Origin of the sequence: Microcoleus sp. K5-D4, assembly GCF_036704575.1 — a bacterium.
Taxonomy (GTDB): Bacteria; Cyanobacteriota; Cyanobacteriia; order Cyanobacteriales; family Microcoleaceae; genus Microcoleus.
Genome location: NZ_JAUBSD010000055.1, coordinates 1 through 45,220, shown reverse-complemented (window position 1 = coordinate 45,220; position 45,220 = coordinate 1). Strand labels below are relative to the sequence as shown.

Here is a 45,220-nt window from a genome sequence, read left to right as displayed (position 1 = left end):
ATCGCCTGCTTGGTGTAACGATCAACTGACTGACGTAGCGATCTATCGCCTGACTCTTTTAAGATACAAGGGGCGGGCTGCGCTAACGAATTTGAGGTTTGAGATTTGGAAGCGATTCTCAAATCTCAAATCTTTAAAATTAATTTCTAATTAAGTTACATTTTATGCTAACCAATATTGAAATCCTGCTGGCAGCTTGTGAGGAATTAAATATCCCTTACGAAATCCTGCATCCTTCCCAAAACTTGATTAGACTCAAACAGGGCGGCGAAGAATATTATTTTGTAAATTACATGACGCCATTTAACAGCGCGTCAGTAGCAGAGATTTTTAAAGACAAAGAATATACTTATCAACTATTAAACGGCAAAATAAATACTCCCAGAACTTTCGGTTTTGTCTCGCCTCACTGCGAGGAGAAGTATAAAAAGTATTTGAGTTTCCTAGATCTTGAATCAATAGTTTTAGAAGTAAACAAAAAAATCGCTTTTCCGGTGATTCTCAAAAGAAATCGCGGTGCTGGTGGCAACAATGTTTTTTTATGTGAAAGTAGAGAGCAAATTAAAGAAGCCATAGAAATTATATTTAATGTCAATAGCAAAGATTATGACTATGTAGCGCTCGCTCAAGAATATATCAAAATTGCCCACGAATATCGGGCTGTATTCTGCAAAGAAAAGCTAGTTTTGCTGTACGAGAAAGACAAATCTCAGGCTAAATTTGCGGGGAATTTAAGCCCGCTGCACTGGGAAGGTGCAAAAGCTAAACATATAATTAACCCCAATCTCATGTCTGAAATTGAAGATTTTGTTAAACCTGTTTTTGCTGAAATTGCGATTAATTATGCTGGGCTTGACATCGCGCTAGATCAAAACGGAGCATATTGGTTGATTGAAATTAACTCAAGTCCCAATTACGATATTTTTGTCAGAGATAACGATCGCCAAATTGTCGTAACAATGTTTAAAGACATTTTGGAGAGCTTGATTGTCAACAAAAAGGCGTAAGTGCTGGATTTTAGAGAGGCGCTACAATTAACTAAATCCCAATCTCACAAAAAGTAAAAGCCATGACATCAGAAATGTTAGAATTAGAGGAAACTTGGGAATAAATTCTCGCCCTATCCCATCGTCTTTCATTAGCATTTATCAGCGTTTATCAGCGGTTAAAATTATCTTATTTCCGGTTGCATCGGTATTGTTCAAGACTTGGGGCGGTGCGTGGGTGCAAACAGTCTCATCATCTAGATTCAAATATTGATTGCTCTCACGCACCCTACAGCTACAAACTTTATATCACATCCTCTCCAAGACTTTAATCCCCAACAATCCTAACCCCAGTTTCAAAGTCCTCGCCGTCAAATCGCACAAAATTAACCGCGAAGTCCGCAACGGTTCCTCAGATTTTAACACCTGACACTGCTCAAAAAATTGATTGTATTTTTGACTCAATTCAAACAAATACTGACAAATTCGATTCGGCAATAAATCGCCCTCAACCGCATTGATCGCTTCACTCAACTGCAATAAATGTTTGGCTAAAACCAACTCTGCATCAGACTGCAAGATTACTTTCGCACCCGCATCTAAATTCTCGAAATCAATCTCACCTTTGCGGCGAATTCCCTGCACGCGCGCGTAAGCATACAGCATATAAGGAGCGGTATTTCCTTGCAATGCGAGCATCTTGTCGTAACTAAATACATAGTTGCTGGCGCGGTTTTGACTCAAATCTGCATACTTAACTGCACTCAAACCAACTACGCGACCTACGTTAGCTATAAACTCTTGAGTTTCCTGTCTTTCTTCTGTGACTAATCTGTCTTCCAAATCTTTGGTGGCGCGAACGATCGCCTCATCTAACAAATCCTGCAACCGCACCGTTTCCCCAGAACGAGTTTTGAGTTTTTTACCGTCTTCTCCCAATACCAAACCGAAGGGAACGTGAACTATTTCGACATCTTCAGGAATCCAACCGGCTTTTCTGGCTACTGCAAATACTTGGGCAAAATGGTTCGCTTGTCCTGAATCGGTGACGTAAATTATGCGCTTTGCATTGTCTTTTTGGATGCGGTAGCGCACTGCTGCTAAATCTGTTGTGGCGTAGTTGTATCCGCCGTCGGTTTTTTGGACAATTAGCGGCAGTGGTTCGCCTTCTTTGTTGGTGAAACCGTCTACAAAAACGCATTTCGCGCCGTCACTTTCTACTAGCAAACCTAAGTTGCTTAAATCTTCGACTACAGCGGGCAATAATGGATTGTAAAACGATTCGCCGCGTTCGGTTAATTGGATATCGAGCAAGTCGTAGATTACTTGAAATTCGCGGCGCGATTGATCGCACAGCAATTTCCAAGCGCGACGGGTGTCTTCGGCGCCTGCTTGCAGTTTTACTACTTCTTGGCGGGCGGTTTCTTTGAAGGTTTCGTCTGTGTCAAAGCGCTGTTTTGCTTGGCGGTAAAATGCGACTAAATCGCCTAAGTCTAGGGCGTCAGCGGTTGTGAGGGCTTCGGGGTGAACTTCGCGCAAGTATGCGATCAGCATTCCGAATTGGGTGCCCCAGTCGCCGATGTGGTTGATTCTGAGTACGTCGTGGCCTTGAAATTCGAGGATGCGGGCGATCGCATCTCCGATGATTGTCGATCGCAAGTGTCCGACGTGCATTTCTTTGGCTATATTCGGACTCGAAAAGTCGATCGCGATTGTCTGAGGCGTTTTCGCCGGTTCAATCCCCAAACGCGAGTCGCCGGCGATCTCACTAATTTGCGCTTCCAAATAAGCCGGTTTCAGCTTCAAATTGATAAAACCGGGCCCGGCGATTTCTGGGGTTTCGCAGATGTCAGTAATATTTAGGTTTTCGATGATTGTTGAGGCGATCGCCCGTGGGGGCTTTCCTAACTTTTTCCCCAAACTCATGGCCGCGTTGCACTGAAAGTCCCCAAAGTTGGGATTGCTGGTGGCGGCTAGCATCGGATCTGCACCTGCATAACTTTCGCCGAATGCCGCGGTGAATGCTTTTTCAAATTTTGCTTTTAACTGTTGGGCGATCGAGTTCATCTTGAATATTTTGATGGGATGTTTATTTTAAACTCTAGATTAAGCACTTTGTGCCAATAATACTCTTACTACTTAGGTAATTTTCCTCTGGTTCTCTCCCTCTGGCCCTCTCCTCCTCTCCTCACCTACTAGGAAATTTTGTACTTAGCTTTGAGCTGGTGATGCGATCAAAATCACTGACCGTAATAGCACAGAGTACATTTTATCACAGTTGTGATCGCTACACAAATTAAAAATTATCACATCTAGTCAATGATCTCGATCGCTAGATCATTTAGTTAAATCGCTTACATTAAGGTATGTTAAAATTTTTTCAATGCACCCAAAAATCCTACGAAAGGAAGTAGTTATGTTATCTCAACCTATTTTTGGCGATCGCTCTCTGACCCAAGCCTTTTATCAAGCAGTAATCGATCGCTTCTACGACGGTTTCAGTCTCTCCACCCAAGCACTATTGCGAGAGTCTACCCTCGGCTTCGCCCCTTGTCCCGATGGAGTCAAAACCTTTTTCATCATCGCGCCGAGTCTGGATGCCGCAGAGCAACTAATGGAAAAAATGGACAGTATTTTGGAGCGAGTGGCCGAACTCATGGCTGGAGTCGGACAAGTTGCCCTGTGCATAGTTCCCCCCGGCAGCGAAGCAGAGCAACCGGTAGATATGCAAGACTTAGAAAAAGTTCCCCCGGATTGTCTGGCTTGCAAATTCTTTACAATTATATGGGCCGATGCTGCAGCTGATCGGTAAAATTGAAAGTTAGCAACCAGCAACTCAACACGGTTCGGCTGAACCTGTGCCTGTGGTGGTGCGGGGTAGATTGTCTGTTAGTTACAGTCCCTGGAATTATCGGGCAAAGCGTGCAGGTAATTAGAGCGTTTGCAAGGTTGCACTCGCAATCCTTGGCAAGTGTTAAACAAGCAGGCAAAATATATATAAAAAGCCCGCTTGTCAGTCGATCATATTTTTACCTGCCGGCTCAAACAGCCGTGCATCTACTTTTTACATTCCCAATAAAGGCCACCAAAAAGCCGCATCAACTCTCCGGGGTGTCTCGCTTCAAAAGACAGCAGCAGGAATGAGGCGGTATCGGTAAAAAATAGATTTTTGGGAAATATCTGCTGATGTTCAGAATAAGCAGAAATATTCTCAAAAATAGATAAGACTTTCGCACGTTGACCTCAGAAACTCGGTTTCTACCCCCGCGCTTCATATTCGCGGTTCGCTGGGAAATTGACAGAAAATAGGCTGTTTGTGGGAGAGTCACCAGCTCGAAACAGAGCAAAGCTTTACTCAAAAAAAGATGAGGTTTCCAGCGACACCCTTGGCAGTGCAGAGCGATCGTACCACAGGCTCATAGAATTTGTTAAAAATTTCAGTTGAAAATTTGAATTATTAAATTTTATGCCTAACATTGGCGATAAAATCTAAGATTGAAATTCTCAAATCTGAAATCAAGGCATCATGGTAAAACTGACACCAAATCCCAGCTTTAGTTTAACAATTCGGGTTGCTCTGCCGAACCGGCCGGGAATGCTGGCAAGAGTCACCAGCGCGATCGCATCTGTTGGCGGCAACTTCGGCCAAATCGACTTGATCGAGCAAACCCGCGCCACTACAGTTCGCGATATCACCGTCGATGCTTACAGCATCGAGCACAATGAAGAAATAGTGCAAGCAGTGAAAGCGCTGCCAGATATCAGAGTGATCGACGTGTACGATCGCACTTTCAACTTGCACCGCGGCGGAAAAATCAGCGTAGTTAGCAAAATTTCCCTCAAACGCCAGTCAGATTTGGCAATGGCATACACTCCAGGAGTCGGCCGCATCTGCACTGCGATCGCTAATGACCCGCAACAAGTTTATAACCTCACAATCAAACAAAATACTGTTGCCATTGTTACCGACGGTAGCGCAGTTTTGGGACTGGGAAACCTCGGCCCTGCCGCCGCACTGCCAGTCATGGAAGGCAAAGCCATGCTATTTAAAGAATTTGCAGGTATTGACGCCTTTCCTATCTGTTTGAATACCCAAGATACCGAGGAAATTATTCGCACAGTGCAGAATATCGCCCCGGTTTTTGGCGGCGTTAACCTCGAAGATATTTCTTCTCCCCGCTGCTTTGAAATCGAAGCCAGATTGCGGGAAACCTTAGATATTCCCATTTTTCACGACGACCAGCACGGCACTGCGATTGTTAGTTTGGCAGCATTAATTAATGCCTTGAAACTTGTGAAAAAATCCATAGAAGAAGTGTGTATCGTGATTAACGGAGCAGGTGCGGCCGGAGTCGCGATCGCCCGGTTGCTGCGTAAAGCAGGTGCCCAAAACATCATCATGTGCGACTCCAAAGGCGTCCTCTCCCAAGACCGCACGGATATGAACCCAGAAAAACTAGAATTTGCTGTGCCTTCGAGCGGTACTTTGGAAGATGCGATCGCCGGTGCGGATGTATTTTTAGGCGTCAGCGCCCCCGGCGTGCTTACCCGGTCGATGGTGCGTTCGATGGCCGAGAATCCCATTGTTTTTGCAATGGCAAATCCCATTCCTGAAATTCAGCCAGAATTAATTGTGGAGGATGGGGTGATCATAGCAACCGGACGCAGCGACTACCCGAATCAAATTAACAATGTTTTGGCATTTCCGGGGATATTTCGAGGTGCTTTAGACTGCAAAGCAACCACGATTACGCCCAGTATGTATTTGGAAGCAGCTTATGCGATCGCCTCTTTAGTCAGCCCTTCCCAGCTTGACAAAGAACACATTATACCATCTGTTTTTGACGAAAGAGTTGCCATTGCTGTCGCCGGTGCAGTGCAGTTGGCTGCCAGATCCGAAGGTATTGCCCGCGATTAATAGAAGGAATAAGGAAGTTCGGCAACTAGCAATGTACGGGATGTAACGGATGTAACGGATGTCAGCAAGAAGGAAGGAAGGAAAAAAGAAGGAAGAAGGAAGAACTTTGGAGGGAATATATCATGTATAAATTAATGGTCTTTGTACCAGTTTTGTACTTCTTCTGTTGTGATTTTTCTGCTTTCTTCTCATTCCCTCTTTCCTCCTCCCTGTTGATTATTACTCATTTTTGTTTCCCCATCTTGTCTTTTTCCTCAACATCCATCCGTTAAATCCCGTACAGGGATCGTTGCCGAACTTGCCTCGAACCTCTAACCTCCAACCTCTTCCTTCTTCCCTCCAACCTCAGCATCCATCCGTTACATTTGTTAAATTCCGTAGACGGCTCGTTGCCGAACTTCCTTCTTCCCTCTTTCTTAATTAAGGATAAAACTCACAGCAATAAACAAGATAAAAAGATATAATTAAATAAACCAAGTCCAGCTAGGTCAGATGCAAAGCCAGTTAGGAAAAGCCAAGCGCAATCGCTCCCGTTGCCAATTGTTAGAACTCAGCCCTATCGGGCTGGCATTGTGCCGGACGGACGGGACTTTTCTCGACGTAAATCCAGCTTTTGCAAGTATTATCGGCCGCACAGTTGCAGAAACTCTTCACCTCAACTACTGGGAAATTCAGCAAACACAGTGCGCCCGCCCAGAAAAATATCTAGAATGTCAAGCAAAAAATAGCCACACGCACCTGTGCGAAGCAGCATACAAACATAAAAACAACCACCTCGTACCCGTGCGAGTTTCCGAGCGGGCAATTGAAACAGAGGGACAGTGCGCGATTTGGCTCAGTGTTGAAGAAATCTTTAATAATCGGGATCAAAATAGCGCTCCCCTGGAATCAGCGCCCCCGCAGGGCAATTCCCATCTGGAAAAATTGCTGACAAAGCAGACTGCGGAACTGGAAAAAACTCAGAAACTACTCGAAGAAAAAATCTCCGAACTGGAACAAACTCAAGAAAAATTACGTCTACAAAGTCAAATTATCGACCAAGTTCACGAGGCAGTAATTTCTACAGATAGGGACGGCTCGATCACCATTTGGAATCAAGCCTGCCAAAAGTTATACGGCTATCTAGCAACTGAGGTTATCGGACAGCACATTTCTCTAATTTACCCACCTGAACAGCAAGAATTTTTGTTAGAGGAAGTCATCAAGCCGCTACACAAAAAAGGCGAGCATGAAATTGAAGTTATCACACGCCGTAAATCGGGAGAAAATTTTTCCTCGCACCTGATGCTCTCGCTATTGAAAGACAACACGGGAGAAGTTGTGGGGATGATGGGTTCTTTAACAGATCTCAGCGTTTGCAAAGCTTTAGAACAAGAATTAGCACAAAGACAAGGACTATTTGATGCCTTTTTAAAGGAGGCGCCGGCGGGACTTTGCATTTTGGACTCGCAATTGCGCTACGTGCAAATTAATCAATTTTTAGCAGAAATAAATAGCCTGAGTCCAGCAGCTCACATCGGCAAGACTGTACGCGAAATATTGCCGAATATGGCTTCCATAATAGAGCCTTTGTACGAACAAATTTTGAGGACAAAACAACCCTTAATTAATATCGAGATGAGTGGTGACAATCCCAGAAAGCCTGGGTTTGTCCGACACCTGACAGGCTCTTATTTTCCATTGCTAGACAAAGATGGCGAGGCTCTCGGGATCGGTGCAGTCGTAGTTGACATTAGCGATCGCAAACAAGCAGAGGCTGCGCTGCAAAAAAGCGAACAGCTTTACCGCACTATGGCAAGCAACTTTCCTAACGGTGCGGTGATGTTGTTCGATCCAGAACTGCGCTACACGCTGGTAGAAGGTACAGAATTAGCAGCAGTGGGGCTTGCCAAAGAATTGATGGAAGGCAAGACAATCTGGGAAGTATTCAAGCCAGATGTTTGCGCTGAGCTGGAGCCAACTTATCGGGCGGCACTGGCAGGAGAAACAGTTGTTACAGAAATTTTTTACAGCGATCGCGTTTACCTCGGTTATGCTTTGCCAGTCAGAAATGAACGGCAAGAAATTATCGGCGGATTGCTAATGACTCAAAACATTACGGCTCGCCAATTAGCAGAAGAAGCGCTCAGAGAAAGCGAGGAAAAATACAGGTGCATTGTCGAGACAGCAGACGAAGGAATTTGGATGATAGATACGGATGGTAAAACTACTTTTGTCAACCAAAAAATGGCCGATATGCTCGGCTGCACTCCAGAGGAAATGATCGGACAGCCCCTATTTGCTTTCATGGATGCAGAAGGCATCGCGCTCGCACAAGTCAGTCTCGAACGCCGCCGTGAAGGAATTCGCGAACAGCTCGATTTTAAGTTCCGTCGCCGAGACGGCAGCGACTTGTGGGCGATGGTTTCTACTAATTCATTGGCAGACAAACAGGGACGCTATGTGGGCGCCTTGGCAATGGTTGCCGACATTACCGATCGCAAGCAAACAGAAGCCGCATTGCAGCAGTCGGAAGCCAAATTTCGATCGCTCTACGAATTAACCAGTTTGCCTGTTTTTATGTTATGTGACAATGCCATCACCGATGCCAACACAGCCACCCTAAAACTATTCGGCTGTACTACCCCGCAACAGTTGTACGGCCAAAACCCTGGCAAACTCTCGCCTCTTTTCCAACCCAACGGCAGAGATTCTTTGAGCTTGGTTAACGAAATGATAGCGATCGCTTTTGAGCGGGGAAAGCACCGTTTTGATTGGGTTCATCAGCGCTTAGACGGTACTGATTTTCCCGCAGAAGTCGTGCTGACAATCATCGAGGTTGGAAATGAAAAAATCATCCAAGCAGTCCTCCAAGATTTAACGGATCGCAAACTTGCAGAAGAAACATTAGTGCGATCGGAACAAGCCCTCAGACAGCAAGCTCAGCGAGAACAACTGCTCAATCAAATTGCCAACCAAATCCGCACTTCTTTAGATTTAGACACAATTTTAGCAACCGCAGTTCAAGAAATTCGCAATCTGATGTACCTAGATTGGTGCATTTTCACTTGGTATCGCCCCAACAACAATCCTCCGGTTTGGGACGTAACTTTTGAAGCCAAGAATGCAGATTTGCCGAGTATTCTCGGCACTTATCTTATAGACGACAAATCTTGTTTTGCTGTGCGACAGATTTTGCGGCGAGAAATTCTGCGAATTGATGATGTCAGCACTTTTGAAGATGTAGAATTGCGCGAACTTTTCCAGGCTTCAAAATTTAACTCAGTGCTGTCGCTGCCAATTCATACTGCTGCCGGCGATATTGGGGTGATTACCTGCTATCAAGCTATGTCCGTGCGAAATTGGAGCGACTCTGAAGTCGAACTGATGCAAGCGGTGGTCGCTCAAATTGCGATCGCGATCGACCACGCCGAACTCTACACCCAAACCCGCAAAGCGGCCCGACTAGCTCAAGCTCAAACTCAACAGCTAGAAGAAACTTTGCGCGAACTCCAACGTACCCAAACTCAATTAATTCAAAGTGAAAAAATGTCTAGTTTGGGACAGTTAGTAGCAGGTGTCGCCCACGAAATTAACAACCCGGTTAATTTTATCTATGGCAATCTCAGCTACACCAGCGAATACACTCAAAACTTGCTAAAAATGCTGCGACTTTACCAGAAGGAATACCCGCAGCCTAGCGCAAGAATTGTAGATGCAAGGGAAGACTTTGAAATTGATTATCTTATTGAAGATTTACCGAAAATTTTAGCATCTATGAAAGTTGGAGCCGATCGCATCCGCGACATAGTTTTGAGCCTGCGAACTTTTTCAAGACTTGACGAAGCCGATAAGAAAAAAGTTGACATTCACGAAGGCATTGAAAGCACGCTGCTAATTTTGCAAAACCGCCTGAAACATAAAGCCGATCACCTGACAATTAATGTGATTAAAGAATACGGTAATTTGCCTTTAGTTGAATGTTATCCCGGTCAGTTAAATCAAGTATTTATGAATTTGTTGACCAATGCGCTAGACGCATTAGAAATGGAGATGAAGAAATCCGATCGCACCGCCAAAAATCTCGCAATTACGATTCGCACCCAAGTAACCGACAATAACAGTGTTGCCATATGGATAGCTGACAGTGGCCCTGGGATGAGCGAAGATGTGCAAAAGCGCTTGTTTGACCCGTTTTTTACTACTAAACCCATTGGCAAAGGAACTGGCTTAGGATTGGCGATTTCGCACTCTATTATAGTAGAAAAACACGGTGGCAAGCTTTCTTGCAATTCTGTATTGGGAGAAGGTTCCGAATTTGCGATCGAGATTCCTCTGCGGCAAAATATAAATTAAAACCCGTTGTATCGGTATCATATCATCTGTGCTCGATCGACCGAATTTGATAGGATTCAAATCCTACCCTTTACCACCAGACGCACACCACCAGCCGGTGCCATTGTAAAACTGCGGTGTACGGGCAAAACCGCACGATTTTCTGCAAGTTCTAAAGAGTATCGTGACAGCACTTTCGCCACTACTAACTTCATTTCAAACATTGCAAATGCCGTGCCAATACAGCGGCGGTTTCCTCCCCCAAACGGCAAATATTCGTAAGGCGAAAATTGACGTTCGAGAAAACGTTCTGGTTTAAAACATTTTGGTTCCGGGTAAATATCCGGTCGGTGGTGGACCAAATAAATGCAGGTGGAAAGTATCATTCCTTGGGGAATCTTATAACCCATTAACTGCATCGGAGCTTGCAGAAGGCGCGGAAATGCAAAAAATAGCATCGGATAAATCCGCAGCGTTTCGCAACATACAGCATTCAAATATGGGAGTTTGGTTATTTCCGCCGGGTCGCAATTTTCGACATCAATAGAATTGAGTTCTTGTAGCAGTTTTTCACGGACTTCTGGGATGTAGTGAATCCAATACAAAGCCCAGGCTAAAGCTGTGGCTGTAGTTTCGTGTCCTGCGAATAAGATTGTCATTAATTCATCCCGCAATTCAACGTCGCTCATCGGCTGTCCCGCTTCGTCACGAGCTGAAATTAACAAGCTCAGGATGTCTTCGCCCAATGGTTCAGACTGAGTTTTGCGATCGCGGATTTCTTGATAAAGCAGTTCATCTAAACCCTCTCTTTGTCGCACAAATCCTCCCCACGGACTCCAAGCACCTACATCTTTTTGCAACGACTTGATAAACAAAAAGGTAGCGCTTAATGGATTGCTAAACAGGCTAAACATATTAGTAATTAATTGCTGAATTTGCTGGTAGCGTTCTCCTTCGCTCAGCCCGAAAATCGTGTGCAGAATTACTTCCAAGGAAATTTCCTGCATACTTGATTGCGCGATAATCGAGTTACCAGGAGTCCAATTATTAATTACTTTTTCGGTTGTATCGCGGATGATTTGTCCGTAAGCTTTCATGCGTTCACCGTGAAAAGGTGGCATTAAAAGTTTGCGCTGCTGCAAATGTCGAGCGCCATCTAATAAAAATAACGAATTAGATCCTACTAAAGGTAGCCCTATCTGATTGACAGGACCGGATTCAAAGAGTTGGGAATCGGATGTAAAAATTTCTTGAATAGCTTGAGGATTGCTAATAATTACTTGGGGCGGAAAGTTGCTGAATTTGCTGGTAAAAATGTCGCCATAGCGTTGATAATTATTATCTAAATAATACAGAGGATTTAAAAGTCCCTGCACTGTCTGAACAACTCTAGTGTCTTTAGGGCCGTCTAGCAATTTGTTGGTAGCATGATTTTGAGATTGAGAGTTTTCTGTGCGGATAGTCATTTGTTTTTCTCATAGTTTTAGGGTTTCACAGGACTAATCAAAGCATAAGTCTTATTTCCAAAAAATCTCAAATCCCTCAGCTATTGAAAAATAGTACGCGGTAGGCATCATAAATTAGTACGGCAATAGTAGGATACAGAGTAACTCCCAGGCCAAAAGCTCGTTCTATCGGCTCTTTGAGATAGCCTATCCAAAACGCTATTCTTCCCAAAACAAACAAAGTTGCCAAAATTGGAATCAGCTTGATGCTGTAAGTATCTAAAAAGGTAGAAAGGATTAAACTGCCTACAAAAAACAGCACAAATTGCTCTAGAGTGTTGCTCAGATAACGCAAATGAATCCGCATTGCTTCTGATTCGGCATTCGCTAAAGGGTTGATGGCTGGGCTGCTAAATCTACCATTACCAACTGCAACTATGCCTGCAAATAACATCAGTACCGGAAAAATTTGGCAGCGAAGGCTGAAAATTAGGCGCGACTCTGTGGTATTTAATAGGGGTAGGGGCAGCGCTATCAAAAAATAACCAATCAGTACAAAAGTAAGGCAGAAAATTAAGGCAGAAATGCCTCGCCAAACAACTATTTGCTGTTGTGGATTGAAGCTGAGTAAATTAATCATTGTTTACAAAAAGCAAACCTTATTATAGCTTTTTTATACCTAGAGATTTTACGTAAACCCGATCGCACCTTGGCGTCTCCACACCAGTTGTCGGTAGATATCCACTATTCTCGTACATTTTCACAGCTTCTTTGAGAATGCTGGCAGTTTCTATCCAGATTTCCTCAAAGCCGCGAGCAATAATTTTACTTTCCAATTCTTGCAGTAAAAATTTCCCCAAACCTTGTCCTCTTGCTGCGGGCAAAATATACATTTTGCGAATTTCCACAGCATTATTTCCGCGCTGAATCGGATAGTAAGCCGCCGTACCCACTATTTTACCCTGGCGTTCAACTACCCAAAATTCGCCGCCTTGATTATGATAATGTAGTTCTACATCATAGACATCTCGATCGGCCCCGTGAGGTTCGCATTTTAAACCGTACTCTGCTAAAACATCCCTAATTAAATAGAACGCCTCAGCGCGATCGCGCGTTTCCCAGGAACGAATTAAAAAATCCAGATGTTGGGTTTTCATGGGTTGTTGCAACGTATATTTATTTTTTGACTTGAGCAACTGTAAAATTAGTTGTTTTTTGTATTTTACAGTCTTTAAATGCACCTAGATTTTAACTGTGAATTCTCGGTTCGGGATGAAGACTTGCCAGCAACTGGCTCTCTACTAATGATAATTCCTCCAACCTCTGCATCACAATATCCCGATCGAAATAAGTTGTTGCCAAAATCCAATATACCCCGTAATGGCGCGCTTCCGAAGCCATCAAACTGCGGTAAAACTTAGCTAATTCCGCGTCGGGACAGCGATCGCCCAGCAGCCCCAACCGTTCGTGACTGCGGGCTTCTATCAAACCAGAAACCAACAAAGAATCCAAAAGTCTCTCCGGTTCCTGCTTGCGAATTTGGGCGGACAAACCAGCACCGTAGGGAGGTGCAGCCAAAGGGCCTAAAGCAATGCTGCGCTTTTCTAACCGCTGGTTGACTTGCTCGAAATGCTCTAATTCTTCGCGGGCGATCGCCGTTAGCATCCTCACCAATTTTTCCCTTGCTGGGTAGCGAAACATTAAATTTAACGCTACTCCCGCTGCTTTCCGTTCGCAGTGAGAATGGTCTAATAAGATGGTATCCAAATGGGCGATCGCCTGTTGCACCCAAGCTTCCGAAGTCGGCTGTTTCAAAAACTTAATAGTTGGCAGTGTTGAAGTCATACCATTTTAAATTTGAGATTTGAGATGAGGAATGATATCGTTGACCTTGGCATCGGAACGATAGGCAACCGAGGACACGGCAATGCCGTTTCCCTACCCCAAAATAATCTATCTTCCTTGATGAAAAATGTAACCATCGCCCGATTAATTGTAGGGACACGGCAATGCCGTGTCCAGCGCGGGGAGTAGGACACGGCAATGCCGTGTCCCTACTTTTCAAAATTGATTTTACACAATTTTTCCAACACCGCATACATATCACCCGCAAACTTTTTTGCATTCCACAGGGGCGACAAATTTGCTGGATCTTTAGATTTCACCAACTGTGCTTTAATTGCATTTCTCAATTCACGATCTTTACCCAATTTTACACCCACTTCCACATATTCCGACCAAGACAAAGCCACGCCTGTTTCAATTCCCAAAGTCTGCAAAAACGAATAACCCATTCTCGACAAAAATTGCTCTCCTGTGCGAGTCACCACTGGCAAATTAAACCACAAAGCCTCTAAAGTGTGAGTTCCTCCGTTGTAAGGATAAGAATCTAACAAAACATCGGCCAGCAAATAGATAGTTCTGTGTTCTTCCTCAGTAGCAAACCTTGGCAAAAACTTAATTCGGTGCTTGCTCACTTTCTCAGCTTCGCAAGCTTGGTGATATGCAGCCTCAAACACCGCAGCATCGCCTAAAGCTTTGTGAATTAAAATACTGTTTGGCACTTGTTTGAGAATCGCAATTTGTGCTTTTACCAACTCGCTATTGAATTTTCTTCCGGGAGCGACGCACAGGTAAACTATCTGATCCAAACCGATCCGATGCGACCTTCTCAATGCAACGGGATCGACTCCATATCTCTGAAAACCGGACACTGCTACAAAGGAATCAGGCATCCTAATTAGGTGCTCGTCATAATATTTTTCCCGCCCGGCTGGGTGCGAGTGCCAGTCTGTAAGAAAGTAATTTTCCGGCGATATGTAAGGGGCGTCAAATCCCAGCCAAGAAACACAAACTGGTGCGGGTTTTTGGTAGAGAATGTCAGCGTGAACTGGTACGCTGAGAGAATCTAAATCAACTAAAACGTCCAATTCATCTTGCTGAATTTTGTCGATAATTTCTGCGGAATTGGCAAGTCCGTTGGGGTAGGTTGTCGGAAAAGTCAGTTTGCCCCAACTTTCAAATTGCTGAGTGCGATCGTCAGGAACAATTCTTTCGGAAGCGTACAAATACACATTGGGTGTGATGTCGGACAATTCGCGAATGATGTCAGCGCTGCACCAACCTACAGAATGGCGGCTAAAGTGATTGGACAAAAAGCCGATTTTTAACTTGCTGGATGGGGCACTTGGTTTGAAACTGTAATTTGCGGGTTGAGAAAAATTAGGTTTAATACATTGGTCGATATACTTTTGGGAAATTAATCTGTAAAGTTTTGAGTTTGCCGCCAAGTCATCTCGCAAATAGGGCGTGCTGAATAACAAGTTTGCATAAAGCGATTTAATTTCCACCGGGCTAGCGGTTTCTAAGTTTTGCTGCAAGTACGACTCTAGCTCTAAAAATCGATCGCCCGCAATTTGATTTAATCCCGACACTTGATAGGTGCTGATGAAGTAAATCGCGGTCATAATTGGATCGGTTTCGGCACACATTTGGCTGTATTGGTGCACGGCTTGCCGCGCGGCAGCTAAATCGCTAGTATCTCTGAGGATGCCGCACAAATGTTGGTGGGCAGAAATAAAATCGGGTTTAATTTCTAGGGCTTTTTGAAGGTTGGGTATTGCGTCTTTAAATTGACCCTGGTGGCGCAAAACTCGGCCAATTTGACAGTATGCTTCGGCTAAATCAGGTTTAAATGCGATCGCCTGCTTCCATGCAGCCACAGCCTCATCTAACTTCCCTTGCTGCGCTAATTTATCTCCTAAATTTAAGTGAAAATCTACCTGAGCAAGGTGGGGATTGAGTTCGAGAGCTTTTTGCTCGTATGCTACCGCTGCATCCTGCTGCCCCTGCTGCTTCAGTGCCCCTGCCAAATTCCAGTAAGCAGCAGCCAAATTTGGTTTAAGTTCGATCGCCTTTTCGTAATTGACAACCGCCTCCACCAAATGCCCTTGTTTGTAGAGCATACTGCCCAAATTAGCATAAGCCTCAGCAAAGTCCGGATTCAGGGCGATCGCCTCAGAATAAAACCGCATCGCTTCCTCAATTTGGCCGCTTGCTTGCTGCACATTGCCCATTGTCACGTAAGCCGCCGCCCAATCCGGTTGCAATTCCAGAGCTCGGCGACAAGCAGCGACGGCTGCTGCTAAATTGCCTTGAGAGTAATAGGTTTCTGCAACGACTGTCAGCGATGCAGCATCTTCAAATTGGGGTGTTTCGGATTGGTTGGGAAAATCGGAATTCATTTGGCGGCCTATCTGTGCTATCAAGTTAAAGGTTGAATCTATATTATTTTGCAGAGTAGCAGTTTTAGCGGAATTACGGGCGATCGTCACAGAGAATTTATGAGCGACAAGCAAACGACACAGCGCCAACATAACATCAAGTGGAAACCAAACCTCCTGCTGGGGATACTCTTGTTAACCTTAGCAATCCCTTTACCCTTTGCCCAAAAGACTTTCGCACAGCAGCAGCAGACAGCCAGCTTTCGGCAGAAATTATTTCAAACTGCTCTTTATTTCACCCTATATTTTGAGGGCGGATTCAGCAATCACCCTGCCGATAAGGGCGGCAGAACTTATCGGGGTGTCTTGCAAACGGAATACAACGCCTACCGCTACAGTCGTGGGCTTCCGCCCCTCGACGTGACGCAGATGTCGGAAGCAGAGCTCCTAGAAATTTATAAATATTACTGGGATTCTAGCCTTTCGGGCACGATGCAGCCGGCTTTGGCGATCGTCATGTTTGACACCGCCGTTAATTTCGGTATTAATAACTCTATTACCTTTCTCCAGCAAGCATTAGGATTGCCGCAAACTGGAGTTTTTGATGCCCGCACCAAGGAAGCGCTGAAAGGGGCAAATAACAGAAATACCGCGCTGCAAATGATTAACGAACGAATTATTTACCGCTACAAAAGGGTGCAAGAAGATCCGACTCAGATGGCTTTTTTCCGGGGTTGGCTGAGTCGAGATTACAGTTTGTGGGGCTATGTGAATAAAATTAAGAATTAAGCAGGGCTGATTCATTTTCTCAAAACTGTAGTAGTCCCACGACAGGGGTTTACACCCCTGTCTCATTGACCCGATAGATGCTATACAGTCAACCCATTTGGATTAGCTGTTGTTGTCAAAATGTACTCAACTTGAGCCGGAGTTAAAGTCGGATTGGCATTCAAAACTAAAGCCGCTACACCGGCTACGTGTGGCGTTGCCATAGAGGTGCCAGTTAGGGCTGCATAGTAGTCATAGGGAGTTGTAGAATAGATATCTACTCCCGGAGCAACTACGTAATCCAAAGGTGTGGAACCCGCAGCGTTCGAGGTGTCAGCCATCCTGCCGTTTATATCAATACTACCCACGGCAATTCCCCAGCGATCGGCATTACGAGCTGGATAATCTGGTTGGCTAAAACCAGAATTTCCCGCTGCTATCACCACAACAGAGCCTTTGTTATTTGCATACTCAATTGCGTCATTCACCAGTTTGGAAGGGTAAAACTCATTTCCCAAGCTGAGGTTAATTACATTTGCTCCATTATCAGTAGCATAGCGGATTCCAGCAGCAACATTATTCAACTCGCCGCTACCAAAGGTGTCTAACACTCTGACAGGCATAATCTTGGCATTGGGCGCAACTCCTGTGATGCCAAAATCATTTCGTTCCGCGGCGATCAAACCTGCTACGTGAGTGCCGTGACCATCGGGATCTAGATCGATTGGGTAGTTGTCATTATACACAAAATCCCAACCCCGAATATCATCAATAAATCCGTTGCGATCGTCATCGATGCCATTTTCCGCAATTTCATCAGCGTTATCCCAAATATTACTATCCAAGTCGCTATGGTTGTAGTCAACACCAGTATCGATGACAGCTACAACAATCCCATTTCCTGTAATGTTCTGCTCCCAAACATCGGGCGCATTTATAGTGTCTACCCCCCAATTATTATCGCTCAAATTAGGAACATCAGCGAAAAGTGTTGAGCGGTTCAGGGTGCGGGTAACTGCTGCATTTGCATTCACTAAACCGTAGCCGTAATTGCCATTAAAAAGACCGTTAGGTGTAGGAATATCGGGCAAGACAGGAACAGGTGTTGCAGAAAGAGTCAGGTTGTAATTGGTAGAGTCGCCTAGGAAGCTAGAGACTTGGACATAGTATGTCCCTGGAGCCAGGTTGGATAAATTAATCACATCCGGGATGGTGTCACTCTCAAGAGAGTAGCCAATTAATTCACCATCTTCCACTACACCGTTGCCGTTTATATCTTGAATTAGGTCTACGTCAGCATCCGCCGTCAAACCGTCGAGACGCAAGCTAAAATTGCTATTAGTGTTGATATCGAATCGGTAGAAATCATCGGGATCGCCTGTCCCCACGAACTCAGTTAAGCGGATGCTACCGTTCTGAACGCCAACAACATTACGAGCTGTAAAAAGAGAGTTATCTGAATCGGCGAAATTCAACTGAGAGGCAGATATCGTTCCTATTAGGGGATCTGTGTTTGGGCTCGCTGACTGTGACTGCGGTTTGAGTTGAGCATCGCTCACAGAGTAACTAAAGCCAGCGTTAGCATTAGGTACAAGAAAATTCGCAGTTTGTGTCTGTGGGTCGGTGCTGAATGCTGGGAGATTAGGAAAGCTAGATTCAGCACTATAACTAGAAACCTTGAATGGATCGATCGCTCGGTTGAGCAAGTCGTTGTTAACCGGAAATGCTGATGTGGCGATATCCTTTGGCTGTTGAAGGCAAGAAAGGCGATGATCGGTAGGATTCGTCTTGATGTCTAACATAAATTAAAAAAAATGGTAACTTTCAAAAAATGTGAAGTTTTTTGTGGTCAACACTTTAGTCCTTATTATTGACATCTGTAACTTCGGGTTCTGCGTGAAGGAAATACAAATTGGTGCCGCTGATTTCCACTGAAGAACTTTAGGAGGGCAACCACAGGATTGCCCCTACGCTGGAGGTAAATCTAAAGCAACACAAAATCCGATGCAGTAATCGAACTATTCAACCCAGTTACAGTTGCCAAAACTTGATCGGTGGATATAACTTTCAGCACTGTTCCTTCCGCAGTTTGACTAATTTCTAACTGCTGGAAAGTCAAACTGTTATCGAGGGCAAATTTATCGATACCCACCTCAAAATCAACCACCGTATCCGAGCCGATACTTGGAGTTAACAAAAAGCGATCGCTCCCGCTACCTCCAATCAGAAAATCGTTGCCATTTTCGCCGCTGAGAAAATCATTACCCAAACCGCCAAGCAAAGTATCCTCTCCCTTGCCACCGTACAAACTGTCATTGCCGATACCGCCGTCCAAACTGTCAGCACCGCGGCCTCCAAATAGGATATCATCACCACTGCCACCTGTCAGCGTATCGAGTCCCCGCCCACCGTAAATCGTGTCATTGCCACCGCCACCATCGAGGGAATCGCTAGCTTTTCTGGCACTGATAAAATCGTTACCGCTGTCGCCGATTAAAGTATCGCTATCATCAGTACCGACAAGATTTTTGCCCTCAGCGCCCAGAATTTCAGGAGAAGTATTGACAAGTTCCACATCACCTTGCACAACTGGAACAGCGGGTTGAGCCGGTGCTGGAGTTCCTTGAATTTTGGCAGTTAAAAATTCGCCTGTATTTTCGGAAACTACCTGTGCGATTGGTTTTGTGCCAGCCGCCGCTTCTTCGAGGGCGATCGAACTTTCACCTAATGCCACCTTTTGGACTTTGGCAATTTCCGAGGGAATAAATTCAGGCAAAAAGTTAGATTTAACATTATCCGTGCGTTGATTAGCCTCAGCCATTACCTTCGCCGCTTCCGGGGCAATTTGGGAAAGTTTTTCAGTGTTGAGATTGGTGTCACTTTCTTTTACCTTGGCAACTGATTGCTGGATAATGCTTTCTACCTGCGCCGCATCGCTCAAATCCAGGGAACCACCGGATTGAATTTTACTGTTAATTGCCCCGACAACAGCTTTGACGATCGCACCATTATCAGCCGTAGATGCCCCGTCTATGAGGCTGCTGGTTTGGGTGATGACGTTTTGGACTTTTGTCATGGCGACTAGAGTTTCAACGCCGCCCGCTTCCTTTTTGGCTGTAGAGGCGATCGGATCTAAGTCGCTCAAGTCAACTCCCGCAGGAATAGACAGAGTAGATTTAACTTTTGACTCGGCTTCACTCTGCGTCATTCCCCCAGCCATCAAATCAGTTACCAAACTGGTTAACAAAGTGACAACATTAGCATCCGCAGGTGCAGAAACAGGCATTTCCAGCGGCAAACCTGTCGCAGTATCCGTCCCGCCAAAAGCGACTAAATTGCCTTCATCTGCATCGATTTTCCCATTTTTATTTTTGTCGAAAGTCTCCAAGGGAATATCGAGCTGATATGCACCGTTAAAGTCAGTAGTAGTTGATGGTTCGTTACTATCTTTAATGCCATTTTTGTTAGCATCTAGGAAGATGGTTGCACCGGAGATGTAACCATCAATAACAAAGCCGTCGCTCATACTAGAAACGGTCGTCTGAAGAAGAGGATCGTCATCGTCAGTATTGGTAACGTAAATAATTGATGTATTTAACCCGGAGTAATTGGGATCGGCGCTAACAGCAGGGTCGGCAATAATACTGTAATTTTGATCTCCATCCCATACACTATCATCAACGCCTGTTACCCTCACGATCTGCTTTAGATTCCAATTAGTAGAATTGAAGGTAACAGTTGGCCTGTAAATTACTCCTTCTCCCACACTATCGGTACTAAAATTAATACTCACATCAGCAGTAGGTGGGCTGTTGAGTTTGACAGTGAAGTGGTCTGTGCCACCTGTTTCTGAAGTGACTAATCCCGCTGGTGGATTAATAATAATGTCTGGAGTTGCAAGTATCAGTGGGGGCGTCCCTAGTGTCGGCGTCACTGGCGTCACTGGTGTCGGCGTCACTGGCGTCACTGGCGTCACTGGTGTCGGCGTCACTGGCGTCACTGGTGTCACTGGTGTCGGCGTCACTGGCGTCACTGGTGTCGGCGTCTCTGGCGTCACTGGTGTCGGCGTCACTGGCGTCACTGGTGTCGGCGTCTCTGGCTTCACTGGTGTCGGCGTCTCTGGCGTCGGCGTTGGTGTCGGCGTGACTGGTGTCGGCGTCACTGGCGTTGGCGTCGGCGTTGGTGTCGGCGTGACTGGCGTCGGCGTTGGCGTTGGCGTTGGCGTCGGTGTCGGCGTCGGTGTCGGCGTAGTGTCGTTATCGTCGATCGCCACTATCACCCCTGGCACCGAAATTTCGTTATACTTAGCATCAGTGCTAGTTGCAGTGTGAGTAATATTAGCGCTGTCTGTACCTTGGGCAACTGTATCGTCAACAGCTTTTACCGTAACGGTTTGAGCAACATTCCAATTATTTGGAGTGAAAGTCACAGGGCCGATCGGCTGAATCTGATTATTGGTTGTGAGAGTGATGGTAACGGGGGCTGTTGGCTGCGACTTTAATTTGAGCTGGTAACTGCCATTCGCGCCGCCTTCTGTAACTTCCGTTTCGGTAAGACTAACAGAAACACCAGCCGTATCATTGTCCTCATTGCCGCTACCATCCGCTACATCATCGTTTTTGTTGAGCAAAACCGAGACGTAGCTAGATTCTTCAGTATCGTTTGTCGTAGTTAAGTCTGTCTTGCCGTCAGCATTAAAGTCCCCAACAGCAATGACAAAGGGATCTTCCCCAGCCGAAAAGTTGGCGGGCGCACCAAAACTGCCCGTACCATTTCCCAACAAAATGGAGATACCATTGCTCGTCACAGCTAAGTCTGATTTGTTATCGCTGTTAAAGTCCCCAACAGCAACACTATTGGGAAAGTCCCCCGCATTAAAGTTAGTGGGAGCCCCAAAGCTGCCTGTCCCTGTCCCCAACAGGATTGATACGTTTTTAGATTCGCCGATGTTTGTTACAGCTAAATCTGGCTTGTTATCCCCATTGAAATCCCCTGTGGCGAGCCCGATCGGATTGTTCCCCGCCTTAAATTTAGTAGGAGTCCCAAAGCTGCCTGTCCCTGTCCCCAACAGGATCGATACATTATCAGAAGAGTCTATGAAAGCTAAGTCGAGCTTGCCGTCAGCATTAAAGTCTTCCACGGCGAAAAACCGCGAATTCGACCCATTAACATTAAGGTTAGTAGGAGCCCCAAAGCTGCCTGTACCAGTTCCTAACAGGATCGATAGATTGTTATTGCCTATCGTAACTAAATCTAGCTTGCCGTCGCTGTTAAAGTCACCCGCACCAACACCAAGGCCATACTCTGACTTCCCATCAGCTTCCCCCGTATAAAAGCTCGTGGGAGTGCCAAAGCTACCTGTGCCATTTCCCAACAGGATGGCTACTTGACCTACATCTGCGCTGTCCGTCTTTACAGAAGCTATGTCGAGGTTGCCGTCGCTGTTAAAGTCCCCTAATGCCAGACTTATGGGCGTAAAGCTGATGTTAAAGTTGTTGGCAGTGCCAAAGCTGCCAGTGCCTGTCCCCAACAGAATCGAGATGTTGTTAGTTCCTTGATTCGCTGTGGCGAGATCTGGCTTACCGTCTTTGTTAAAATCTGCTACAACAACGTCACTCGGCCCTTCGCCGACAGGGAAGCTGGTTGCGGTACTGAAGATAGACATGATTAATTTACCTATTAATTGACAACACTCGTTTCTGATGTTTGCAGTTGTAAAGTCGAATCTGCGAGACTTTAATTTGGCAATGTACTCTCTAGTTAAAAGTTGTAGTTGAGATAGTAGCAGTAACTATTTAAAACGTCAATTCATAAAACTCATAACATAAAGTCATAAAAGTCATATTGGTAAAAATATATTTCAATAAGTAGACAATCTAGCAAATTTAATAGAAATTATATATAACAGAAATCTAGGGATATAAAAATGCGTGGCTCCTGTACAAATCACTTAAAATATGAAGCTATGACAGTAGAAGAAGCAATATTGTTTTTGGACAATCTGGTATACGAACAAACGGAAAAACACCTGAGTCGGTTGCAACAGTCGATAATTCGAGGCGTTGTAGGGGGTTTGACCTATCAAGAAATTCAGCAAAACGATCCGATCGCCCGTGGGTACACAGTGGGCTACCTGGGGCGGTATGTCGGCTACAACTTGTGGAAAGACCTCACCAAGATACTGAAGCAAGCAGAAATTATTGGACAAGAAGAAAGAGTCGTCGGAGCAAATCTTTGGGACTGCATTATGAGAGCTGTACAAAAAGGCACACAACCAGCTAATTCTGTCGATCCAATGTTGCAAAAGCTGCTGCGGATGCGTTACCGAATTAGAGAACATTTGGTCAGCACCGAGTACAGCGATACCTATCTGGCTGAAGATGAAAATTTGCCCGATCGCCCTTTGTGCCTCGTCAAGCGCCTGAAAAGCCAGTCTGAGAGAAGCAGCCACCTATTCGATCGAGAAACGCGCGTTTTATATCGATTGGGCCAACACGATCGGATACCAGAATTGTTAGCTCGCTTTGAAGAAGATGGATATTTTTATTTAGTCTATCAATTCATCGAAGGGCAACCCTTGTATCAAGAACTAATCGAAGGTCAACCTTGGGAAGAAGATCGGGTTATTGCTTTGTTGACAGATATTTTGGAAGTGCTTGTATTTGTTCACAAACAAGATGTAATTCACCGCGACGTTCACCCTCAAAACTTAATCAGGCGGACATCAGATGGCAAGATTGTATTAATTGACTTTGGGGCAGTTAAAGAAATCAACACTTCACAAAACAGCATCGGTCAAACGAAATCGCGCGGCGGTACTCAGCAAGACTACATTCCCCCCGAACAAGCCATCGGTTCACCGAAATTTTGCAGCGACATCTATGCTGTCGGGCTCATCGGGATTCAAGCCTTGACAGGGATGCGCCCGAAACAACTCCGAGTTGATAATTTAGGCAATCTCATCTGGCAGAAAAATGCAACTGTCACCCCGGAATTGGCTCGCGTTTTAGACAAGATGGTGCTCTACGCTTTCCCCCAGCGTTACCCCTCAGCAACCGAAGCTTTGCAAGCACTTCAAAATTTGGGAGTTAGTTGACTGTTGACAGTTGACTGTTGACAGTTGACAGTTACCAAATCCGACTTTAATATGCCCTCTTTAGTCCCTCTCTGCTGGGACTTTGTTTTTGTAGTAGCGGTTTCAACCGCCGAGTCTTATCTGTTATGCCGCATTTCCCACAGCCACAGCACCCGGTTTACAATCCGAGTGATCTTGTTACAGAGTGATTCATCCGCTACCCTTATCCCTCCATGTACTGAGTAAAAACACTCGGTCTTGCCGATGAATCGGGCGCCAATTTCCGAAATCGCAGGGACAACGAACAAGGAACAAGGAATTTTTTATTTTAATTTAATAAGAAAAACTTACTTAATTCTGCCGAATGCCTTCTACGTAAGAGCCTTCAACTTTCATTTGACTATCTCTCTAAAGTTAGATAAAATAATTCATATTTTATGCTTAGGCAGCTTTGAGAAAATCTTAAGCAGCTTTGTATAGCGGGCAACAATCTCACTAGAGTGTTTATTGTTACCTTAGATACGTAGAAAACCAAATAATTTGAGGGAGCGAGAAATTGGAAGTTTTTGAACGAGCACAACAACTGCAAACGCCCTCAACCCGAATGGCTGCTGTCCAGTCTTTTTCCAAAAAAGCGAGTATTGCAGTAATGGCGATCGGCTGTACAGTCATTTTGGGTTGGATATTCGATCTGCCACTCTTAAAAAGCATTCTGCCCGGACTTGTGACGATGAAAGCCAATACTGCGGTCTGCTTTATTTTGAGCGGATTTTCTCTATTCATCCAACTGATCCGGCGCGCCAAATTAACAGCAAGAACGCCTCAAAAACATCATAAATATTTAATTTTTGGATGTTCATTTTTAATTATATTAATTAGCCTATTAACCCTAGTTCAATATAGCTTTAATTTAGACTTAGGCATCGATCAACTGCTATTTAAAGAAAGTTACACCTTGACAATCACCGGAACACCAGGACGCATGGCACCGAATACTGCTGGTGCTTTTTTATTACTGGGAACAGCGCTGCTGCTGCTGTCAGAACGTCGGCCTAAATACCTGCGGATTCAAATCTTAAGCTGTTCAGGATTTTTAATTGCATTTACGGGTTTGATAGGGTATTTCTACGACAAAGCTTTATTTTACCAAATTGGCAAAAATACAGGCATGGCTTTGCACACTTCCGCAGCATTTATGTTGCTGAGCTTCGGAATTTTATTTGCCAGTCCTGAGCGAGGATTGATCGCAGTAATGACGAGCGATCGCGCCGGCGGCATCATGGCGAGGCGCTTGTTACCACGGGCAATCATTATCCCGCCTGTAGTCGGTTATTTCATCATATCCGGAGAGCGGTTACAAGCCTACACGCCGGAGGTAGGGATATCGCTGTTAAGCGTATTGAACGTGATTATTTTTACAGTTCTGATTTGGCAGAATGCCAAAACTCTCTGCAGCGCAGACCGGAAGCGCTATCGAGCGGAACTGGGACTGAGGAAAGCTAAATCAGACTTAGAAACTAAAGTTGAGAAACGGACTATCCAACTGCAACTCGCCAATGAGCAATTGCAGGAGCAAATTTTCGACACTAAAACAACTAAGCAGGCACTTCAAAAAAACTACAACCTGTTGCTTGCCGTCATCAATAGTACGCCAGCAGCCCTATTTGTTAAAGATATTCAGGGCCGTTACCTGATGCTCAATGCTGCGGGAGCCAGTATAATTGGCAAGTCTGTAGACGACATTATCGGCAGAGATGACAGCGAATTATTTCACCCGGAAATTGCCGACAAAATTAGCAAAACCGATCGCCCAATTATGACAACGGGAACAACGCAAGCGATCGAAGAAGACCTGCCAGTTAAAGGAAATTTGCGGACATTTCTTTCTACAAAAAGTGCTTACCGGGACGGACTAGGAAATATTAGCGGTATAGTTACCATCGCGCGGGATATTACTGAAAGCAAAAAAGCCGAAATCGCCAACAGAAGTCTGGCAGCAATTCTGGAAGCCACCCCGGATTTTGTAGGTATCTGCAACCTCGAAGGACGCGCCGTTTACATCAACAAAGCAGGCAGAAAAATGGTGGGTATAGACGAAAACGAAGATATATCCAACCTACAAGTTGCAGAATTCACGCCAGCGTCAGCCCGCAGCAATTTGAATCAAGCGATCGCCACCGCTGTTTCCGAAGGCTTTTGGAGTGGAGAAACCACCTTCCTGTCAACATCGGGACTCGAAATTCCCGTCAGCCAAGTCCTCATCTCCCACTCCGCACCGGACGAGAAACTCACATACATTTCGACGATCGCCCGCGACATCAGCGATCGCAAACACGCTGAAAAAGCCCTGCAACTGTCTCAAGCTCGTTTCGCCGGCATTGTAGAAATTGCCGACGACGCGATTATTTCGGTGGATGCTGAGCAAAAAATTATCCTGTTCAACCAAGGGGCAGAAAGGATTTTCGGGTGGACGGCTGCTGAGGCGATCGGGCAATCCCTGAGCATCCTGTTGCCCGAAGCTTTTGCCACCCCTCACAGTCTCCTCGTCAGCAATTTCGGCTGCGGCGTTAAACAAGCCCGAAACATGGGCAACCGCAAAGAAATTTTCGCCCGCCGCCGAAACGGTACGCAATTTCCTGCCGAAGCTTCTATTTCCAAACTCGATGTGGCAGGCGAAATCATATTCACAGCTATTTTGCGCGACGTGACAGCCAGCCGAGAAGCCGAAGAATCTGTGCGTCTGAGTGAGGAAAGATATCGATCGCTGGCAATGGCCACCGCACAGATGGTTTGGATGACAGACGCTAACGGAATCTTCGACAAGCCTCAGCCTGATTGGATAGCTTATACGGGCATCAGCTTTGAAGAGGAGGACAACTGGATACAAGCAGTACACCCAGAAGACCGCGATCGCACAGTACAAGCTTGGATGCGGGCAATAGAAACAAAAAGTCTCTACGAAGTCGAGCACCGCTTGCGAGCCGCAGACGGCAGCTACAGACATTTCTGGGTACGGGGCGTCCCCCTTTTGGCAGCCGACGGCAGCGTTCGCGAGTGGGTGGGAACTCACACAGATATTAGCGATCGCGTCCAGGTTTTGGAAGCACTCAAGCAGTCCGAGGGACAGTATCGATCGCAAGCAGCCGAGCTCGAAAAAGCTGTCCACGAGTTGCACCAAACTCAAACTCAACTAATCCAAACCGAAAAAATCTCTTCTCTCGGGCAGCTAGTCGCCGGCGTCGCCCACGAAATTAACAATCCGATTAACTTCATTTACGGCAACATCACCCACGCCAGCCAATACGCCACAGACTTGCTCGGTTTGCTCCATCTTTACCAGGAAAAATACCCAAATCCCGTCCCGGAAATTGTAGAAGCAGCCGAAGATATTGAAGTTGATTACTTAATGGAAGACTTTACGAAGATTTTGGAATCAATGAAGGTAGGAGCCGATCGCATCCGCGACTTAGTTGTATCCTTACGCAACTTTTCCAGACTCGACGAATCGCAAATGAAGCGAGTAGATATTCACGAAGGAATCGAAAGCACGTTGCTAATTTTGCAGCACCGAATCAAAGCTAATGTACTTCGTCCCGCTATTGAGATTATCAAAGACTACGGCCACTTCCCAAAAGTTGAGTGCTATGTAGGTCAGCTCAATCAAGTATTTATGAATCTTTTAGGAAATGCGCTAGACGCCCTCGAAGACTACAACAGCAATCACTCTTCACAAGAAATATATTCTCGCCACAACCGAATTCGGATTAGCACCAGTGCGAATTCAGACACAGTAACAATTCGCATTGCCGACAACGGGATGGGAATCAATCAAGAAGTTATTCACAAGTTATTCGATCCATTTTTTACTACTAAACCCGTCGGCAAAGGCACAGGCTTGGGACTGTCAATCAGCTATCAGATTATAGTTGAAAAACACCGAGGCAAATTGCAGTGTATTTCTACGCCCGGGGAAGGTGCAGAGTTTGTCATAGAAATTCCCATTTCGCAGAAAGTATCAGGGCTGGCTGCCGAAAACACAAAGGAAATGGTCATTAGTCATTAGACAGTTGACAGTTGGCAGTTGGCAGTTGATAGTGGGAAGTTGATCATTGATGGTTGTCATTAATCATTAATTTCTCAACGTCTCCCCGTCTCCCCATCTCCCCATCTCCCGTCTCCGTCGCTCGATCGCCCTAAATCGAAATAATTCTTTACAATAACAAAGTAACAATCCAATTAACTTTGACAAATTCCCTTGAAAATGCCTGTAAACCAACTTTCTCCCACAATAGCCTCCACCGAAACACCGACACTCGACTTTGACATAGCCATCGTCGGAGGCGGGATAGTCGGGGCCACCTTAGCGAGCGCTTTAAAAGATTCTGGATTGAAAATCGCTATAATTGAAACCCAACTCCCCGCCGCCGCCGCAGCCAAAAAACAAGCCTATGCAATTACCCTGCTATCAGGAATGATCTTAGAAGGTATCGGCGTGTGGCAAACAATCTTGCCGCAAATCACCACCTTCGAGCAAATTAGCCTCTGCGACGGTGACTATCCCGGTGTCGTCGAATTCCACCGCCCGGATTTGGGAAATACTGGCAAATTGCCCGTACCAAAAACAGCTTTAGGTTACGTTGGCGAGCACAGAGTCATGCTGTCAGCTTTGCAGGAATGTTTGGCAAAAAACCCGAATTTTAGTTGGGTTTGTCCGGCGGAAGTAGTCGAGGTAAAATATTTAACTCATTGCGCCGAAATAGAAGTCAAACAAAACGGCGAAACCCGCACAATTCGCACCAAATTATTAGTCGCCGCCGACGGTTCGCGATCGCGCATCCGCACCGAAGCCAACATCAGCACTCGCGGCTGGAAATACTGGCAATCCTGCGTTGCTATCACTATTAAAGCAGAAAAACCGCACAACGATATCGCTTTTGAGCGCTTTTGGCCGAGCGGCCCGATGGGAGTTTTACCATTACCGGGGAACCGCTGTCAAGTAGTTTGGACTGCGCCCCACGCGGAAGCAAAAGCTTTGCAACAAATGGATGAAAAAGAGTTTTTGACTTTGTTGGAACAGCGCACGGGCGGGCTTTTGGGCCGTTTGGAATTGGAGAGCGATCGCTTTTTGTTTCCCGTGCAGTTAATGCAGAGCGATCGCTACGTTTTGCCCAGATTAGCACTAATTGGCGACGCCGCGCACTGCTGCCATCCCGTCGGCGGCCAGGGATTGAATATGGGCATTCGAGACGCAGGGGCGATCGCCCAAATCTTGCAGCAAGCGCACCAAAAAGGCGAAGATATCGGCAATTTGCGAGTATTGAAACGGTATCACAACTGGCGCAAAAAAGAGAATTTAATCGTGTTAGGATTTACCGATTTTCTAGACAGATTATTTTCCAATACTTGGCTGCCAATTGTAGCATTTCGCCGCTTCGGATTGTGGTGTTTGCGGACAATTCCCCCAGTCAGGTTTTTAGCCTTGCGCTTGATGACCGGTTTGATGGGGCGGCCGCCGGAATTAGCGCAAAATTAGGTTGGTACACCCACCCACCCTTAAAGAAACCGGGGTTTTTCCCAATCTTTGTACTGTCACCAAGTCTGTCGCAAAAACCCGGTTTCTGGCCACCCGTGGTTCCTAGACTAAACTAAATTCATCGATGAATGGTATATAATTAAGATACAACAGAGCTATGAGTGGAATTGACCGTTAAATTACTCTAGAAACTCGAACCAGTCTCATTGATAAACATCTCCCCGGAACCCAAAAAGCCCAAAGTGAATTTGAAAGCGAAGGAATCGTCCATCTCTTTAATGATAGAGAAACAATGGAAAGAGTGGTCGCAGAAATTAAGCTAAGAGGAGAACGCACAGGAGCCGACGATGTAGAGGACAATTATGAACGCTATGGATTGTACTTTTCAGAACCAATTGGTTATATACTGAAAGCAGACGGTACTCAGATACCACTAAATTACGGTGAAATAAAGATAAAAAAAACTACAGGTAAATACCATGTCATACCTCGCACAAGACCCCGCACAAGCTACTAAAATTAGTCAAGAATCAAAGCAAGAGACTGAGTGGGAGTTTGCGGAAATCTGGGCGGACACTCTGATATGTCCTCCTTATATCCTGATGTTAGTTAAGGAAAATTCCGGGAAATTTTGCATTCATAATCCTGCACAAAACTATAAAGTTATTTTTTCTAGTGACAATTACGAAGCGGCTAAAATGTGGCTGCTAGAGGATGAATATGAGCGTTTGAATAGTCGGATTTTACGAGAAGTATAAAATAAAGTGGTGTCGCCACATCCGCCAGGGGTTTAAACCCCTGGCTAATAGCGAAAGTCGGTTGAAACCGACTGAAAATCTGAGATAAAAATGAAAAACTCTTTAGTCCTCTTTAAGAGGACTTTTGCTATGAGACAGGGGTTTCAACCCCTGGCGGACTATCGGGCTAACCGAGGTTTCTCGCCACTGGCACCATCAAAGAAACCGGGTTTTTTCCTCAATCTTTGCAATGTTACGAAGTTGGTCGCAAAAACGCGGTACAATGATCGACTCAGCTCGAACCCAGCCCTGACGGCAATAGAAAAACCATGCAGCCAGAACAAGAACAAGAAATTCTCAACCTGCGCGATCGCCAATTAACGCCCAAACAAATTGCCCGAAAGTTAGGATTGAAAGCATCCGAAGTCACTACCTTTCTTCAATCTCAGGCAGAACAAACAGCCCTCGCTAGCGCCGAAAAAGGAGAGTTATTGCCCGTTGCTCAATGTCTCGTGGATGTAAATTTTGCGAAGGTATTGTTGGGGAATGAAACCTCTGAAACGAGCGGTTTGGGTTTAGTGGTGGTTACCCGTTCCAAGGGATACAATCGTTTTGTTACAGCCTCTTATTTGATCGACTACTGGTGTTTGGGAGTTAAGGATGCCATCCCGCCACGTAACTGCAACGATAGCCAATATAAAAATTTCGTTCAGCAGTGTTACTCGCAGTTTGGGCAAGAATACGAGGAGATTAGTTTAGAGCAAGCACAAGCCCTGGTTTGGGGTGCGATCGCTTATGCCAAAACATTAGGCTTTGAACCGCATCGCGATTTCGAGCAGTCGAAGGCTCATTTAGGAGAATCAACCAGCGAAATTGGCTTAAAATTCGGTCGCAATGGAAAACCTTGTTATATTGAAGGGCCTCACGATAATACAAGGAAAATTATCAACACGCTTAAAAACTCTGTGGGAGAGGGTAATTTCGATTACTTGTTCGGGATGGGGTAGAAATTGATACGGGGGAGCGTCAACCGCCAAACCACCAATCATGGTAAAATAAACATCGGTGTTACTGACAACTTCCCACAATGGAAGAAACCCGCGCCCAAGCTTATCTGCAATTGATTGAGACACTCCTGACTTGTCCCAAAGGTGAGGAACCGCAGATATTACAGGCTAACTTAGAATTGGTAGATTCGGGGTTTCTGCAAGTTTGCGAGGTAGTAGCAGAAAATTTGGCAGAGGAAGGACAGGAAAATCAGGCTCATTTTTTACGGAATTTGGCCAGGCAGCTAGGGCAATTATTGGGGATGAATGATGAGGGAGATAGCGATAACTCTGAAGGTGAAAATCGCCAAGAGTATTTAGAGTTTATCGGAGACTTATTGCAAGCAGAAGCAGAAAGCAAGGGCGATATTCAAGTAATTTACCGCATACTGGCCGGGCGGCAACATCTCCTCAATGAGCGTTTTGCCGAGATTTTACAGCAAGTTGCCCAGAATTTAATTGCCCAACCTCCAGAAGCAATTGAATTTATTCTCGACCTCATTGAAAACTTGAGTATTGATATTAGTGACTTTCCGCTGGGGAAAAGAGCGAATAATCTTGAAATTGCCATTACTGGTTATCAAATAGTTTTAAATAATCGGGAACCCGGAAGCGAAAATTGGGCCCAAACGCAAAATAATCTGGCAAATGCCTACAGTAACAGAATCAGGGGAGAGAAAGCTCAGAATATCGAACTAGCGATCGCATCTTTCACTGCTGCATTAACCGTCTACACCCGCGATGCCTTTCCCGAAAAATGGGCAATGACGCAAAATAATCTGGCAGCAGCCTACACTTACAGAATCAGGGGAGAGAGAGCTCAGAATATCGAACTGGCGATCGCATCTGGCACTGCTGCATTATCCGTCCGCACCCGCGATGATTTTTCCGAAAATTGGGCAATGACGCAAAATAATCTGGCAGCAGCCTACGCTAAAAGAATCACGGGAGAGAAAGCTCAGAATATCGAACTGGCGATCAGATATTTCACTGCTGTATTAACCGTCTACACCTGCGATGCCTTTCCCGAATATTGGGCAATGACGCAAAATAATCTGGGAGAAGCCTACCGTAACAGAATCAGGGGAGAGAAAGCTCAGAATATCGAACTGGCGATCGCATCATACACTGCTGCATTAACCGTCTACACCCGCGATGCCTTTCCCGAATATTGGGCAATGACGCAAAATAATCTGGCAATTGCCCACACTTACAGAATCAGGGGAGAGAAAGCTCAGAATATCGAACTGGCGATCGCACTTTATCGTAATGCTTTAACTATTAGAACTCGCGAGGCTTTCCCACAAAAACATACAGGAACTTTATCTAACTTAGGTTATCTTTACCGAAGAAACCAGCAATGGCAACTCGCTTATGATACCTATGCCCCAGCGATTGAAACAGTAGAATTTTTACGGGGCGAGATTCAATCTGGGGATGAAAGCAAACAGAAATTAGCCGAAGAATGGAATAGACTTTATCTAAGAATGGTAGAAGTTTGCATCGAACTGCAACGCTACACCGAAGCTGTGGAATATGCCGAACGCAGCAAAGCCCGCAACCTTGTAGAACTCTTTGCCAACCGTGACATCAAACCTAAAGGCGATATTCCCGAAACCGTTCTCAACGAACTCTCGCGGCTGCGTCGAGAAATTGAGGCCGAACAGCGACAACTGGAAATCGAACAGATAAACCGTAACAGTAATGGTGGCAGAATATTGGGAGAACCCAGCCTCAAAATCGACAGCATAACCACCAGCCGCGATTCTACTCATCTCACAAAACTGCGTAAACAACTCGATGAATTGATTGCTCATGAAATTACATCAATTGATCCTGATTTTAGCCTAACCCAGAAAGTTAAGCCCATCCTCTACAAAGACATTCAAACTCTGACAGGTGAAAACACCGCTATTCTTGAGTGGTACATCATAGGCGATAAATTTCTAACTTTCATCATCACCCCGCAATCCCCAACACCAATAATCTGGCAATCTTCAACAGCAGACTTTCAAGCCTTGGTAAATTGGGATAACGAGTATCGGAAAGAGTACAAAGAGATAAAACCCCAATGGAAGCAAAAACTAGCCTCCCGCCTCCAAAACCTAACTGAGATTTTGCATCTTGATGAGATTTTAAAGAATATTCCGAAACCGTGCGATCGACTGATTTTAATTCCCCATCGCTTCCTGCATCTTTTCCCCCTTCATGCCTTGCCAATCTCCCACGAAAGGGATTTTGAAAGCGGATGCACCGATCAAATCCATTCTTCTATCACTGTATCCCTGTCCAAATCCAAATCGTGCCTTCTCGACTTATTCCCTGGTGGAGTCAGCTATGCCCCCAGTTGCCAACTACTGCAACAGGCGAAACAGCGACAACGCCCTAATTTCTCTCACCTATTTGCTATTGCCAATCCTACCAAAGACCGCTACTTACTTGAACTGCAAGCCGCTAACATCCGTGACAAATTCAAATCTAATGATTTCTTGGCAAAAGATGATGCTAATAAGAACGCAATTCTAAACGCGAAACTCAGCTTTGCCAACTGCGCCCATTTCGGTTGTCACGGCAAGTTCGAGCCTGACTCACCTTTGGAATCATCCCTAGTATTCGCCAATAAAGAACGTTTGACACTGTTGGAAATCTTTAATCTTGACCTAAATCAATGTCGTCTTGTGACCCTCTCCGCCTGCGAAACAGGATTGACAGAATCCAGAACCAGCGATGAATATATTGGCTTACCTTTCGCATTTCTCTTAGCAGGTAGCCCTAGTATGGTCAGTACCCTTTGGAAAGTGGATGAACTCGCCAGCACTTTGTTACTGATTCGGTTCTATGAAAACCTAGAAACTCTATCAACGGTTACTGCTCTCAATGAGGCACAACAATGGCTGCGGAATCTGACCTCAGAGGGGCTTGAAGCATTATTAAAATGCCTCAAACCGCAAATCGATCAAACATTTAAACTGTTGCCCAAAAAAGAACGCACACGCTTTGTTAATGCTCCTCTGGATGGCGCACTGAACCGCAAACCGTTTCCTTTTGCTGATCCTCATTACTGGGCTGGCTTCACTGCGATCGGCGTTTAGCAATCCTGACAAAAATTGTCCAAATTTTTCCTGCTTATGTAAATAAGTACCAGTATTAATGGTACTCCTTGGTAAACGCCAACAGTTATTAGCCAACCCAATCCAACACCAAAACCTTGACTCAATACGTCTTTAAAGGCTTGCGTACAAATATGAGGACGTAATTTATCGGCTGCTTTTTCTAACAAGCTAGGCTCATTTGGGTTTCTTGCATCTAGATCGTTGTCTAATTCTCCTGACTTAATTGCTAAGGTTTCGGCTGCATATTCTAAATCGCCTTCACACTCTTCAAGTACATCAAGCTCTTTTAGAGCATCGGGATATTCTTGTAATTGGGAGCGATACAGTTCAATTTCTGCTTGGGTAACGGTAGTCATTGGGATAATGGCGATCAAATAAACATTGGTAACAAGTTAAGCTAAGAAAGCATTTGTCAATCAGCAATTATGCTCAACATTTACTCGGATTTTGGGCATAAAACTGAGATTTGGGCGATCGTGCGATCGTGCCGAGGGTGATATTTATACCTACTTCCTCTCAAATCGTGAATTTTCCACTCCTAAAAAAGCTGTTTTTTTGAGTAATATTACTGATTGACAAATGCAATTAAGTTTTAACTTGTCACCAATGTCAAATAAATGAGTAATTCTTATTTTGCCATAATTATTGTACTTCTTTTGTGTAGAAACCCGGCGGTTGAAACAGCAGCTACACAAACAAAGAAACTTCATCCCTTCTTTAGTTCTATTATAGTTAGTTGCTTAGGTGGTGGAGTCTTGGGAGGGGTTGCTTTGCTAATTGCTCGTAAAGTGTTAAAACCATCATCCGCGCAGACAAGTTTACCTAGTTCCGAAAATCAACCTCCCTCTATTGATGTGTAATCTCCCTCTGCTTTCGGGTTAATTGCATTCAACCCATCGCCCGAATCAATATCTAGTCGATCTAAAGTTCTCGCATCTAGTTTCAACAAAGGCATGATTTGGTCGTATTGCTGCCATTTACCTCTAGGAAAACCCCCAACAGCAAAATCAAAAAATCCATGCTCCATAGAGAATATGCCACCGCGTTCATACATTAGGATTAGCGGTTCGTAGGGTTCAGGTAAAGTAAATTCACTGACTTTTGGTGAATTTTTCGCGCTATCCCAATGAAGGAACCACTCGCAGGTTTTCTCAATAATACCCGCCACATAAAACGGTGTCTCTGTGAAATGAGTCTTAAGCACTTTAACCTTAGTTTCATCGGCATCTAGAGAATCAATATGAGCCGCCACATCAAAAAACGGCCATTCATCCGTACAATCTAAAGCCTTGGCCCACAGTGCGGCACGTCTCAAGTATTCTCGCAAAAGGGCAATGTGAGAGGTAACGCGACTATCGTCTGGCTCCCATTTAATTGCTAAAATTCGCTCTAGTGCAGTGTCGGTAATTGTTTTCGCAGTCATATTCTTTCTCTAATAGCTTCAAGCAACTCATCAAGATTCGAGAGGTTGTCCGCAAGCATCAGTCCTTCCGCTGACTTACCTATTATGTTAACCCAGTGGGAAAATGGATTGGGCTTGCTGGTATGAGGAGCTATATCGTGTGCTCCGAAATTCTTCGGGGTTGGCCAGTTGCCAAAACCATACATGGGATGCTCTATCCAAGCTTTAGGCGATCGATAAGGAAGTCCATCGGCCATTAGTGCTTGCTCTATATACTCATGGGCTATCAACCGTTTAAACTTGCTAAGTTCTCTCGGTTGTAGCTCACCATTTTTTGCACTTATCCATAAATCAGCAATCTCACCATCGGGTGTAAAATTACCTCGGACATGACTAATAGTATTTGTCTCATCATTGGGAATGTCAAGCTCGTGTTCCTTGATAAATATGTGTTCTTTTACTTGGCGGATAATTTGTTCAGAAATCTCTAGATAATTAGCTATTGTATACACATCATCCGTCATGGCGATAATTTCTGCATATTGACGGATTTCTTTCTGATTAGCCTCCCCAAAATATTGCGGCACTATCCAACACCATTCTCATTATTATTCTTTGACAACATCCATCAACTCCTCAATCAAAACATCGAGGGTGCGAGCTATCTTTTGAATGGATGTGATATCAACCGTTGCTAGTCCTTCCGATCGAGCATAGTGCCTGACTGTGCTGTACGGAACCTCCGATCGATCGGCAACATCCTTTAGCGTCCATCCTTTTTCGTCAGCCAACTCTCGGATTCGGAACCTAACTAACCCCATTTTACTTGACAAACGATAAGTATCTATCTTTTTAATTTAAACACAATAGTCGATCGACAGCTAAAGAATGCTTAGTTCGATCGAGTTTTCGAGAATCCCATCTAAAACTCGATCGACTTTCTAGAAAAACCACTCAATACAAAACAACTGCCGACAGCAAAAACTGTCAACAGTTGTTTTACATATTCAATGCGGATGGCGAGACTCGAACTCGCAAGGACATAATGCCACACGCACCTCAAGCGTGCGCGTATACCAATTCCGCCACATCCGCTCTTTCTGGCAATCTCTGGGATTTTTGCGTTACGAGTTAAAGATTCACAGGTTGAGGTTCCTGACATTTAACTTGTGACTTGCCCTTTTGCACCGCCGATTTACAATCATAGCACCACTACCAGCCAAATGTAAAATAAATTTTTGTGAACAATTTCTGGAAAACGATTATCCAGAACATACCGAAAGGCATTATTGTACAGAATATTGAGTGAATTAAGCAGCGAAGATGGGGTTCTCGAAAATTTTAATCGCTAATCGGGGAGAAATAGCTCTCCGCATATTGCGGACCTGCGAGGAAATGGGGATTGCCACGGTCGCCGTTCACTCCACCGTAGATAAACACGCCTTGCACGTCCAGTTGGCAGACGAAGCCGTTTGCATCGGCCCCCCCACCAGCAGCAAAAGCTATTTAAACATCCCCAACATCATCGCGGCTGCCTTGACGCGCAACGCCGCAGCCATTCACCCCGGTTACGGGTTCCTCGCCGAAAACGCCCGATTTGCCGAAATCTGCGCCGACCATCAAATTACCTTCATCGGCCCTTCTCCTGCGGCGATGCGGGCGATGGGCGACAAATCCACCGCCAAAGAAACCATGCAGCGGGTGAAAGTCCCCACTGTTCCCGGTAGCGAGGGATTGCTGGCGGACGATCGCGAAGCTTTGTCGATCGCCCGCGACATCGGCTATCCTGTGATGATCAAAGCCACAGCCGGCGGTGGAGGCCGCGGCATGAGGCTAGTTAGAGAAGCATCCGAACTCCCCAAACTATTCTCAGCAGCCCAAGGCGAAGCCGATGCAGCCTTCGGCAACCCCGGACTTTACCTCGAAAAATTCATCGAAAAACCCCGGCACATCGAAATCCAAATCCTCGCCGACAACTACGGTAACGTCATCCACCTCGGCGAGAGAGATTGTTCGATTCAGCGCCGACATCAGAAACTCCTCGAAGAAGCCCCCAGCCCAGCCCTCAGCCAGAAACTGCGAGATCAAATGGGTCACGCCGCCATTGCCGCCGCCAAATCCATCAACTATACGGGTGCGGGTACTGTCGAATTTTTGCTTGACAAATCAGGCAAGTTCTACTTCATGGAAATGAACACTCGCATCCAAGTAGAACATCCCGTCACCGAGATGATTACAGGCCTCGACTTGATAGCCGAACAAATTCGCATCGCCCAAGGAGAAAAACTGCAAATCAAACAAAACCAAGTAATTCTCAACGGCCACGCCATCGAGTGCCGCATCAATGCTGAAGATCCCGATCGCAATTTCCGACCCCACCCCGGCATAATCAGCGGTTATTTGCCTCCCGGTGGCCCCGGCGTGCGGATGGACTCTCACGTCTACACCGATTACGAAATACCCGCTTACTACGATTCTTTAATCGGTAAAGTAATTGTATGGGGGCGCGATCGACCGACAGCCATCCGCAGAATGAAACGGGCATTGCGGGAGTGCGCCATCACCGGCGTTCCTACCACCCTCAGCTTCCACCAAAAAATTCTCGATTCCCCCGAGTTTCTCAACGGCGAAGTTTACACTAATTTCGTCGAACAGTTCTTGAACCAAAACAGTCATTAGTCAGTAGTCAGTTGGCAGTTGGCAGTGGGTGGCAACTAATCGATGCCCGATGCCCGATGCCCGATGCCCGCCAACTGACTATTACATCATCATTGTCAGCAGCCCTTGCTGACCGAGAATCATTTCTCGCAGCAAGCTACAGATACCCACCCAAATAATCGGCGTAATGTCCACCCCGCCGATCGGCGGTACAATCTTTCTAGTTACGGCTAAAAAAGGTTCCGTCGGCCAAGCAATCAGACTCAACGGCAACTTGCTCAGGTTCACCTCGGGATACCAAGTCAGGACGATCCGAAAAATAAACAGCAAAGTCATCACGACTAGGACAGAGCCCAGAATCCAACTTGCAACGGTAATACCAGTCATGGGTCTTATCTCGAAATTTTAAGTTTTGTTAAGTCTGCCATTCATAATTTTAACCGTTTGACAGGTGCGATCGAAAGTATAAAATTAATAAAAATCAAATTGTTGTAACAAAGGCTTTGAATCTATGACTCCTTCTCTCGCGAACTTTTTGTACAGCCTGCTGGTGGGCGTGACAGTGGTAGTGATTCCAGCAACGATCGCCCTGATCTTCATCAGCCAAAAAGACAAAATCAAGCGCACCTAAAAAGTCAGCGGGTTTCTAAGTCCGGCGCTGTAAGTCAATTGTGGGCTACAAGTCGGGCATTTCCCCGATTCGAGAAACCTCGGCTGCCAGCAACTGTCAAGGCAAAACCTTCAGTTGACTGCCAAGCTGAGGTTTTTTCCCGTTAAACTCATTATTATACTCACTTCCCAAGCTGAAACCCTGACCGGACGCTGCCCCAGAAAGCACAGTCGGGCTGACAGACTTAATGATAGATGTAAAATCTAACTCGCTAACATAGGAAAGACATAGGAGATAGGCTAATGGTCAATTTAGGATTGAACTGGAGCAGCCTGTTAGGGATTATCCTAGCAGTAGCAGGGGCAGGACTGTATTTTCTGCGATCGTGGCGTCCCAAACTAGCCCGAGACCACGATATTTTTTTTGCAGCAGTCGGCCTGCTGTGCGGCGGTATTCTGTTATTTCAAGGATGGCGGCTTGACCCAATTCTGGCATTCGGTCAATTTCTGCTCACCGGTTCTGCCATATTTTTTGCAGCAGAAAGCATTAAATTGCGAGGAGCGACCACAGCCCAAGCCAAAACTCGCGCCCAATACATAGATGAAGACCGACCGGTCAGCAACGCCTACGGTTACGACGGCTACGATGCCGACATGGAACAGCTAGAACCAGAGGAAGACTATCCGCAGCGTCCCCGGATTAGAGGCAGCCAAGACTACCGTTCCTCTCGGGAAGCCTACGACGACGAACCCCGCCGCCGCCCCTCGAATCGCAACGGCAGCGTTAACACCTCCAGGCCTGAGTCGCCGGATCGATCGTCGTCTCGCAAACGTCCCTCTCGCCCAGAAGCCCCGCCTGCCCAAGAGTCTGACAACTGGGACGTTTCAGACAACCCCGAAGAAAGACCGACCCGCAGCCGCAGCAGTCGCCCCCCTGCTTCGGAAAACCGCAGTTCCGATACGCCGCCGAGAACCAAAAAACCCCGTCCTACGGAATCATCCAGGTCTCGCCCCAGCAACCGCGACGTGGAAGCACCGCCGTCAGATTACGTGGAGTATCGACCTGTAGAATACCCGGAAGACCAACCGGATAATTCCCCCAGTTTCGACAAATAGGCAAACACTAAGTAGATGGGTGAAACTAAACTTTTCTCGTGCCCGCAGGCAAAAAAATAAGTTGCGTTTATTGATGCCCATCTACTTATTCTCAGATATGAAAGTGATTAAAAAGACTCTAAATTGCGAGGGTGAAACCCCAAACCAACGGAGATATACACAAATAATATCAAATCCGTTAGCATCGGAATAGTAAATTCGAGTCAACAGTCAACAGTCAACATCATTGCGGTGTAACCGGAAATGATATAAAAGCTAATTTTTTTTAAAATTATTTTGACATACCGAATTTGTGGAACTAATCGACAGCATAATAATCTAAATATAAAATCCCCAATCTTAAATCAGCAAGATGCCATTACTCGAAATAGGAGATCCGGCTCCCTGGTTTTCCATTCCTTCTACAAATAACCCCTTATTTCATTTCCCGACTGTTGGCGGCCGGCGAGTCGTCCTGTTTTTCTTTGCCAGCGCAGCTTTTGAACAAATCCAAGTTATCCTCAAAAGCTTTCAAGAGCTCTCAGAAGAATTCCGAAGCTTGCAAGTACCGAGGTTCGGAGTCAGCGTTGACCCAGCAGACAAAGAACTAAACAGACCAACAACAATTGCTCCGTCATTCATCTTTTTCTGGGACTTAGATAAAAAAGTCAGTCAGCAGTACGCTGTTTTCCGAGATGTCGAAGAAAATGGAGTTGCCGGAGTTCACTATGCACCACAAACTTTTGTTCTAAACGAAAACCTTCAGGTAATTAATATTTTGCCCATGGGCGAACCGCACCAACACGCCCAACAAGTATTAGATTTTCTCAAAACTTTGCCCCCCATTGAGGAAGCCCGAGCGGCCACTCGCCACGCCCCGGTGTTGGTAATTCCTAACGTTTTGGACAAAGCATCTTGCCGCAGTTTAATCGATATGTACAAAAGTCACGGTGGCAGTCCTTCGGGCTTTATGAGGCAAATAGGCGGGAAAACAGTGGGTCTGCACGACGACACTTTTAAGAAGCGCCGAGATTTCTTTATTCAAGACGAGGATTTCCAGCGACAATTGAATGCGATTATTCTGCGCCGGGTGCGGCCGGAAGTAGAGAAAGCTTTTCAGTTTACAATTACCAGGTTTGAACGGTATTTGATAGGTTGTTACGATGCTGACAGCGGCGGTTATTTTCGGCCGCACCGCGACAACACTAGCAAAGCTACCCTGCACCGCAGGTTTGCGATGACGCTAAACTTGAATGTGGGAGAGTACACGGGGGGATTTTTACGCTTTCCAGAGTACGCGCCGCACGGTTATAAAGGCGATTCTGGCACGGCGATTATTTTTTCGTGTTCTTTGCTGCATGAAGCCACTGCCGTGATTAGTGGTCAGCGCTTTGCTTTGCTGTCTTTTTTTTACGGCAATGAGGACGCTGCGCTACGAGAAGCTAATTTTAAGTATTTAGCCGCTGATTCAGATTCCCGAATGGGAGAACCGGCGTGAGGCAGGTCACTACCGTGGTGCAAGTCCTAAAATAATTAGAGAAGGTAGTTAGCGGTTAGCCACAAAACCTAATTCCTAGCTACCGATCGCTAAATAATAATCGATCGCCATGAATTTCAAACTTCTAAGTTTAGCAGTATCGGGAATTTTAACGGTTGGGGTTGCAACCAGCGCTACTGCGGTTGTTACGACATCCCCTGTGCGGCAATCAACAGATTTAACGGAATTTAACTCGGTGCATTCCCAGGGCGCGATCGCCCAAAATGTCGAAGAACAAACCAATATTCGAGTCTACGAAAAGGCCAGTCCGGCGGTTGTTACAGTCGATACAGATAAATCTAACGGCAGTGGCACAATTATCAGCCCCGACGGCATGGTGTTAACCAACGCCCACGTTGTTTCGGCAGGCGGTACCGTCAATATCATTTTGTCAGACGGCAGAAAACTGGTCGCCGATGTCATCGGATTCGGTGAAGAAGGTCTAGACTTAGCCGTGGTGAAGATTCGCGGTCAAAACAATTTGCCCACCATTCCTTTAGCCCGTCCCGGTTCGGTGAAAGTCGGGCAACAAGCATTTGCGATCGGCAATCCTTTCGGTCAATTTCAAGGTACTTTTACAGTCGGAATCGTCAGCCGCATCGACCAGCAGCGGGGCTTAATTCAAACCGACGCCGCCATCAATCCCGGCAATTCAGGAGGCCCTCTTCTCAACAGTTCAGGAGAATTAATCGGCGTCAATACTTCTATTTTTACTCGCGGTCGGGGCGGTGGCAGTATCGGTATCGGTTTTGCAATTTCAGCAGACAAAGTACCAGCTTTCCTGACAGCCGTGCGAGAAGGGCGAGCCCCCCGCGTGGCTCAAGCTCGATCGCCCTTTGGTGGCAACAAATCACCTCAAAAAGTTGCGTTAAACGGGCCCGCCGTTAGCGGCCTCCTCACCGACAAGTCTAGCGTTCTGCCCACCGACAACAGCTTTTTTGACCTCTACTCCTTTGAGGGAAAAGCGGGCCAGCAAATCACAATAGAAATGAAAAGTCAAGAAATTGACCCTTATTTAATTTTGCTCGGGCCCAACCAGCGCGAAATCGCGCAAGACGATGACGGGGCAGGCAGTAAAGACGCCAGAATTACAGTCAGGCTGCCAGCAGACGGGACTTACACGTTAGTGGCAAATTCATACCAAGCTAAGCAGTCAGGGGCTTATACGTTACAACTGAAAGCGAGTGCTCCTACCGCGCCTTCTCGGGCGATTTTGCAAGAAGAAGGCGCTTTAGTCGCAGGCGGCCCAGTATTGCCGTCTGACAACAGTCTGTATCGCGAGTATACTTTTGAAGGTCGATCGGGTCAGTCTGTAGCCATTTCCCTCGAAAGTACAGATTTCGATCCCTATGTCGCTATCTTTGACCCTAACGGCCGATTAGTGGCAGAAAATGACGATGAGAGCGATTCGACTAAAAATGCGTTTCTGACCGTTACTTTGCCCGCTACGGGTCGCTATCGCGTAATTGTCAATGCTTACGATGCTTCTGGCAGGGGCCGTTACACTCTAACTGTCCGGTGAAAATTGGGAAAAAGGTAATTGGTAATCGGGAATTGGTAATTAGTCGAATTATTCTGCTTCCTGCTTCCTGCTTACGTGCATCCATTAAATCCGTTACAGAATCCGTTGCCGAACTTGCTTCCTACATCCGTTAAATTCGTTACAGAATCCGTTGCCGAACTTCCTTCCTACATCCGTTAAATCCGTTACAGAATCCGTTGCCGAACTTCCTTCTTCCTTGCAAACCGAGGTAATTCATGCGTCAAGTTAGATTTTGGGCGATCGCGCCAATTGCTCTGGTAGCTACTTTTTCTGGCAAGCCGGCTCTGTCCTTGTCACTTTCAAATTCAGGTGTTGCTAACAGCAGTTCCACCCTGATTTCCGCAGAATTTCCTCAAAATTTAACTGATGCGAAGCCTGCTGAAAAGGGTGTTTTAGCTCAAGCAAGTCCCAACCCGTCGCCATCACCACAAAGTTCGCCAACTCAGAGCCCCACTGTAGAACCTCCACCGAGTCCTGATGCGGGTTCATCTAAAGTCATTTTAGAGCAAAACGGAGAACTCAGCCCTGCTAAGTCTTCTGTACTGCCCTCGGACAGCAGTTTGTACGACGAGTATACCTTTGAAGGCACTCAGGGTCAAAAAGTGATTATTACCGTAGAAAGTAGCGAATTTGATACTTATCTCGCTATTTTTAACTCCCAGGGCGAGCTACTTGGAGAAAATGATGATGCAACGCAGCAAAATTCCAATTCAGAGCTTACTGTTACCTTGTCTGCCAACGGTCGCTATCGCGTCATTGTCAATGCTTACGATCCGCCTCCAAAAGGTAGAGGCAAGTACAGTTTGACCGTCCGTGAAACAACTCGAAATTAGTTTGAACGAAACTTCGGAGTCAGGGCACGGCATTGCCGTGTCCCTATAATTTAAGGACGATCGCACTACAAGTAACTGCGATCGACCGAATTACTTCTACAACACCCTGTTTTCGATACCGATGCAGTAAATTCATGTGTTTGTCTGCACCTATAAATGTCATAATCTTGTACTTCTAATTTTCGGAAGTCTAAAGTTTTGGCATTTAATTTCTGCGTTCCCAATCACAGATAAACTCTGGCTTGAGAGGGCAAGTTTTGGGAGCGATCGGATTTCCGCTGAGGAAGAGATCGGTCAGGTTAGTTAACGATTGCAAGGCTTTGATGTCGCTGATTTGATTGTTGTAGAGGTAGAGCTGAGTCAGGTTAGTTAACGATTGCAAGGCTTTGATGTCGCTGATTTGATTGTTGTGGAGGTAGAGTCCAGTCAGATTAGTCAAGGATTCTAGCGGTTTGATGTTGTTGATTTGATTTTTGCTGAGGTTGAGCGCAGTCAGGTTAGTCAGGGATTCTAGCGGTTTGATGTCATTGATTTGATTGTCGTAGAGGTAGAGCGCAGTCAGGTTAGTCAAGGATTGTAATGGTTTGATGTCGTTGATTTGATTACCGTAGAGGTCGAGTTCAGTCAGATTAGTCAAGGATTGCAATGGTTTGATTTCGCTGATTTGATTGTCGCTGAGATAGAGATGAGTCAGTTTAGTCAACGATTCTAGCGGTTTGATGTCGCTGATTTTATTGCCGTAGAGGTCGAGTTCAGTCAGATTAGTCAAGGATTGCAATGGTTTGAGGTCGCTGATTTGATTGTCGCTGAGATAGAGATGAGTTAGTTTAGTCAAGGGTTCTAGCGGTTTGATGTCGCTGATTTTATTGTTGTTGAGGTTTAGCTCGGTCAGGTTAATCAAGGATTGCAATAGTTTGATGTCGCTGATTTTATTGTTGTTGAGGTTTAGCTCGGTCAGGTTAATCAAGGATTGCAATGGTTTGATGTCGCTGATTTGATTTTTATCGAGGGCAAGTTTCGTGAGACTGAAAAGTTCTCGCTCTGCCGCATCGCACTCAGTAGTCCCTGCTTTCTTCAACAGCACCTCGACAGTATGTTTAGCTTCAGGAATCAAAGAAGCCCGCTGGCGACACCAATCAGCAAATGTTCGTCCACTGTTTCCCGGTTGCGGTTCGGAGAGTAAGGCGGAAGATCCATTTCCGCATGATGCTAGGACGATCGCACTACCAGTAAGCGCGATCGACTTTGGTACATTCATGTGTTATCTGAAACTAGAAAAGTCATAATTTTGCATTTTTTATTTGATAAACTAGACCTCTTGCGAAAGTGCGAGCGCTCTAGTAAAATAAAAGAAAAAATTAGCTGAATAATATGAATTACGAACA

General features: G+C 45.6%; 32 protein-coding genes and 1 tRNA gene. 18 read left to right on the top strand and 15 right to left on the bottom strand.

The window, feature by feature from the left end:
* Positions 1-164 precede the first annotated feature (164 nt).
* Positions 165-1,007, top strand: coding sequence for a YheC/YheD family protein (locus QUA77_RS17880; RefSeq protein WP_333451536.1), 843 nt, complete (start codon positions 165-167; stop codon positions 1,005-1,007).
* A gap of 288 nt (positions 1,008-1,295) precedes the next feature.
* On the opposite strand, the gene argS is transcribed toward QUA77_RS17880, so the two are convergent.
* On the bottom strand, positions 1,296-3,053 hold the full coding sequence (argS, locus tag QUA77_RS17875; protein WP_333451534.1) for an arginine--tRNA ligase: 1,758 nt from the start codon (positions 3,051-3,053) through the stop codon (positions 1,296-1,298).
* Positions 3,054-3,402: 349 nt separating this feature from the next.
* Here argS and QUA77_RS17870 point away from each other — a divergent pair, with 349 nt between their 5' ends.
* From QUA77_RS17870 to QUA77_RS17860, 3 genes are all read left to right on the top strand, one after another.
* Positions 3,403-3,798 carry a hypothetical protein gene (locus QUA77_RS17870; protein ID WP_333042120.1) on the top strand — a complete coding sequence of 132 codons (396 nt, stop codon included), beginning with the start codon at positions 3,403-3,405 and terminating at the stop codon, positions 3,796-3,798.
* A gap of 714 nt (positions 3,799-4,512) precedes the next feature.
* Positions 4,513-5,904: a malic enzyme-like NAD(P)-binding protein gene (locus tag QUA77_RS17865; protein ID WP_333042122.1), complete on the top strand. Its 1,392-nt coding sequence runs from the start codon at positions 4,513-4,515 to the stop codon at positions 5,902-5,904.
* Between the two features lie 492 nt (positions 5,905-6,396).
* Positions 6,397-10,239 (top strand): PAS domain S-box protein, encoded by a 3,843-nt coding sequence (locus QUA77_RS17860; RefSeq protein ID WP_333451532.1) that lies wholly within the window; start codon positions 6,397-6,399, stop codon positions 10,237-10,239.
* Positions 10,240-10,295: 56 nt separating this feature from the next.
* Here QUA77_RS17860 and QUA77_RS17855 read toward each other — a convergent pair whose 3' ends face one another.
* The 5 genes from QUA77_RS17855 to QUA77_RS17835 form a co-directional block, all read right to left on the bottom strand.
* Positions 10,296-11,684: a cytochrome P450 gene (locus tag QUA77_RS17855; RefSeq protein ID WP_333451529.1), complete on the bottom strand. Its 1,389-nt coding sequence runs from the start codon at positions 11,682-11,684 to the stop codon at positions 10,296-10,298.
* 76 nt (positions 11,685-11,760) lie between these two features.
* Positions 11,761-12,303 (bottom strand): MAPEG family protein, encoded by a 543-nt coding sequence (locus tag QUA77_RS17850; RefSeq protein WP_333042128.1) that lies wholly within the window; start codon positions 12,301-12,303, stop codon positions 11,761-11,763.
* A gap of 22 nt (positions 12,304-12,325) precedes the next feature.
* Positions 12,326-12,820 carry a GNAT family N-acetyltransferase gene (locus QUA77_RS17845; protein WP_333042130.1) on the bottom strand — a complete coding sequence of 165 codons (495 nt, stop codon included), beginning with the start codon at positions 12,818-12,820 and terminating at the stop codon, positions 12,326-12,328.
* Positions 12,821-12,911: 91 nt separating this feature from the next.
* Positions 12,912-13,508, bottom strand: coding sequence for a tRNA isopentenyl-2-thiomethyl-A-37 hydroxylase MiaE (locus QUA77_RS17840; RefSeq protein ID WP_333451527.1), 597 nt, complete (start codon positions 13,506-13,508; stop codon positions 12,912-12,914).
* A 209-nt stretch (positions 13,509-13,717) separates the two neighbouring features.
* Positions 13,718-15,907, bottom strand: a complete 2,190-nt coding sequence (locus QUA77_RS17835; protein WP_445302086.1) for a tetratricopeptide repeat protein — start codon at positions 15,905-15,907, stop codon at positions 13,718-13,720.
* 99 nt (positions 15,908-16,006) lie between these two features.
* Between QUA77_RS17835 and QUA77_RS17830 the strand changes: the two genes are divergently transcribed.
* On the top strand, positions 16,007-16,675 hold the full coding sequence (locus QUA77_RS17830) for a glycosyl hydrolase 108 family protein (protein ID WP_333042135.1): 669 nt from the start codon (positions 16,007-16,009) through the stop codon (positions 16,673-16,675).
* A gap of 80 nt (positions 16,676-16,755) precedes the next feature.
* On the opposite strand, the gene QUA77_RS17825 is transcribed toward QUA77_RS17830, so the two are convergent.
* On the bottom strand, positions 16,756-18,456 hold the full coding sequence (locus QUA77_RS17825; protein ID WP_333042136.1) for a S8 family serine peptidase: 1,701 nt from the start codon (positions 18,454-18,456) through the stop codon (positions 16,756-16,758).
* A gap of 182 nt (positions 18,457-18,638) precedes the next feature.
* Positions 18,639-22,319 carry an FG-GAP-like repeat-containing protein gene (locus tag QUA77_RS17820; protein ID WP_333451522.1) on the bottom strand — a complete coding sequence of 1,227 codons (3,681 nt, stop codon included), beginning with the start codon at positions 22,317-22,319 and terminating at the stop codon, positions 18,639-18,641.
* Between the two features lie 261 nt (positions 22,320-22,580).
* Here QUA77_RS17820 and QUA77_RS17815 point away from each other — a divergent pair, with 261 nt between their 5' ends.
* From QUA77_RS17815 to QUA77_RS17790, 7 genes are all read left to right on the top strand, one after another.
* Entirely contained in the window at positions 22,581-23,750 is a 1,170-nt protein-coding gene (locus QUA77_RS17815; protein ID WP_333451521.1) for a serine/threonine-protein kinase, read from the top strand.
* A 535-nt stretch (positions 23,751-24,285) separates the two neighbouring features.
* Positions 24,286-27,792 carry a PAS domain S-box protein gene (locus QUA77_RS17810; protein ID WP_333451519.1) on the top strand — a complete coding sequence of 1,169 codons (3,507 nt, stop codon included), beginning with the start codon at positions 24,286-24,288 and terminating at the stop codon, positions 27,790-27,792.
* A 198-nt stretch (positions 27,793-27,990) separates the two neighbouring features.
* A complete protein-coding gene (locus tag QUA77_RS17805) occupies positions 27,991-29,262 on the top strand; it encodes an FAD-dependent hydroxylase (RefSeq protein ID WP_333451517.1) in 1,272 nt (423 codons plus the stop codon).
* Between the two features lie 178 nt (positions 29,263-29,440).
* Entirely contained in the window at positions 29,441-29,779 is a 339-nt protein-coding gene (locus tag QUA77_RS29365; protein ID WP_445302085.1) for a DUF6972 family protein, read from the top strand.
* Positions 29,742-30,020, top strand: coding sequence for a hypothetical protein (locus QUA77_RS17800; RefSeq protein WP_333451515.1), 279 nt, complete (start codon positions 29,742-29,744; stop codon positions 30,018-30,020). The genes QUA77_RS29365 and QUA77_RS17800 overlap by 38 nt, the downstream gene beginning before the upstream one ends.
* 308 nt (positions 30,021-30,328) lie before the next feature.
* A complete protein-coding gene (locus tag QUA77_RS17795; protein WP_333451513.1) occupies positions 30,329-31,006 on the top strand; it encodes a DNA-binding response regulator in 678 nt (225 codons plus the stop codon).
* Positions 31,007-31,086: 80 nt separating this feature from the next.
* Complete coding sequence (locus QUA77_RS17790) at positions 31,087-34,137, top strand: CHAT domain-containing protein (RefSeq protein WP_333451512.1); 3,051 nt, start codon at positions 31,087-31,089, stop codon at positions 34,135-34,137.
* Here QUA77_RS17790 and QUA77_RS17785 read toward each other — a convergent pair.
* The 5 genes from QUA77_RS17785 to QUA77_RS17765 form a co-directional block, all read right to left on the bottom strand.
* Entirely contained in the window at positions 34,134-34,514 is a 381-nt protein-coding gene (locus tag QUA77_RS17785; RefSeq protein WP_333451509.1) for a hypothetical protein, read from the bottom strand. The genes QUA77_RS17790 and QUA77_RS17785 overlap by 4 nt on opposite strands.
* A 479-nt stretch (positions 34,515-34,993) precedes the next feature.
* Positions 34,994-35,581: a hypothetical protein gene (locus tag QUA77_RS17780; RefSeq protein WP_333451508.1), complete on the bottom strand. Its 588-nt coding sequence runs from the start codon at positions 35,579-35,581 to the stop codon at positions 34,994-34,996.
* Positions 35,578-36,147 carry a hypothetical protein gene (locus tag QUA77_RS17775; RefSeq protein WP_333451506.1) on the bottom strand — a complete coding sequence of 190 codons (570 nt, stop codon included), beginning with the start codon at positions 36,145-36,147 and terminating at the stop codon, positions 35,578-35,580. The genes QUA77_RS17780 and QUA77_RS17775 overlap by 4 nt, the downstream gene beginning before the upstream one ends.
* Before the next feature lie 21 nt (positions 36,148-36,168).
* Positions 36,169-36,381 (bottom strand): helix-turn-helix domain-containing protein, encoded by a 213-nt coding sequence (locus QUA77_RS17770; RefSeq protein ID WP_332973393.1) that lies wholly within the window; start codon positions 36,379-36,381, stop codon positions 36,169-36,171.
* A gap of 190 nt (positions 36,382-36,571) precedes the next feature.
* Positions 36,572-36,655, bottom strand: a tRNA-Leu gene (locus tag QUA77_RS17765).
* 228 nt (positions 36,656-36,883) lie between these two features.
* On the opposite strand from QUA77_RS17765, the gene accC reads away from it, so the two are divergent.
* Complete coding sequence (gene accC, locus QUA77_RS17760) at positions 36,884-38,239, top strand: acetyl-CoA carboxylase biotin carboxylase subunit (protein ID WP_333451504.1); 1,356 nt, start codon at positions 36,884-36,886, stop codon at positions 38,237-38,239.
* An 81-nt stretch (positions 38,240-38,320) separates the two neighbouring features.
* Here the strand turns inward: accC and QUA77_RS17755 are convergent, their stop codons facing one another.
* Positions 38,321-38,605 carry a YggT family protein gene (locus QUA77_RS17755; RefSeq protein WP_006634856.1) on the bottom strand — a complete coding sequence of 95 codons (285 nt, stop codon included), beginning with the start codon at positions 38,603-38,605 and terminating at the stop codon, positions 38,321-38,323.
* A gap of 124 nt (positions 38,606-38,729) precedes the next feature.
* Here QUA77_RS17755 and psbX point away from each other — a divergent pair, with 124 nt between their 5' ends.
* From psbX to QUA77_RS17730, 5 genes are all read left to right on the top strand, one after another.
* Positions 38,730-38,849, top strand: a complete 120-nt coding sequence (psbX, locus tag QUA77_RS17750) for a photosystem II reaction center X protein (RefSeq protein WP_333041933.1) — start codon at positions 38,730-38,732, stop codon at positions 38,847-38,849.
* A 281-nt stretch (positions 38,850-39,130) separates the two neighbouring features.
* Complete coding sequence (locus tag QUA77_RS17745; protein ID WP_333041931.1) at positions 39,131-39,943, top strand: Ycf66 family protein; 813 nt, start codon at positions 39,131-39,133, stop codon at positions 39,941-39,943.
* A 352-nt stretch (positions 39,944-40,295) separates the two neighbouring features.
* On the top strand, positions 40,296-41,420 hold the full coding sequence (locus QUA77_RS17740; RefSeq protein WP_333041928.1) for a redoxin domain-containing protein: 1,125 nt from the start codon (positions 40,296-40,298) through the stop codon (positions 41,418-41,420).
* Positions 41,421-41,529: 109 nt separating this feature from the next.
* Entirely contained in the window at positions 41,530-42,981 is a 1,452-nt protein-coding gene (locus QUA77_RS17735) for a DVUA0089 family protein (protein ID WP_333041926.1), read from the top strand.
* 236 nt (positions 42,982-43,217) lie between these two features.
* The gene (locus QUA77_RS17730; RefSeq protein ID WP_333041924.1) at positions 43,218-43,835 is read left to right on the top strand and encodes a pre-peptidase C-terminal domain-containing protein; all 618 of its coding nucleotides are present in this window, start codon (positions 43,218-43,220) and stop codon (positions 43,833-43,835) included.
* 205 nt (positions 43,836-44,040) lie between these two features.
* Here the strand turns inward: QUA77_RS17730 and QUA77_RS17725 are convergent, their stop codons facing one another.
* Positions 44,041-45,093, bottom strand: a complete 1,053-nt coding sequence (locus QUA77_RS17725; RefSeq protein WP_333041922.1) for a leucine-rich repeat domain-containing protein — start codon at positions 45,091-45,093, stop codon at positions 44,041-44,043.
* Between the last annotated feature and the right edge of the window lie 127 nt (positions 45,094-45,220).

Coding starts and splice junctions, on each gene's coding strand:
- QUA77_RS17880 (WP_333451536.1), top strand. CDS start 165: ATGCTAACCAATATTGAAATCCTGCTGGCAGCTTGTGAGGAATTAAAT.
- argS (WP_333451534.1), bottom strand. CDS start 3,053: ATGAACTCGATCGCCCAACAGTTAAAAGCAAAATTTGAAAAAGCATTC.
- QUA77_RS17870 (WP_333042120.1), top strand. CDS start 3,403: ATGTTATCTCAACCTATTTTTGGCGATCGCTCTCTGACCCAAGCCTTT.
- QUA77_RS17865 (WP_333042122.1), top strand. CDS start 4,513: ATGGTAAAACTGACACCAAATCCCAGCTTTAGTTTAACAATTCGGGTT.
- QUA77_RS17860 (WP_333451532.1), top strand. CDS start 6,397: ATGCAAAGCCAGTTAGGAAAAGCCAAGCGCAATCGCTCCCGTTGCCAA.
- QUA77_RS17855 (WP_333451529.1), bottom strand. CDS start 11,684: ATGACTATCCGCACAGAAAACTCTCAATCTCAAAATCATGCTACCAAC.
- QUA77_RS17850 (WP_333042128.1), bottom strand. CDS start 12,303: ATGATTAATTTACTCAGCTTCAATCCACAACAGCAAATAGTTGTTTGG.
- QUA77_RS17845 (WP_333042130.1), bottom strand. CDS start 12,820: ATGAAAACCCAACATCTGGATTTTTTAATTCGTTCCTGGGAAACGCGC.
- QUA77_RS17840 (WP_333451527.1), bottom strand. CDS start 13,508: ATGACTTCAACACTGCCAACTATTAAGTTTTTGAAACAGCCGACTTCG.
- QUA77_RS17835 (WP_445302086.1), bottom strand. CDS start 15,907: ATGAATTCCGATTTTCCCAACCAATCCGAAACACCCCAATTTGAAGAT.
- QUA77_RS17830 (WP_333042135.1), top strand. CDS start 16,007: ATGAGCGACAAGCAAACGACACAGCGCCAACATAACATCAAGTGGAAA.
- QUA77_RS17825 (WP_333042136.1), bottom strand. CDS start 18,456: ATGTTAGACATCAAGACGAATCCTACCGATCATCGCCTTTCTTGCCTT.
- QUA77_RS17820 (WP_333451522.1), bottom strand. CDS start 22,319: ATGTCTATCTTCAGTACCGCAACCAGCTTCCCTGTCGGCGAAGGGCCG.
- QUA77_RS17815 (WP_333451521.1), top strand. CDS start 22,581: ATGCGTGGCTCCTGTACAAATCACTTAAAATATGAAGCTATGACAGTA.
- QUA77_RS17805 (WP_333451517.1), top strand. CDS start 27,991: ATGCCTGTAAACCAACTTTCTCCCACAATAGCCTCCACCGAAACACCG.
- QUA77_RS17800 (WP_333451515.1), top strand. CDS start 29,742: ATGTCATACCTCGCACAAGACCCCGCACAAGCTACTAAAATTAGTCAA.
- QUA77_RS17795 (WP_333451513.1), top strand. CDS start 30,329: ATGCAGCCAGAACAAGAACAAGAAATTCTCAACCTGCGCGATCGCCAA.
- QUA77_RS17790 (WP_333451512.1), top strand. CDS start 31,087: ATGGAAGAAACCCGCGCCCAAGCTTATCTGCAATTGATTGAGACACTC.
- QUA77_RS17785 (WP_333451509.1), bottom strand. CDS start 34,514: ATGACTACCGTTACCCAAGCAGAAATTGAACTGTATCGCTCCCAATTA.
- QUA77_RS17780 (WP_333451508.1), bottom strand. CDS start 35,581: ATGACTGCGAAAACAATTACCGACACTGCACTAGAGCGAATTTTAGCA.
- QUA77_RS17770 (WP_332973393.1), bottom strand. CDS start 36,381: ATGGGGTTAGTTAGGTTCCGAATCCGAGAGTTGGCTGACGAAAAAGGA.
- accC (WP_333451504.1), top strand. CDS start 36,884: ATGGGGTTCTCGAAAATTTTAATCGCTAATCGGGGAGAAATAGCTCTC.
- QUA77_RS17755 (WP_006634856.1), bottom strand. CDS start 38,605: ATGACTGGTATTACCGTTGCAAGTTGGATTCTGGGCTCTGTCCTAGTC.
- psbX (WP_333041933.1), top strand. CDS start 38,730: ATGACTCCTTCTCTCGCGAACTTTTTGTACAGCCTGCTGGTGGGCGTG.
- QUA77_RS17745 (WP_333041931.1), top strand. CDS start 39,131: ATGGTCAATTTAGGATTGAACTGGAGCAGCCTGTTAGGGATTATCCTA.
- QUA77_RS17740 (WP_333041928.1), top strand. CDS start 40,296: ATGCCATTACTCGAAATAGGAGATCCGGCTCCCTGGTTTTCCATTCCT.
- QUA77_RS17735 (WP_333041926.1), top strand. CDS start 41,530: ATGAATTTCAAACTTCTAAGTTTAGCAGTATCGGGAATTTTAACGGTT.
- QUA77_RS17730 (WP_333041924.1), top strand. CDS start 43,218: ATGCGTCAAGTTAGATTTTGGGCGATCGCGCCAATTGCTCTGGTAGCT.
- QUA77_RS17725 (WP_333041922.1), bottom strand. CDS start 45,093: ATGAATGTACCAAAGTCGATCGCGCTTACTGGTAGTGCGATCGTCCTA.